This is a genomic window from Micromonospora noduli (genome assembly GCF_003264365.1).
GTDB lineage: Bacteria > Actinomycetota > Actinomycetes > Mycobacteriales > Micromonosporaceae > Micromonospora > Micromonospora noduli.
Window position 1 is genome coordinate 1 of the sequence record NZ_PYAK01000030.1, and the last position, 57,671, is coordinate 57,671.

Here is a 57,671-nt window from a genome sequence, read left to right on the forward strand (position 1 = left end):
GCCGCGCGGCGAGGTCGCGGCGGACGCGGCCGCGCCGGCGAGCACCGTGCCGCCGGTGACCGTCGCGGCGGTGCCGCCGGCCGGACGGCAGATCCGGCTCTGGTACCGCGCCGGTGGTGGGCCCACCGGCAACGTGGCGGCGGGCACGCTGACCAGCCTGCGCGACCCACTACCCGGGGTACGCGTGGACAACCCCACCCCGGCGGCCGGCGGCCGGGAGATGGAGGCGCTGGAGTCCGTGCTGCTGCGCGGTCCGTACGAGTTCTTCGCCCAGCAGCGGGCGGTCACCGCCCGCGACTTCGAGGTCCTCGCGACCAGCTCCGGCGCGGTGGCGCGGGCGCGGGCGTTCACCCGCGCGGCGGTGTACAGCTTCGCCCGGCCGGGCGAGGTCGAGGTGGTGCTGGTGCCGTACGTGCCGGAGGCGGCCCGACCGGGCGGTCGGCTGCCGGTTGCGGTGCTGCGCGAGCACGAGGTGCCCGAGGCGCGCCACCGGGTCGAGGCGGACCTGGAGGAACGCCGGATGGTCGGCATCCGCTCCCGGGCCACCTGGGCGCGGTTCAAGGCGGTGTCAGTGCGGGCCCGGGTGGTGGTCCGCCGCGAGGAGGATGTGGACGCGGTCCGTCGTCGCATCCACGATCGGCTGCACCAGACGTTGAGCCCGCTGCCCACCGCGCTCAACCCGACCGGCTGGCCGTTCGGCGAGCCGCTGCGGGCGTCCAACGTGTACCGGCTGCTGGAGCACGCCGAGCCGGGGGTGCGCTACGTCGAGTCGGTGCGGTTCGTTGTCGACGAGGCCCCCGACGCCGACGTCCGCGCCCTCGCCGTGGACCAGTACCAGCCGCGCACCTGGTACGCCGGGCGCGGCCCGGTGCTGTTCCGCTCCAGCAACGGCGGCGCGGGTTGGGAACCGGCCGGTCGCTTCGACGACGAGACGGTGCTGCGGGTGGCACCCGCTCCCGCGCCGGTACGGCCGGGCATCGTCGCGCGTCCCGGCTCGGTGGCCGTGGTGACGCTGCGCGCCTCGGGCGGCTCCCGGGTGCATCTGAGCAGCGACCTGGGCGAGACGTGGTCGCTGCTCACCGACCTGGACTCACGGATCTCCGACGTGGCGTGGCTGGACCGCGACGGCGCGGGCGCACTGCTGGTGGCCACCGACACCGGCCTGTACGAGGTGTCGCTGCTGCCCGGGGCGGTGCCGTTGCAGATCCTGGTCGACCCGTCCGACGCCGACCGGGGCTTCTACGCGGTCCGCACGTTCGTCTCCGAGCGGGGTGCGCCGGGGGTGGCGGTGGCCGCCCAGGCCAGTTTCGGGGTGTACCTGTCGACCAGCGGCGGCCGACCCGGCAGCTTCACCCACGTCGGTCTGGCCAACGTGGACAACCGGGTCCTCGCCGTGCAGTACGACGGCCCGGCGACCCTGCTGTGGAGCGGCGCGGGCGAACCGGATCCGAAGAAGCCCGGCCAGGGCTGCCACCGCACCCGGCTGTTCGAGTCCGACGTGAAGTGGCAGTCGATGCAGGCCGGGTGGCTCGGCGGAACCTGCCGGGACCTCGCGTTCACCGGCCAGCAGGCGGTGGCGGCCACGCAGAGCGGCGGGGTGCTGCGGCTGGACACCCTTGCCGCCCAGCCGCAGTGGCAGGCGGTGTCGGTCAACTGCGGGTTGCCGTTGCGGGACCGGACCCGGTTCGTGCCGGTCGACGCCATCGCGGTGAGCGGCCCGACGGCCGCCAGCGCGACAGCCGGCGGCACCGGCACGGCAGAGCGGTTGATCCTGGCCAGCGGCGAACGCGGCGTGCACCGCAGCGCCGACGCCGTCACCTGGACGCCCAGTGCCAACCAGGCCACCGCCGACGTGGTGACCGTCCCCGATACCTGGCTGCTCTGCTCCGGCGAGCACGACATCGAGGTGGTGCGCCAGGATGCGACGCTCGGCGATTGAACGGCTGCTGCCCGCCGCCTACCAGCGGGCCTGCGTGCCGGGCAGCGTGCTCTGGGCGCTGCTCGACGTGATGGAGGGGCTGCACGCCCCGGACGAGGCGATCCTCGCCGAGGTGGACGCGCTGTTCGACCCGTACCGGGCGCCGGACGGGCTGGTCGTGCGGTTGACCCGCTGGGTGGCCATGGACCATGTGGTGGCCTCGCCCCGGCCGGACACCCCGCTGCCGCTGCCGGTGGGTCGGCTGCGCGACCTGGTGGCCAACGCGGCCCTGCTGGCCCGCTGGCGCGGCACCCCCTACGGAATGCGCCGCGCCCTGGAGCTGGCCACCGGGATGTCGGGCTTCGCCATCGACGAGCCCGCCGAGCGGGCCTTCCACGTCGTGGTGCGGGTACCGGTCGCCGCCGCCGGTCAGCTCGCCGTGATCACCCGCATCGTCGAGGCGGAGAAGCCCGCCTCGGCCACTGTCGAGATCGTCCTGGAAGAGGAGTCGTCATGACCACCGAGTGGGCGGTCGTCGCCGCCGCCGAGCAGTTCACAGTCGACCCGCGCAACAGCGGCGAGCTGACCTTCACCGTCTCCAACCCGGGCAACGCGCCGGACACCGTGGTGTTCGACGTGGCACCCGGTGACGGCTCCCAGCGGGCGTGGTTCACCGTCGCCGAACCCCAACGGGTGGTGCCCGGCCAGGGCTCGGTGTCGTTCCTGGTCAAGCTCGCCGTGCCGGCCGGCACCCCGCCCCGCCGCTACGACATGACCGGGTTCGCGTACTCGGCGAACACCGCGCCGGAGGAGAGCTCCCGCTCCAGCGGCCGGGTCACGTACGAGGTGCGGGCCGTCGCGCCGCCACGGCGTACCCCGTGGCTGTGGATCGCCGCCGCCGCGGCGTTGGTGCTGGTGGTGGTCGCCGTGGGGGTGGTGTTGCTGACCCGCGACGGCGAGCCGGCCCCCGGCGAGCCGCGGGTGGTCACCGTCGAGGCGGAGAGCCTGGTGGAGGGTGCGGTGATCAAGTCGCCGCAGAACAGCAAGGCGGCCGTGGGCGCGCAGCCCAACTGCTGTGGGGTGACCTGGTCCGGGGACAAGCAGCTCTTCTTCACGGGGCTGGCGATCGGCGATCAGGTCACCGTGACGGTGCAGATCCCGGCCGACGGCACCTGGCGTTTCGCCGCGGTACGCACCACGGCCCTCGACTACGCCAACACCGTCTTCGCCATCGACGGCAACCAGGTCGGCGGCACGTTCCTCGGCTTCACGCCAACGGTGCGGAAGACGGAGTTCCTGGATGTCGGCACGGTCCGGCTCGCCAAGGGCCCCCACCAGGTCACGCTGCTGGTGGTCGGCAAGACACAGGGCACGAACTCCTACTTCGCCGGGGTGGACACGATCCGGTTCACCGAGATCGTGGCGCAGGCCGTGGCGCGATGAGTGGTCGGCAGAAGGCGTTGCTGGGGCTGTTCGCCGTCCTGCTGGTGGCGCTGTTCGTGGTCGCGGTCGGCGCGGGCCGCGACGACCAGGGTGATCCGGGGGCCCGGCACGGGTTCGTCGACCGGTTGGGTGCGCTGGGCGGCGAGCGGTCCGCTGTGGACCCGGCGACGGTCAGCGCCGACTGCGCCGACGAGACGGGTCGGCTGGCGTTCTCCGGCAGCTGCGTGGTGCGGGTCGCGGACCCCGGCGGGCTGCGCACCCTGGTGCTGCGCAGCGCGGCGCGGTTCACGGTCGTCGCCCCGGCACCCGGCGACGCCGACCTCACCATCCGCGACGAGGTCGAGCCGGCGGCGGACGGCACCGGCGCGGTGGCGAAGATCGCCGTCGACCAGGCCACCGAGGTGGGCCTGGTCTGCCCCGGCCTGGGCGGCTGCACTGTCGCCGTGGCCACGTCCTGACCCGACCCGGACTGAGAGGAAGGTGCCGCCGTGGGTGATCTGCGCAAGCCGTTCCTGCTGCTGGCCATGCTCGCCATCGTCCTGGCGATCGGGGTGGAACTCGGCGCCGGGCTGCTGCTCGGCGGCGGCGACGCCGGTGCGGCCCTCGCGGACAGCGCCGGCGCGCTGGACGTGGAGATCGACGACGTGTCCGGTGTCAGCGAACCGTCCGGCCGGGGCACCGGCTACCTGGCGTTGATCGACGCGGTGGCGGTCTGGAGCACCGGGCTGTTCTGCCTGGGCCTGCTGCTGCCCGAGCGCGTGCAGGGCCGGGTGCAGGGCGTCGCCAGTCTGATCTTCTCGATCATCCTGATCATCGTCGGGCTGGTCGCGCTGGTCGTCGCGTTCGTGGAGCTGTCCATCATGGTGTCGCTGTTCCTGGCCGTTCCGTTCGGCACCCTGGCGTACCTGGCGCTGTGGGGGTTCTTCCCGGTCGGCGAGGCGGCGGTGCTGCTCGGGCTGGTGCTGCTGCTCAAGCTGGTGTGGGCCGGGATGCTGGTGCTGGCCCAGCCGCGCTTCCTGCAGAACAAGGGCCTCGTCCTGCTGATCCTCACCACAGTGCTGTGCACGGTCGTGCTGGAGTTCCTGCACAACCTGGTGCCGGTGATCCTGGTCAGCATCGTCGACGACGTGGCGGCGCTGGTCTTCGCGATCATCGCGATCATCTGGGGGCTGGTGCTGTTGATCGGCTCCATCCCGGCGATCGTCAAGGCCATCCGAGTCACCGCCGCCCTACCAGCCCGCACCAGCAGCCCCTCGTCCCGTTGATCATGAAGTTATTGCCACTCGGCCCGGCGTGTCATGGCAATAACTCCATGATCAACGAGGGCGGCGGGCTCGGCGTGGTCACGGCACCGTCGCTACCAGGGTCGCTACGGCGTCCCGGTCGAGGGTCCCGTCGGCCACCCACACCTGGTACCGGCCGTGCCGGCTCCCACCGGCCGGCACCACCGCCGGGCGGTCGAACGCGAACGCCACACAGACTCCCGGATACATCCCGGTCCGCACGAACCACCGGTCGTCGTGGCCGAGGCCCGCGAAGACCAGGGTGTACGCCCCGCCGCCCGACCCGACGCCGGTCAGCGCGAGCCACGGCGCCGCGCTGCCGTTGACCGTCTCCTCCCCGGCCGCGTCGGCGGTGAACACCGCCGGTTCGCCGTCGGCGGCGGCTCGCCAGAAGAACCCCCCGTAGCCGGCCCCGCCCGGGCGGCCGTTGGTGGCCGGGCTACCCAGTCTGATCTCCCGGTCGTCCGGAGCGACGAGAACGGACTCCACATCGAGCCGCCAGGCGTCCGGCGCGACCACCGATGCGGCCAGCCACCTCCGCTCGGTCAGCAGCACCCCGCCGGCCCGGTCGCGCCACTGGAGATCGTGCGCGTACCGGCCCGGGGACCGTTCGACCTCGCCGGTGTGCGCGATGACGCCGTGGTCGTCCCGCCAGGTGTAGCCGACGTCGCGGACGTAGGTGCGCCCGCCCCAGAGGTTGCTGCCGTCGACGTCCTGCACCGCGAGGGACGCGCCGAGGTGCCACACGTGGTCGGCGGGGAGCGCGTCGGTGACCACCGTTCCGCCGAGCGTGCGTACCGGGTGCAGGTACGGTCGGGGCCCGTGCCGCGCGTCCAACGCCGGGTCGAGCACGTACTCGGCCACCTCCGTGGCCCCGACCGTCAGCCGCACCGGCTCCTCGCTCACGGCATCTCCCGGCGGGCGACGGCGACCGGGACCGGCCGGCGGACGGTGACGGCGTGCAGGGCGGCCACTGTGTAGCCGGCGAGGATCGGCACCGCGACCGGGGTGACCAGGACGGTGAGCAGCCCGGCCAGCGCGACGACCCCGGTGAGCGCCGCCCAGCGGGTGGGCGCGTCGAGGCAGGCGCGGGCGGCGGAGCGGGCCGAGGCCCTCCACTGCCCGCCCCCGTTGCCGCCCACCTCGACGACGACCAGCCCGGCGTAACCGGCCAGGCCGGCCGCGATCAGCGCCGTCACGAGCAGCGCAGCCGTGCCGCCCGGCACCCGGCCGGTGGCCAGCGCCGCCAGGTCGGCGACGAGCAGCGCGGCGCCGGCGAGCGCGAGCAGGCTGACCGGCACACCGGGCAGCACCGCGCGGCCGAACCGGCGCACCGTCGTGCGCGCCGACGGCCAACTGCCGGTACGCGTCCAGTCGTGCACCGCCGCGCTGGCCGTGCCCGCCGCCGCGGCGGCGGTGAGCAGGGGCACCGCCGCGAGGGTCAACAGGATGCCCAGCAGTGCCAGGTCGGCGGCGTCACGGGCGACGTCGCGCCAGTCCCGCCGTCCGCCGGTGTCGACGGGTTCAGCCCTTGATGCCACTGGTGTTGATCCCCTCGACGAGCATCCGCTGGAACGCGACGAAGAACAGGAAGACCGGCAGCAGCGACAGCACCGACATGGCGAACATCGGGCCGACCGCGCTCTGGCTGGTCGAGTCGATGAACAGGGTCAGCGCGACCGGAACTGTGTAGTCCTCCAGCTGGGACAGGAAGACCAGTTGGCGGAAGAAGTCGTTCCAGGTCCAGATGAACGAGAAGATGGCTGTGGTGACCAGCGCCGGGCGGCTCAGCGGCAGGATGATGTGCCGGAAGATGCCGAACGGGCCGGCGCCGTCGATGCGGGCCGCCTCGTCCAGCTCCCGGGGAACGCCCCGCATGAACTGCACCATGAGGAAGACGAAGAACGCCTCGGTGGCCAGGAACTGCGGGATGAGCAGCGGCAGGTAGGGCCAGTCACCGCCGACCAGCCCGAGCGTGCGGAACAGGATGTACTGCGGAACGATCAGCACGTGCTGGGGCAGCAGCAGTGTGCCGATCATGACGGCGAACCACATGCCGCGCAGCCGGAACCGCAGCCGGGCGAAGGCGTACGCGGCCAGCAGGCAGGAGAGCCCGTTGCCGATGACGGTGAGCAGGCTGACCATGGCGCTGTTGAGGAAGAACCGGCCGAAGCTGACGTCGAAGTTGGACCACCCGGCGGTGTAGTTGCCCGGGGTGAAACGCTCGGGCAGCAGCCCGACGTTGTTGACGATCTCCTCCTGGGACTTCAGCGAGGTGCCCACCATCCAGATCAGCGGGTAGAGCACCACGACGACGATCGCCACCAGGATCACCAGCCGCAGGACGGGCCGTCCGCCGGGTCGTCGGCGCGCGGTCGGCGGCGCTGCGGTCGGCGCTGCGGTTGTCGGGGTCACCGTCACCATCACCGGTCCTCCCCGTCGGAGTAGTGCACCCAGAACCGTCCGGTGCTGAAGAAGATCGCGGTGATGACCGCGATGGCGAGCAGGAACACCCAGGCCATCGCCGAGGCGTAGCCCATGTTGAGGTCGGTGAAGCCGGTGATGTAGAGGTTCAGCGTGTACATCAGGGTGGAGTCGACCGGGCCGCCGGTGCCGTTGCTGAGCACGAACGCGGCGGTGAAGCCCTGGAAGCCGTTGATGGTCTCCAGCACCAGGTTGAAGAAGATGACCGGGGAGAGCATCGGCAGGGTGACATTGCGGAACTGGCGGAACCGGCCGGCCCCGTCGACCGACGCGGCCTCGTACAGCTCGGTGGGCACCTGCTTGAGCCCGGCCAGGAAGATCACCATCGGTGCGCCGAACTGCCAGATGGCCAGCACCATCAGTGTTTCCAGGGCCCAGTCGGGGTCGTTGACCCACGGTTTCCCGGTGATGCCGAAGAGGCTCAGCAGCGAGTTGAACGCGCCGTCGCGGTTGAACATGTTGACCCAGACGATGGCCAGCGCGACGCTGCCGCCGAGCAGGGACGGCAGGTAGAACAGCCCGCGGAACAGCCCGACGCCGCGCCAGGCGCGGTTGAGCAGCAGCGCCACACCGAGCGCCGCGGCCAGCTTCAGCGGTACGGCGATCAGCGCGAACGTCAGTGTGACCCGCACCGCGTGCCAGTACGACGGGTCGGCGGTGAACATGCGTTCGTAGTTGGCCAGCCCCACCCACTCCACCTCGGAGAAGGGGGTGAGGATGTCGTAGTTGGTGAAGCTCAGGTAGAGCGACAGCAGCATGGGGATTGCCGTGACACCCATCAGGCCGATGAGCCACGGCGACAGGAAGACGTACCCGGCCAGACCTTCGCTGTGCCGGAAGCGTCCGGGCCCACGCCTCTCAGCGTGGGCCCGGTCGGATCCGGGGCCGCGTCGGGTCGGGTCGGGTGCCGTGGTCAACGCCACGAACAGCTCCTCTCCTCGCGATGGGTCTGTGTCGAAGTCCCCGGTCGAGCCGAGGCGGAGTCCAGGCGGCGGTCCGGCAAGGCGGAGATTGGTCCGGATACCGGTGTTGTATCCGGACCAATCTCCAACGCGGCCGGTCGTTGCCTGGGCCCGCCGCAGGCCGGCCAGGGACTTCGACACAGACCCTGGACGGCGTCAGGCGATGGCGGACTTGCACGCCTCGATGAACTGGGTGGCGGCCTCGGCGGTGGTGGCCCGGCCGTACTGGGCGTTCTCGGCAGCCTTGATCAGCTCGGAACGCACCTTGCTGTGTCCCTTGATCGGCACCTGCGGTGACTTGCCGAACTTCTGGGTCAGCTCCGCCTCGACGGCGATGGACTGCTTCATGGCCGGGTCGGTGGTGTCGTCGCTGACCACGCGGCGCAGGTCCTGGTTGGACGGAAGACCGCGGTCGGTGCCGAGCAGCTTGACCGCCTCCTGGTCGTTGTTCAGGAAGTTGATCACGTCGACCGCGACGTCCTTGTTCTTGCTGCCCTTGAACACCGACCAGTACATCGAGGCCCGGGCCCACTGCGCGCTCGGGTCACCGGGGTAGGCGATGACCCCCAGCTCGTCCTTGGTGTTCTTCTTCAGGTCCGGCATCTGGTTGGCCCAGACCCAGGAGGTCGCCGACTTCCCGGTGACCACCAGCTGCTTGGTGATGTCGCTGGAGTTGCCCTCGTGGATGACGTCGGCGGTCGGGGTGGCCTTGCGGTCCCGGGCGCCCTTCCACAGGTCGAACCACTTGGTCACGTCCTCGGCGGTGAAGCCCAGCTCCTTGCCCTTGTAGAGGTCCTTGCCCTGTTGGCGCAGCCAGACCCAGAACGCCTTGTAGTCGGCGCTCGGGTCCTGGGTGCCGGGCACCTTGGTCTTGGCGGTTACCTGCTCGGCCCAGGCGATGTGCTCCTCCCACGACATTCCGGTGGTCGGCTCGGGAAGGTTGTGCTTGGTCAACAGCGTCTTGTTGTAGACCAGGCCCTGGGTGTTCTCCCCGGCGGCCAGACCGGCGAGCTTGCCGTCGACCACGCCGTACTGCCAGAGGCTCTCGGGGAACTTGGAGGTGTCCAGCTTTCCGGACTTCTGGTACGAGGTCAGGTCCAGCGTGGTGTTGCGGGCCGCGTACTCGGCCAGGTAGTTGTCGTCGATCTGGAACAGGTCCGGCGGGTTGCCGCCGGCGGTCAGGGTGGCCAGCTTGTCGAAGTAGCCCTGGTTGGCCTGCCAGGTCTTCTCGAACGTCACGTTCGGGTGCTTCTTGGTGTAGAGGGCCAGGGCGTCCTCGGTCAGCTTGGCCCGGGCGTCGCCGCCCCACCAGAAGATGGAGAGCTTGACCGGGGCGTTCGGGTCGGCCGCGCCGCCGCCGTCGTCGTCTCCGCAGGCGGCGGCGCCGAACATCAGCGGTGCGGCGACCGTCACGGCGAGCAGGCCACGCAGCAGGCGCCGCCGAGGCAGCGGGGTACGGTGGGCGCGCCCGACGGGCGCGTCAGTGGTGGGGGGCGTTGCGGGGTGCATATGCGCTCACTCCTCGGCATTAGGAGGCGACGGCGTCACCGGTGGCCGCAGTCGGGATGCCCGGGCCCGCAGGGCAATGCGGGCCCGGGCCACGTGGTGCGGCCAGGGGACGTGCCGGTCGGGCGTACGGGCCCGGACCGGTCGAGTCGCGGATGACCAGGTCGGTCTGGAGCATTACCTGTGCGGTGGTACGACGGACGCCGAGCGCCGTGCCGGCACCGGACCCCCGCGCACCGCGCGGTGACTCGATGTCCTGTTGCAGCAGCATGTCGACGGCCGTCCGGCCGGCGGCCCCGGTGGGTGTGGCCACCGTCGTCAGTTTGGGGCGGGTCAGCCGGCTCAGGGTGATGTCGTCGACCCCGACGACGCTCACCTCCTGCGGCACCCGGACCCCGAGCGCGTCCAGCCCTTCGATCAGGCCGATCGCCATCAGGTCGTTGTAGGCGAGCACTGCCGACACGCCACTGCGTCGCACCTGCTCGGCGACGGCGGAGCCGCCGACCTCGGTGGGCGCGTTGGGGCCGAGCATGGTCAGCTCCGCGCCACCGGCTCGGGCGGCCGCGCCGGCGGCACGGCGCATCTCCCGGTTGGTCCACGAGCTGCGCGGGCCACCGAGCAGCGCGATGCTGCGGTGCCCCAGGCCGACCAGGTGCTCGATCGCCGAACGGGCGCCCTGCCCGACGTCCATCAGCACGCAGGGCAGGCCGGTCACCTGACGGTTCACCACTACCAGTGGCACCTCGCGGCTGAGCTGCTCGATCAGGCTGTTGCTCATCCGAGGGCTGCACAGCAGCACCCCGTCCACCTGCTTGGCCAGCGCGTGGACCAGTTCTTCCTCGGCCGTCGGGTCCTCGTTGGTGTCGGCCACGAAGACGTGGTAGTCGCGGTGCCGCGCCTGACTCTCCGCCGCCTTGATCAGCGGCGGGAAGAACGGGTTCGCGATGTCCGCGATGATCAGCCCGATGTTGTGCGTCCGCCCGGTGATCAGGGCTCGGGCGGCGCGGTTCGGCCGATAGCCCAGATCCTCCGCGCAGGCCAGCACCCGGACCCGGGTCTCCGGGTTGACCAGGTGTGGAGCGGAGAACGTGCGGGACACGGTGGAGATGTGCACACCGGACGCCCGGGCGACGTCCCGGATGGTGACTGGCACGGCGGCCCCTTCGTCCGATGTGGTGGCGGTCACGCAGGTGTCGCCCATTAATGCAAACGGTTGCGTCAGTGTCAACGGTCAATGATTACGGCTTCGTTGCACCCACACTCCCCTTGGTCACCTGCAGCTCCTCAAACGCTGACAAATGACGCCGATCCCGCTGTCGTCGTTGACGCGAACGGATCGATCGTGATTACTTCATTGCAAACCTTTGCAGCACCACGGGAGGCGACCGCATGTCACCGAGAGCCGCCGGGCGAGTCCGGTACGCCGTCGTGGGCACCGGCGCGCGGGCCGAGATGTTCGTCCGGGCGCTGGTGCTCGACCACGCCGACACCACCGAACTGGTCGCCTTCGCCGACGTCAACCAGGCCCGGATGGACGCGCACAACCGCTGGCTGGGCGAGCTGGGTCACCGCGCGGTGCCCACGTACCCGGCCGGTGACTTCGCGGCCATGCTGGACAAGGAGCACGTCGACGTCGTCCTGGTCACCAGCGTGGACGTCACCCACGACGAGTACGTGGTGGCCGCGCTGCGCGCCGGCCGGGAGGTCGTCACCGAGAAACCGATGACGGTGGACGTGACCCGCTGCCGGCGGATCCTGGACACGGTCACCGAGACCGGTGGGCGGGTGACGGTCGCCTTCAACTACCGCTACAACCCGCTGCACGAACAGGTTCGCCGGCTGCTCGCCGAGGGCGCGGTCGGCGAGATCGGCTCGGTGCACTTCGAGTGGCTGCTCGACGTCCGCCACGGTGCCGACTACTTCCGCCGCTGGCACCGCGACAAGGCGACCTCGGGCGGGCTGATGGTGCACAAGGCCAGCCACCACTTCGACCTGGTCAACTGGTGGCTGGCCGCCACGCCCGTCGAGGTGTACGCGGCCGGCCGACTCTTCTTCTACGGGCAGGACGGTCGCCGACACGGCTACGCCCGCGACTACGACCGGGCGCACGGCTCCCCCGCCGCCGCCGACGACCCGTTCGCGCTGCGGCTGGACGCGCATCCCCGGTTGCGCGAGCTGTACCTCGACGCCGAGGCCGAGGACGGCTACCAGCGCGACCGCAACGTCTTCGCGCCCGGGGTGAGCATCGAGGACGACATGGCGGTGCTGGCCCGCTACTCCACCGGCGCCACCATGACCTACCACCTCACCGCGTACGCGCCCTGGGAGGGCTACCGGGTGATGGTCAACGGCAGCCGGGGCCGACTGGAGCTGGACGTGGCCGAGAACGACTTCGTCGACCGGGGCACCGCCGGCGCGGTCAAGGGCGCCGCCCTGCACGGTGCCGAGGCGCCGGCCGAGGGCGGTGGTGCGACGCTAACCCTGCGCCCGTTCTGGGCCCCGCCCCGGCAGATCCCGGTGGAGGGTCGCAGTCGGCACGGGCACGGCGGCGCGGACGCCCGGATGACCGGGGTCCTCCTCGGCGGTCAACCCGACCCGTTGGGCCGCGCCGCGACCGCAGACGACGGCGCGTTGGCACTGCTCACCGGTCTGGCCGCCAACCGGTCCTTCGAGACCGGCCAACCCGTTCGCGTCGCCGACCTGCTCACCCCCCGCTGACACAGGAGACGAGGAGTCCCACTCCGTGCCCACGTTCGACCACACCGACCTGCTCCTGCCGCCCGAGCCGGGCCAGCGCGCGCTGGCCCGGGAGCTGTACGCCCTGGCGGCGGAGCAGCCCATCATCTCGCCGCACGGGCACGTCGACCCCGCCCTGCTGGCCGAGGACCGACCCTTCCCGGACCCGGCGCAGCTGCTCATCGTGCCCGACCACTACCTGACCCGGATGCTGCTCAGCCAGGGTGTCCCCCCGTCCGACCTGGGTGTGCCCACCCGCGACGGCAGCCCGGTGGAGACCGACGGCCGGGTGATCTGGCGACGCTTCGCCGCGCACTGGCACCTGTTCCGGGGCACCCCGTCGCGACTCTGGCTGGAGCAGACCTTCCGCACCGTGTTCGGGGTGCACACCCCGCTCGGCCCGGCCACCGCCGACACCCTCTACGACGAGATCGCGGCCCGGCTCGCCGAGCCGGACTTCCGGCCCCGCGCGCTGTTCGAGCGGTTCAACATCGAGGTCCTCGCCACCACCGAGTCGCCGCTGGACGACCTCGCGCAGCACGCCAAGCTCGCCGCCGACGGGTGGGGCGGGCCGGGCGGCCGGGTGGTCACCACGTTCCGCCCGGACGACGTGGTGGACATGGAGTTCGAGGGTTGGTCGACCAACGTGGACCGTCTCGGCGACCGGGCCGGTGAGGACACCGGCACGTACGCCGGCTACCTGGCCGCGCTGCGGGCTCGACGCGCCGCGTTCATCGCCGCCGGCGCCACCTCCTCCGACCACGGCCACCCCACGGCGCGCACGCTGGACCTGACCCCGGCCGAGGCCGAGCGGCTCTACGACCGGGGCCGGCGCGGCGAGGCCGACGCCGCCGACGCGGAGACGTTCCGGGCGCACATGCTCGTGGAGTTCGCCCGGATGTCGCTCGACGACGGCCTGGTCATGCAGCTGCACCCCGGCGCGGTGCGCAACCACAACCGGTGGCTGCACGCCCGGCACGGCCGCGACGTCGGCGGTGACATCCCGCAGGCCACCGAGTACGTGCACGCGCTCGCGCCGCTGCTGGAGCGCTACGGCAACGACCCCCGGCTGCGCCTGGTGCTCTACACCCTCGACGAGGACACCTTCACCCGCGAGTTGGCACCCCTCGCGGGCGGGTACGCCGCGCTGCTGCTCGGCGCGCCCTGGTGGTTCCTGGACTCCCCGGAGGTGCTGCGCCGGTTCCGGGAGACGGTGACCGAGAGCGCCGGCTTCTACAACACCACCGGGTTCGTCGACGACACCCGGGCGTTCTGTTCCATCCCGGTACGCCACGACGTGGCCCGCCGGGTGGACGCCGGCTTCCTGGCCCGGCTCGTCGCCGAGCACCGGCTGCCGATGGACGAGGCCGCCGAGACCATCGTCGACCTGGCGTACCGGCTGCCCAAGCGGGTCTTCAACTTCGGAGGACACCAGCAATGACCGTCACCATCACCTCCGTCGAGGTGCACGACGTGCGGTTCCCCACCGCCGCCCGGGGCGACGGCTCCGACGCGATCAACCGTGGCGACTACTCGGCGACGTACGTGGAGCTGGGCACCGACTCGGGCGCGACCGGCGCCGGGTTCACCTTCACCAACGGCCGGGGCAACGAGATCACCTGCGCGGCGGTGCGCGCCCTGGCCCACCACGTCCAGGGGCGCACCATCGAGGAGATCGCGGCCGAGCCGGTGGCGTTCTGGCGCTCGCTCAGCGCCGATGTGCAGCTGCGCTGGCTGGGCCCGGAAAAGGGCGTCATCCACATGGCGACCGGCGCGCTGGTCAACGCGGTGTGGGACCTGCGGGCCACTCTGGCCGGCAAGCCGATGTGGCGCTTCCTCGCCGACCTGCCCACCGAGGATCTCGTGGCCAGCGTCGACTTCCGGCACATCACCGACGCGCTCACCCCGGACGAGGCGGCTGCCATCCTTGACAAGGGATTAATCGGAAAGGATGGCCGGCTCGCGGAACTCAAGCAGAGTGGTTTCGCTTCGTACACCACCTCGGTCGGGTGGCTCGGCTACCCCGACGAGAAGGTGCGGGCGCTGACCCGGCAGGCGTACGCCGACGGCTGGCGGGCGATGAAGATGAAGGTCGGCGGCCCGCTCGCCGACGATCTGCGGCGGGCCCGGATCATCCGGGAGGAGATCGGCCCGGACGCGCTGTTGATGATGGATGCCAACCAGGTCTGGGACGTCGACGAGGCGATCACCGCGATGGCGGCGCTGGCCGAGGTGAACCCGTACTGGATCGAGGAGCCCACCCACGCCGACGACATCCTCGGGCACGCCCGGATCGCCCGCGCGGTGACCGAGTTGACCGCCGGCCGCTGTCGGGTCGCCACCGGGGAGGTGGCCGCCAACCGAGTGATCTTCAAACAGCTGCTCCAGGCCGAGGCGATCGGGGTGATGCAGGTCGACGCCTGCCGGGTCGGTGGCGTCAACGAGGTCCTGGCCGAGCTGCTGCTGGCGGCGAAGTTCGGCGTGCCGGTGTGCCCGCACGCCGGCGGCGTGGGCCTCTGCGAGTACGTCCAGCACCTGGCGATCTTCGACTACCTGCGGGTGGGCACCGGTCTGGACGGTCGGATGATCGAGTACGTCGACCATCTGCACGAACATTTCGTCGATCCGGTGCGGACCCGCGGTGGCCGCTACCTGCTGCCCGAACGGCCCGGTTACAGCGCCACCATGAAGCCCGCGTCGATCGCCGAGTTCCGCTTCCCGGACGGTCCGGCATGGCGGTGACCGTCGGCTCCCGGCTCGGCCTGGGCATGCTGCGCCGGCTGCCCGCCGAGGCCCGCCCGCTGATCCGGCCGGGCACCGTGCCGACCGGCGTCGTACACCTGGGGTTGGGCGCGTTCCACCGGGCCCACCAGGCGGTCTTCACCGAGGCGGCGGTCGGCGCGGCCGGCGGTGACTGGGGCATCATGGCCGTTGCCCCGCGCAGCACCGCCGTGGTCGAGGCGATCGCCGCGCAGGACAACCTGTTCAGCGTCAGCGCCCTCTCCGCGGCCGGCAGCTCCACCCGGGTGGTGGGCGCCCTGAGCGGTGTCCGGCACGCGCCCAGCGACCCGGACGCCGTGGTGGCGCTGCTCGCCGACCCGGCGGTCCGCGTGGTGACCCTGACCGTCACCGAGAAGGCGTACCAACTCGACCCGGTGACCGGCCGACTGTCCCCGGACTCGGCGCTCGCCGCGGACCTGGCCGGCGGCGGACCGCCGACCACGGTGCCGGGCCTGCTGCTGCGCGGGCTGGCCGCCCGGGCCGCCGCGGACGCCGGGCCGGTGGCCCTGGTGAGCTGCGACAACCTGCCGGCCAACGGTCGACGACTGCGCGGCATGCTCGACCAGGCGGTCAGCCGGGCCGGTGCGGTGCCCACCGGGCTGGTCGAGTGGGTGGCTGGCAACGTCACCTGCCCCGGCACCATGGTGGACCGGATCGTGCCGGCCAGCACCCCGGAGACGATCGAGGCGGCCCGGCGGGCGCTCGGCGTGACCGACCTGGCCGCGGTGGCCGCCGAACCGTACGCGCAGTGGGTGATCGAGGACGATTTCCCCGGCGGTCGGCCCGGCTGGGAGTTCGCCGGGGCGGTGCTCACCGACGACGCCGGCCCGTGGGAGCGGTTGAAGCTGCGCGCCCTCAACGGGGTGCACTCCGCCATCGCGTACCTCGGAGCCTTGGCCGGTCGGGAGACGATCGCCGACGCGCTGGAGATCCCGCACCTGCGTGAGGTGCTGCGCCGGCTGATCGCCGAGGACGTGGCGGCCAGCTTCACCCCACCGGACGGGGTGCGGGTGGTCGACTACGGCGAGCAGGCCCTCGCCCGGTTCGGTAACCCGGCGATCCACCACCGCACCCTCCAGGTGGCGATCGACGGCTCCCAGAAGCTGCCGCAGCGCGTCCTGCACACCATCGCCGACCTGCGCTCGACCGGGCGGTCCGCGCGCTGGGGCGCGCTGGTGGTGGCGTCCTGGTTGCGCTTCGCGCTGGGGTACGCCGACGACGGCCGGCCGTTGCCGCTCCAGGACCCGCTGGCCGGGCCGATCCGGGCCGCGCTGGACGCCGGGGCGCAGAGCCCGGCGGGCGCGGTCGACGCGGTCTTCGCGCTGCGCGACGTCATCCCGGTGGAGGTGGCCGAGGACGACGAGGTCCGCGCCGACGTGATCGCCTGGCTCACCGCGTTGGAGCGGCACGGCGTCGAGGCAACCCTGGCCGGTGCACGGTGACCGGGTCGACCCGGACCGGTCGGCGGTGAGCGGGACAACCCCGCCGCCCCGGGTGGCGGTGATCGGGGCGAACGGGCACGGTCGCTGGCACCGGCGGGTGATCGCGCCCCTGCACGCCGCCGGTCGGCTGCGGTTGGTCGCCCTGGTCGACGTCCGACCGGTGGAGGACGACCCGGCCGCCCCGGTGCCGCCCGGGGTGGCGGTGTTCACCGACCACCGGGCGATGCTCGCGGCCACCCGGCCGGAGGTGGTGGTGATCTGCACGCCACCGCACACCCACCTGGCGATCGCCCGCGACGCCCTGGCCACCGGCGCGGACCTGCTGCTGGAGAAGCCGCCGGTGCTGTCGTTGGCCGAGCACGAGGAGCTGACCTGGGCCCTCACCGCCGCCGGCCGGGTGGCCCAGGTCGGCTTCCAGGCGCTCGGCTCGGCGGCTCTCACCGCGCTGACCGACGCGCTGGCCGCCGGCCGGCTGGGCACTGTCACCGGCATCTCCACCATCGCCGCCTGGCAACGGCCGGACGCCTACTACGCCCGCTCCCCCTGGGCCGGTCGACGGAGTGTGGACGGCCGACCGGTGCTGGACGGCGCGCTCGCCAACCCGCTCGCGCACGCGGTGATGCAGTGCCTGGCGATCGCCGAGGCGCTCGCCGGGGCGACGCCGTGGCCGGTCGCGATCGAGGTGGAACGCTACCGGGTCCGGCCGATCGAGGTGGAGGACACGGCCGTGCTGCGGGTCCGGTTCCGCGCCGGGCCGCCGGTGCTGGTCGCGGTGACCCTGGCCGCCGAGGAGTTCGTGGCGGGCGAGGTGGTGGTGACCGGTACGACGGGGCAGGCGGTGCTGGAGTACCCGACCGACCGGCTGCGTCTGCCCGGGGACGTGGTTACCCGCCGCGTGCCGGGGCGGTTGGGGCTGCTGGAGAACCTGCTCGCCCACCGGGTCGACCCGGTGGGCGTGCCACTGATCGCACCGCTGGCCCGTACCGCGCCGTTCACCGCGCTGCTGGACGCGTTGCGGCCCGCGCCGGAGCCCCGGCTGCTCGACGGCGAGCTGGTGATCACCCTCGGCGAGGGCGGGGAGCGGGTCCGCCACCTGCGGGGAGTCGTCGATGTGTTGCGCCGGTCGGCCGAGCGGGGGGCGCTGCCGAGCGAACTGGGGGTGCCGTGGGCGTCCGCCGCCTACCGCGCCGAGCTGGCCGGATAGCGGCAGACCTACCTGGGACGGACCTCCACCACCAACGAATGGAGTGAGTCGATGCGCAGAATCCTCGGCGGCGCCACAGTGGTCGCCCTACTTCTCGGCGCCGCCCCGGCCGCGGCCGCCGCCCGTCCGGACGTCCCGTCCGCCGACCGGCTCTCCTGGTTGGCCGACCACCTCGGCCGGCAGACGCTGGCCGAGCGGGACGGTTGGGCAGCCGACGGCCCCGGCACCACCGGGGGCTCGGCGGCCACCCCCGAGCGGACCCGGGTGGTCCACAACCGGGCGGAGCTGGTTGCCGCGCTGGGCGGCGACAACGCTGGCAACGCCGCCGACGCCACCCCGAAGCTCATCTACGTCGACGGTGCCATCGATGGCTTCGAAGGACCCGGCGGCACGCCGCTGAGCTGTGCCGACCTGGCCGACCCGGCCTACCGGTTGGACGCCTACCTGGCCGCGTACGACCCGGCGGTGTGGGGACGGGTGCCACCGAGCGGGCCGCTGGAGGAGGCTCGGGTGCGCTCGGTGACCAACCAGACCCGGCAGACCCAGATCAACGTCGGGCCGAACACCACGATCATCGGGCTGCACGGCGCTCGACTGACCGGCCTCACCCTCATGATCGACCGGGCGTCGAACGTCATCGTCCGCAATCTGACCCTCGTCGACGCCCGGGACTGCTTCCCCGCCTGGTCGCCGACTGACGGCGAGGCAGGCAACTGGAACAGCCAGTACGACCAGATTTCGGTACGCCGCAGCGAGAACGTCTGGGTCGACCACAACACCTTCACCGACGGCGACAACCCGGACAGCGCCCAGCCGGTGTACTTCGGTCGGCCGTACCAGGTGCACGACGGGTCGCTGGACGTGACGCACACCGCGAGCCTGGTCACCGCCTCGTGGAACCGCTTCACCGGTCGGGACAAGCTGCTGTTGATCGGCTCGTCCAACACCGTCGGCCCGGACGTGGGCCGGCTGAGGGTCACCCTGCACCACAACCTCTTCGACGGCGTCCTGCAACGGCTGCCCCGGGTGCGTTTCGGTCAGGTCGACATCTACAACAACCACTACCGACTCGGTGGGGACGACTTCCAGTACGCGCTCGGCGTCGGTGTCCAGTCGGCGATCTACGCGCAGAACAACTTCTTCACACTGGACGCGGCGGTCGACCCGGCGGACCTGCTCTACGACTGGGGCGGCACCGCGGTGACCGAGCGAGGCTCCTGGGTCCGCCGGGGCGGCGGCGCGGCCCGACCGGTCGACCTGCTGGCGGCGTACAACGCGACCCATGACCCCGACCTGGCCGCGGATGCGGGTTGGACGCCCACCCTGCGCCGCGACCCCGTGCTACCGGCGCCGCTGGTCCCTCTCCTGGTGGGCCCGCTCGCCGGCGCCGACCGGCTGCCGATCTGACGGCTCGGCACGCCCGCGAATCGCGGTCGGGTCGACGACGTACGGGCTCATCGATGTGGTGAAGATCGGCTATAAGTGACGCATGGACTTCCCGCCGCACCTGGGCAGCATGCCGATGCACGCGATCACCGAGATCCACGGGGAACCGGGCCTGCTGGAACGTTTCCGGTTGGAGGTCCAGCAGTTCGACGACGCCGCCCGGGCGCGGTTGACCGCCGCGCTCGACCTCGCCGCCGAACTGCACCGCGACGATCGACGCGTCCGCGAGCCGTACCTGAACCACCTGCTGCGGGTGGCGATCAGGCTGATGCACCACTACCAGGTGCGGGACGTGGACGTGATCGTCGCCGGTCTGCTGCACGACGCGGTGGAGGACCATCCGGTCGAGCTGGCCGACGGCGACCCAGGCACCGACCCGACCGGGGCCGCGCTGGCCGCGCTCGCCGCGCGGTTCGGGCCACGGGTGGCCACCCTGGTCGCCGCGGTCACCAATCCGGTGTACGACCCCGAGCGTGACCGCAACGCGCAGTACCGGGAGCATCTGGCGGTCAGTCTGGACCGGGAGCCCTGGGCCCGGGTGATCAAGGTGTCGGACTTCACCGACAACGGGGTGGGCGTGATCCACACGGTCGGGCCGAAGGTGATCTCGTCGGCCCGGAAGTACCGGCCGCTGGTGCCGCTGTTCCGGGATCTGATCGGCCGGCCGGACACCCCGTTGTCGCCTGCGGTGAAGCGGCACATCTTCGGCCAGCTGGACCTTGCCGAGGAGCGGTTCAGCGCCATCCTGGACCAGCCCGCCCCGAACTGATCCGTCTCCGGATCACCCGACCGGGTTCCGTGACAAGTTCTCAGATCTGCCAGGAAGCCTCGGGCATTACGGTTGGTTTGCGCCAAATGAGAGGAAATGCCCCTCTCGATTCGTTTTTCTGGCGTGTCACCAATCGAGAGGATTCGGACCATGCGCGACCTTTCCCGTCGTGATCTGCTCAGGGCGACGGCCGTCGGCGCCGGAGCGGTCGCTATCCCGAGCGTGATCGCCGGCAGCTCGGCCGTCGCGGCCGACGGTCCCGGGTGGCCCTCCGACACGAAGTTCCCGCCGGCACAGCTGACCGGCCGGATCGTCCGCCCGCAGAGCCCCAACTACGCGGAGGCGAGCCTCGGCTGGGACGAGCTGTTCGTGCACTACCCGCTGGTCATCGTCTTCGCTCAGGAGACCCAGGACGTGGTCAACGCGCTCACCTGGGCGCGGCAGCACAACGTCGCGCTGCGGGTACGCAGTGGCCGGCACAACCTGGAAGGCTGGTCGAACGTCGACAACGGCATCGTGATCGACGTCAGCGAGCTGAAGGACGTCCACATCGACACCGCCACCCGCACGGCGAAGGTCGGCGCAGGGCTCACCCAGTCGGAGGCCGTGACCGCCCTCGGCGAGCACGACCTGGCGGCGACGACGGGCACGGAGGGGACCGTGGGCCTCTCCGGCGCCACCCTCGGCGGCGGCTTCGGCTTCCTCACCCGCTATCTCGGGATGGCCTGCGACAACCTGATCGGTGCGGAGATCGTCGTGGCGGCGGGCGCCGACGGCGCGAAGGTGCTCGAAGTGGACCCGTGGAACCACTCGGACCTGCTCTGGGCGCTGCGCGGAGCGGGCAACGGCAACTTCGGGATCGTCACCTCCCTGACCTACAAGGTCGCGCCGCTCACCAGCGTCGCCTACCTGCAGGTGACCTGGCCCGGTCTCGGCGACCTGCACGAGGTCTTCGACGCCTGGCAGCGGGTCGCACCCTTCACCGACCCCCGCCTCGGCAGCCAGGTCGAGGTCCACCCGGATGAGATCCTGCTGTTCGCGGTGCTCGCCGAGGGGTCCGAGGCAGAGGCCAGGAAGCTGCTGGCGCCGATCCTGTCGATCGGCAACCCCACGGTCACCGTGCAGACCGGCGGCTGGGGCGACGTCTACGCCGGCTTCCAGATCCCGAACGAGGACGAGCCGGCGAAGTGGAAGTTCTTCTCCCAGTTCACCCGCGAACCGTTCCCGGAGAAGGCGGTCAGCATCGTCCGTGAGTTCATGGAGAAGTCGCCCTCGCCCGACAGCAACTTCTTCACCCAGGCCTTCGGCCGCGGGGCGCAACGACAGGAGCCTTTTGGCGGCTCGGCGTTCCCGCACCGCGACGCGCTCTTCTACTCGGAGCCCGGCGTCGGCTGGGGCACCCGCGGCGAACCCGACAGCGACGACGCCGTCACCCCGATCGCCCAGACCTGGATCGCCGAGTTCAGCCAGGCGCTGCGACCCTACGTGGACGGCGCCTACGTCAACGTGCCGAACATCGGCATGGCCGAGTGGGAGAAGGCCTACTGGGGGCACAACTTCCCCCGGCTGCGCAAGATCAAGGCGAAGTACGACCCGCACAACGTCTTCCAGTACGAGCAGAGCATCCCGCCCGCGACGCACTGACCGGATGACCGGCGGTGCGGGTGACACCGACCCGCACCGCCGGACCACCAACCTCGCGTCCGGGAGAAGGCGCGACTCGGCGCGGGAGGCGTGTCACTCGTGAGTGCGGTATACCTCAGAGTCATATTCATACCTCTGAGGTATACCGCTCATCGAAGAAACTCCCCCCGGCGGCCGTCACCCACTGTGAGATGCGGTCCCCACCGCCGCCGACGGCGGGGCTCGACCCACCGGTCAGGACGGCGCGGTCTCGTTGAGGACGACACGCAGCGGGTGCGGGGCGCTGGTGGCGAGGTCGCCGAGCACGGCGAGCAGCAGACCGTGCTGATCGGACGGCTCGTCGACGAGCAGTTGGCCGGCGTCGGTGATCAGCACTGTGAGCGGACCGGCGTCGAGCCGGTCCCGGAGCACGTCGGAGAGGGCGTCCCAGGTCTCCCCCAGGTACGCCGGCAGGGCCAGCACGGAGGCGAGCGCGGCGAAGAACCCGGCCCGGGTCCGCGTCGTCGCTCCGGCCAACACCACAGCGCCGGACACGTCGAGGTCGCCATCGTGGCAGACGATCAGCCAATCGGGCACCCGACCCGCGTGCTCGTCGACCATCATGTTCCTCCTGATCTGACCGGTACGACATCTGACCGGGCGACATTCGACCGGGACGACGCCGTAGCGGGGCCGGCCGACCGAGGCCAGCCGACCCCCGGCTCGGATCAGAGCCGGTAGAAGTCGGTGTAGTGGTTGGGCGAGAACCAGGTGACCCCGGTGCTGCGGTTCACCACGATCCGGTACGCGTCCCGGGCGGCGCCCTGGGTGCGCGGATAGACGTCGTACTCGTAGTAGGTGGCGTTGGTGGGCAGTTGACCCTCGTAGTTGTAGAACTGGCCGCCGGCGAAGTTGGACTTCCCGCCGCTCCAGGAGTACCAACCCCGGCTGGTCGGGAACCCCTTGGCGGACCAGCCCGAACGGGCGGTGCGGGCGTCCGCGCAGCGGCTCATGGTGCAGGAGCTGTAGACCGATGCGAAGGCCGGGTCGGTCAACCGGGGGGAGACCACGGACGGGCCGACCAGCGCGGCGGCGACCATGGCGAGGAGCAGGGCGAGGGTGGTGGTACGCCGGCGGATCGCGCCGAGCGTGGCCAGCGGGGACACGAGGGTGGACACAGGCTGCCTCCAGACCATCCATTCCATCGATCCGCTTGATTGTCGGACCGAACCCAGTCTCACCGCTGCCGGTCGACGACAACACCCCTGGCATCCCAACTGCTCCACAATGCTCGGTTAACCCCGAATGATCATCAGTCTGGTTGGTGTCGATATGCCGTCTGCTCGGTGACGGCGTGGCGGCGGGCATATCGGTCACCGGTTGTTAGCGTGAAACGCGGATCCGTGACCGTGGAGGGGTGTCATGACGGACGCCCCCGACGGGAGGCCGAGGCCCCCGGACCAGTGGCGACACCGGGGCGTACGCGGGTTGACCATCGCCCGCGACGCCGGTGTGCGCGGCTGGCGGTGGTGGGCGCGTAGCTGGGATCGGCTGGTCGCCGCGCTCCAGGACGAGGCGCCCGTCGGCTCCGCCGCCGCGCCGTCGCCGTCCGGTCCACTCGTCGAACAACGCGACGTACCCCGGCTCATCGCGGTCCCCGCACGCGGGTACGTGTACTCGTTCTACATCCGCGCCACGTTCGCCTGGTCGTCACCGGCGAGCCTGCGGTCAGAGGTGCTGAGCTGGTACGTGCAGTACTTCCAACCGAACGCGATCCAGCGGCTGACCCGCCTGGCTGCCGACGCCGCCCGGGACCTGCCCCCACACCGGGCCGGTGACCTGGAGGTGGCGTTGCAGCGGGCGCTCGCCGAGGATCCCCTGTGGCACTACCAACGGGGTGACATCACGCTCACCTGCCGCCCCGACGCCTCCGTACGACTCGACGAGCGGATCCTGCCCGCGCTCCAGCCGCACGTCGACCGTCTGGTCAAGCTGGAATACCAGTTCGACGAGCAGATCCGAAAGGCCCGGTACGCCGAGGAGCTCAGCCGCCAGTGGGCGACGATCCTGGATGATCACGGGGACGACCACGACCTGGCCGACGCCCGCGATCACATGCTCACCGCGCAACGAGAAGCCGCACGATGGATCGCCGAACTCCTCCACCGCCACGCCAACCCCTCACCAGAGTCGGCACCCTCGCCCCGAGTTCCCCCGAACGTCTAACCGCCGAAGCTCAGCGCCTGTCGCAGATCCACGTCCAGGCTCTCGTCGTACTGCGGATCGGGCTCGGCCCCGGCAGCACTGAGGACGGTGCTGAAAAAGCATCTGGCGCCAACGGCGAGGATCACGTGGAAGATATCCGTGTCATCGAGACCGTGGCCGCGCAGGCCGGCGACGTCGGCCTCGGTGACGGAGTTCGCATCGGCCGCGACCTTTCCGGCGAAGTCGACGACTGCGATCTCCTGCGGGGAGAGACCGGCGCTGCCGTGGTCTGACGCGATGGCGGCGACGGTTGGCGCGTCGAAGAACTTGTCGCGTAGGACCTTTCCATGTGCCAGGCCGCAGTAGGAGGATTTCAGGGCCCGGGCCGCGGCGAGGGTTGCCAACTCATAGCGGCGCAGCTCCATCCCGGCCTTCACCGCACCGTTGAGCTGCTGCCATGCCACGTACACCGCCGGGCTCTGGGCGAACAACCTGGTGTAGTTGGGCAGGTAGCCCATCGCCTTCGTGTCGGCATCGAACATCCGCTCGGTGTCCGGCGACTGCGCTGCCTGCTGCAGGAAACTCATCCGACTCCTCCCCATGCTCGACCCGGACGGTACGCCGTTGGCACTGCGGACGCTGTCAGGAAATCGGCCGTGCGCGCCCGGACCGACGGATCAGCTGCGCAGCCACCTGTCCCATGGCGGATGACCGCCGCCGGTCCGGTCGACACGGCGGCGGCCAATCGGGTTCGGGAGCGCCCGTCCGAGGAGGTGCGCGCTAGGAGGTGAAGGTCCAGAGGAAGTAGAAGCCGGGGGCGTTGGGGCCGTACTGGCGGTACTCGCAGTAGTACCGACTCCAGAGGCCGGTTCGAACACCCTCACTGCCGTAGCTGTTGCAGAACTGACCGTCGGAGTAGACGTTGCGCAGCGTGCCGCCCGGCGGATCCGCCGCAGCCGGAGTGGCGCTGAACCCGACCAACCCGCCCAGTGCCAGCGCCACCGCCGTCACCAGGGTCGCCCATCTGCGTCCGAGCATGAAGCCTCCTCATCACCGTCCACGGCGCATGGCGGCTCCGCGTTGAACCGAGACCGGGACATCGAAGTTCGTGAAAGTAGAGGCTCGCATGGGTAGGTGTGGTTCGGCTCCCGACAACGGGCGGCGCTACCGCGATGATCCGCCAGCGCGATCTCCATCGAATGGGCATCCGCCCTGAACACGCGTCAGCCGCCGTGCCACATCGGGGCGCTGCGGTTGACGGTCTGCACCAGGATGGCCGGCTCGATGAGGACGGCGACCAGCCGTCGGGACGCCGCGACCGCGAATGGGCCCAACGTCTGTCGCTCGGTCACCGCCTGGCACCGAGCATCGGTCGGTCAGGTTGGAGAAAGGTAGGTCATCTGCATTGGCTCGGCGAGAATCGCCCGGGTCGCCGGAATGTCCGCCAGTCGGGAGGCCAGGGTGGCGACGGCGAGCCGCTCCGGCAAAGCGGCACTGAACTTGAGACCGGCAAGCGCCTTGTCCGACACGTCGGGCAGGCAGATTCGGTCGGCCGCGTCTGACATGGCCCGATGCACCAGGGTGCGGTCCAAATCTGGTCGCAGCCGAATGGAGGCGTCGTCGTACCGTTGAGTCGGATCGGCAAGTTCGCTAAGCGTAGCGATCAGAGTGGCATTGGCCCGGAAGCCCGCCCAGGTCCACCAGCGCACCTCACCATCGCCGTCCCTGATCAGCACCGGACCCGCGGGATGGACGACAGGGGCCGCGTCGTCCCGGAGAACAGCTAGTCTGCTCTTTGCCCGGCCGGTGAGGGCGACCGGCGGGTCAGCACCGAGCAGCACATCACGCATTGCCCGGACCATCCGGTACGACAGTCCCTGCGGCGATCCGCCAGTTATCCAGAGGGCCCTTCCACCGCCCTCGGCTGGCTCGACGAAGCAACGTTGGCGCTTCCAGTCGATATAGGTGACGCGCCAGCTTCGGCCGGCGAGCAGCAGCAGCCGGGGGCCGAGCACCTTGGCTGTCAACAGTGCGGGATCGGTCCGGCCGATCTCGGTGCGACCCGCCAGCACTGTGAACTGCGGTGGTGCGGTGAACACCGCCAGCATGTCCATGAAGTGCCGACGCCCGAAGCGCAGTTCAGCTTCTGGCCCGATGAAGAGCATCCCGGAGTCGACGTCGAGGTAGCCCCGCTCGACGAGGTGCCGCATGATCACGTCGGCGCTCTTGTCGAAGGGCGCCAGCCCGTTCCACTCCTGCGACCAGAGGTTGTCACCGACTCGGCGCTGTTGCAGCGATAGCGCCAATATCTGCTGGGCCACAATGTGGCGCGGCTCGGGCGGTGGGACGACGGCTTCGACCCAGCCCTGCGCCCAGAGGTGCAACAGCCCGGCGGCGTGCAGCAGTCCCTCCCCGTCCAAGGCGAGGAAGAGGCAGTTGCGGCTGCTGCCGGGACGCCGACCCGTCCGGCCGATCCGTTGCAGGAACGCAGCGACGCTACGTGGGGCGTTGATCTGGATGACCCGGTCAAGGTCACCCACATCGATTCCGAGCTCAAGGGTGCTGGTGGCGACGATGACGCAGTCCCGCTCCTGCGCGAAGGCTTCCTCGGCCCGCCGCCGCTCGTCAACCGAGAGTGACGCATGAGAGAGGAAGGTCGTCACGTTGAGCGCGCGGAGCCGTTGCCCGAGATCCTCGACCAGCGCTCGGGAGTCGCAGAAGACCAAGCGCTTTTGCCCGTGATGAAGGGCCGCGATGACCTTGGCCGCGTTGTGCACGGACCCGACGTAGTCCAGCTCGACCTCACTGGCTGGACGTGGCACCGGTTTCGCCGGAACTTCCGCCGAAAGACGATCGGGTGCCACCACCTGCGCAGACCGCTGGTCACGGCCCGAGCCCTGCAACCACTTCAACAGTTCGTCAGGGTTACCGACCGTCGCTGAGAGTCCGATTCGCTGTACTGGTCGCCCCGCCACGCGGCTGAGCCGCTCCAACACGGCCAACAGGTGCCAGCCGCGATCATCGCCAGCGAAGGCATGCACCTCGTCGACCACGATCGCTCGTAGTTGGCCGAAGAATGAGTCGTGGTCGACGGCGGTGCTGACCAGCATCGACTCCAGGGACTCCGGGGTGGTCAGCAGGATGTCGGGCTTTTCTCGGAGGATCACCCGACGCCGCCCCATCGTCACGTCGCCGTGCCAGAGCGCTGCCCGACGCCCCAGCCACGCCGTATAGCTCTCCAGCCGAGGCAGGAGATTGTTGAGCAGTGCCTTCAGCGGACAGACGTAGAGAACGGAGGTACCTGACCAGCTCTCCCCCGCCATCCGGGACAGCAGGGGGAACACTGCCGCCTCGGTCTTGCCACCAGCCGTCGGCGCGAGCAGCAGTGCGTCCTCGCCGGCAAGTAGCGGCTGCACCGCAGCCTCCTGCAACGGCCGCAACGTTGGCCACTGCAGTGAGTTCACGACGTGATGCAGGATGACCGGGTGCAGCAGCTCCGCGCCGGTCATGACGAGTGCATGGGCACATCGTCGAGCCGCTTCAGGACCTTTTCGCTCAACGACTTGAAATCCTGGAAGCACCGCTGCACCAGGGTCTGGGTGCTGCCGAGAGCGCCGTCGGCCGACCGAAGGTCGAACATCGGCTTGCGCGCATCATGGGCGAGTGGCATCAAACTCTGATAGTTGCGCAAGGTCGCCACCTCGTACGAGCCGTCGCTCCCCTCACTCGGCTGGTTCAGGACCGAAGTCGCGAAGACAACCGGCACCCGGTCGAGCCAACGCTGATATGCCTTGACCGGCCGGTCGAGCCTCATCTTCGGCTGCATGACCACATAGCCCAGGGGTGTCATGGTGCCAAGAGGCGCTGAAATATCTGGTGGGACATGGGGGAGAACGTTCGTCTGCCATACCCGCCGCCAATCACGCAACGCAGGGCCCAGGTTGCGTAGACCCCGCAGCGAGAAGAGGTCAGCAGCCAGAGGCATCAGGACCGTGTCGGCGGCAAGTAGCGCCGCTCGGTTGATCGCACCAAGGTTTGGGCCGACGTCAACCAGCACGATCTCGGCACGAACCCTGCGCGCAGCATCAGTGATCAATCGGTGAAATGCTGTAGTCGTTCGAAGAGCCGCAGGATCGCCAATCAGACTATTTGGCCATGCCGCCGAGAGCTTGTCCTCGAAGGCGCTCAGGTTGAGATCACCGGGTACCAGCCACAGGCCGTCGGTGATGGTGATCGGATCGTTGAAGCGGACGTCACCCAAACCCTGCATGATCGGCTGGACCGCCGACGCCACCGTGCCCGAGTCGCGGTATGCCCGCAGGAGAAGCTTCTGTTGGCCCTCCGCAAGCGGCCAGTTCGACTCAAGTCCTTCCTGCCAGATCTCGCTGAGCTCGTCCTCGTCGAGGAACGCCGCTGTCAGGTTCGACTGTGGGTCCAGGTCCACCGCCAGCACGCGATGCCCCAGCCGCTGAAGCATGTGCGCGAGGTGGTAGGTCAGGGTCGTCTTGCCGACGCCGCCTTTGTTGTTGAACAGCGCGACGGAGATCACGAGGCGCTCCTAACCATGACGGTCCAGGAAGAGTCGTCAACCACAAACTCCGGTGGCGGGTTGCCGTTACGCGCGAGGGAAGCTCGGATCCGGCCGATTCCCCGGCCAAACTGGTTAACGTAGCCCAACGACTTCATCGCAGCGGCTAGCGACGGGTTCCGGTAGTCATTGACCCGGTCGAAGTTGTCGGCCCTGACCTGACCGAACGGACCGCCCGGGTTGGTCACCTCCACCCGGTCGTCGAACCAGGCGACGCGCACCGGCGCGTTCGAGGACTCGTAGTTGCGGTGCATCAGCGCGTTCATGCACACCTCCCGCAGCGCCTCGATCGGATAGTTTGGGCGGGACTCCTCGCGGAATCCGCTCACCTCGACCAGTCGGGTCCGAAGGTGTCCCTTCAGCACGCTCTCAAGTCGCTCAGCGACATCGATGACGTTGATCCGGAGTTCGTGCTCGTCCTGAATGGCGCCGCCCACGTCGATACCTTCGTAGCGGACGAACTGGAGGTAGGCGCCGGGAATCCGGCTTGTCGGGTCGAGGCCGATAAGTATAAGGCCGAGCACAGTTGGAGAACCGTCCGCGTCGGCCAGGCGGAGCGAGGCGAGTTGCTGAGCCGTCGGTCGATGGTTCTCCTCCAGCACAGAAATATCAACGGCCTGGCGCAAATACTCGGATCGGAAGAGGTCCAGATCGAGTTCATCCAGAGTTCCGCCGACAATGGGCCGGACATCGAACGGGGTGTCGTAGGCACGGCGGCGTTCGGAAAGCACACGCTCGTCGGTGCTGCTCGCGGTACGGGTGGAGGGGCCGGGCCGAACGTAGACGACGTTGTCGAACCTGACCGGTGGTGTGTGGGAGGCGTTGACTCGTATCCGGATAACCTGCTCGCCCTGGTACGGCTCCCGGGTGACGACCATCGACGGGCGATCGAGGATCCGACCCTCGTCACGGATGCTGGTGAAGGTCAGCAGAGCCTCATCAGAGGTGTCCAACCCCGTGACCGGCTGGCCGTGTTTGTCCACACCGATGAGCAGGTCGCCGCCTCCGAGCCGGGGCAGGTCGTTCGCGAGTGCGCAGATTGCCTTCCTGATCGCGTTGCGATCCTTCGCCTCGCGCTTGAACTCGAGTACGGCCGTCTCCTGCGTGCCGAGGAGTGCGGCGAGGTCGTTGCTCATGAACCGATTCTTTCTTAGAGGTCGAGCGAGATCTCGTCGGCGCTCGTAGCGTTTCGCTCTACGTCCGTCATCTCGGCGGTGGACAGGGTGAGCGCGTAGTGTTGCCGAGGGTCGAACTCGGGGAACTGGTCCACCCGATCGAGCACCTCTCCCACGAGCTTCTTGAGAAACAGCCGCGGCGCCACCCCGACCTTGCCGCCGAGACCGCCAGCTATTGCCCGTGCCAGCTCGCCGAGGTATCCGTCGTCAACCTGCCCGGACACCCGCTCTGGCACGGCGGATCCATCGGCGTAGAGGTCACGCACCCGACCGCCGAGTTCCACGAGGGAGTCGACGGTGAAGCCCGGCAGCCGGATCTGCACCGCGCGGGGGTTGTCGAATCGTGGGTCGGTGCTGAAATCCACGGCGAGGCGCTGTGCCAGTGGCGCGAGCCGCTGGACGCCCTGCGGGCCATCGTAAAAAGCCGGCGTGCCGGTAATCACCAGGTAAAGACCGGGAAACCGTCCGGAGTGCACCTCGTCGATGAGTTGCCGGAGGGCGTTGAGCGCCTTGTCGCGGGCATCCGACCGGACCCGTTGCAGCGTCTCCACCTCGTCGAGCACAAGCAGCAGACCCGGATGCCCACTGTCGCGCAGCACGGCCAGCAACCCTTGCAGAAAGCTGAGTGCCGCGAAGTGGTCGAGATCGCCCCGTACACCGGCTGCCCGACGGGCGGCGGCCGCGACGTGTGGCTGCCCGCCGAGCCAGGCGAGCACGGCGTCTGCGGTCGCCGCATCGCCCCGCGCGGCAGCAGCTCGATAGCCGCGCAACGCGGCAGCGAAAGCGGGAGCGCTCCGGCTCACCAGGGCCAACCGTTGGTCGAGCAGAGTTTCGACAGCGCCGTCGAGAGCGTCGGCGTCATCCGCAGCGATCTGCCCTGCCGCCAAGACATCCTCCTCCAGCGCATAGAACCAGCCGTCCACGATCGGACGAAGTGCGCTGGGCGGGAACGTCGAAGTGGTGAGTCGCTCGCTGAGCCGGCGGTAGACGGTTTCCAGCTTGTGCAGGGGGGTTTCGTTCTCGGATATCTGCACCTCGGCGACGGCGAGGTTCGCCTGTTTGGCCCGCTCGGCGATCCACCGGGCGAAGAACGTCTTGCCGGAGCCGTACTCACCGCGGACCGCCTTGAAGACGGATCTGCCGGCGGCGACGCTGTCCAGGTCATCATTGATGGCCCCGCCGAAGCCGTCCAACCCCACGGCGAAGAGGTCCAGCCCGGCCGATGGCACGGCGCCGCGTCGCAGGGCGTCGATCACCTCGCGGCGCCGCGCCGGGCTGACCGTCGTCACTCTGCCCCTCCCCGCAGGCGGAACTGCTCCTGGAGCAACCGGAGGTCCAGCCGGACGGTCCGAGCGTTGTCGGTGAGCGACAACACCGGATAGTTGTCCACGTTGAAGATCCGTTGCAGTGTGGTGGCGAAGCCGACCGCCCGCACCGGTGCCTCGCCGGCCCGCTGCGCCAGCACCGCAACGGGCAGCACCCCCTTGGCGTCGATCAAGGCTCGTAGCGCCGCCTGGATCTTCTTCAGTTCCACCCGGCGCGGCGTCAGGCTGTGCTGCGCCTCGAACAGCTCGGTGGCTAGTAGCGCCGCCACCAGGTCACCGTCGCTGGCCGGCGATGCTGCCTGCGGCTCGGCCGCCACTTCCGGTACCTCGAAGAGCGCGTCCCCAGCGATGGCGGGTGCCTTCCGGCGCGGCTTCGGCATGTTGGTCGGCCGTGCCGGAGCGCTCGGCTCCGACGCGGCAGCGCCCGTCTGCCACCACTCCGGTGTGCGCTCCTCGACGGGCGCCCAGCCCGCCGGCGGGTCGGTTACGTTGGGCAGCAGGTAGGCCAACAACGGGATGGTCACCTCGGCCAGCGAGGCACCGCCGTGGTATCCCGCCCGGCTCGGTCGGTGGCGCAGCAGCGGATCCCAGAGCGCGATGATCCGATTGTCATCCGAAATGACCCTCGGACCTGTCAGTTCCACCTCACCGGGGCCGGCCGGGCCGGCCCCGATCCGATGCCTGGCGGATGCCGCGTCTGGTGTCTTGAGGTGCTGACCTCCGCGCTCAAGGATGTGCCCGTGGTCACTGGTGACGATGACGGCCCGGCCGGTGCGACGAGCCTGGTCGAGCAGGCTGCGCAGGAAACCGAGGTCGTTGAGTTGCCACCCGGCTTCATCGCCCTCCCGGCCGTGGGCCAACGCGTCATCAACCGTGTTGATCACGACAGCCACCACGGGGGCAGAACTCGCCACGGCATCGGTCAACTCGGCGGCGATGACCTCGCCCGCACCGCCGCGCGCCGGGCCCTTGTGGAAGATTCGGGAGTCCCGGCCCCATCGCCCCTCGGCGAAGAGCCTCCGCTCAAGGTCCTGATTGCCGGCGCGCAGTGCTCCGGCGAAGAGCGACGTGCGGGATACCGCCGTGAGTGTGGGCAGCGCGGCAACAATTCCCCGACGCCGGGCCGCTCCCGACCCTGCGAGCGGGTCGTACTCCACCCAGTGCGGAGCCAACTCGTCAGCGAGCTGCACCGCCACCGCAGCGCTCATTCCGTCGAGCACGGCGAGTAGCACGGGGCGGCCGGCCCGGATCAGCGGATCGACCACGCGCGGCAGGAGATTCTCGACGGTGAGCAGGTCGCCGTCGCCTCCCGGCCCAGCAGTGGCCCACGCTGCGAGCCGGCCGGCGAACGCGCCGTCGAGTTCGCGCCGCCGCTGCTGCGCCAGCTCATGAATCTCCCGATACGCCCGCTGCAGCTGCGGATGGGTCTCCTCGCCAGCCCAGACGTGGTTGAGCGCCTGATCCACCCATCCCCACTCGGCGATGTGCCGGTCCACGCCGTCCGCGACGCTCTGCGGAGGCACCGCCGTCGTGCCGAGCCACCGCACCAGCCGCTGGGCCATCCGGGCTCGACGTACCGGTTCTGCCTCGGCCTCAGCGAGCCGATGTCCGGCGAGGTGTTCGACCGCCAGGTCGAGTTCCGGGTTCGCGGGGTTCCGCAGACCGGCGAGCAGGGCTCCCGCCGCGGCACCGAGACGGTTGGCGAAGCCGGTCCGTAGGATTGGACTGTGGCCCGCGCTGCTGGTCGCAGAAAACTGGATGAGCAGCTGCTCCGCTCGGTCGAGGATGGCATGTCCGTCCCGGCGAACCGCCGCGCGCGGCGCGTTCAACAGGGCGCCGACCACTTGCACGGCCGCCGCCGCGAAGCTGCGCACTGTGGCATCGTCGTCAAGGTTGCCGAAGTACTGGTCGATACGCCCCTGGGCGCGCACCGAGTCGGCGCTCTCGGCGCTCCAGAGCGCATCACAGACCAAACCCAGCGGCAACGCCTCGTTGCCATGCCCGGCATCGACCAGCGCAAAGAGTGCCTTCGCCGGCCGGCCGAACTGCTCCAGCAGCCAGCGCGCGAGCCCGTTCCGCTCGGCCTCCCGTAGCAGTCCATACGCCTCGACGGCACCTGGCTCGGCACTCCACCGCAACAGCGCCGTCACGTCCAGGTCGTCCGGGCCGATGCCCTGCCGGTCGAGACCGAGCCGCACCGCCGCGAGATGCCGCAGAGCCATGTCGCGGGTCAGCACCGACGTGGCCAGCCCTGGCCAGCCGCCCGGCGGCATGGCGTCGAGCAACGCCTCGCCGGCCCATGTTTCGCGTTCGAGCGCGGTGTCCGGTAGCTGCGCGCCGAACGCGTCGACGACCAGGTCCCAGGGTTCCACGGTGATGACGCGCTGACGGAAGACCCGGCTACGCACGCCGTAGTGCAGCACCGACTCTGGAATATCGGTCAGCAGGACGAGAACCTCCTCGTCGCGGTCGCTGACGAGGTGCTCCCACACGGCCAGCGGGGAGACGCATGGCACTACTCGGACCGGGCGTCCGTCCGGCAACAGCACCGTCGGGTCGTGCGGCCATGTCGGCTCCGCCCGGATCACCATCACCGGGTACGCGTCGCCGCTACGGTGCCGTTCGAGCTGCTGCGCCACCTTCTGCCGCAGCGCCACGGGGCTGATCCGCAGTGCCTGAGCCGGTGCAGGTGCCTGAGTCACGAAACGATTCTCCAGGTGACCTCGATGGTGGCGGCCGGGTGGGCGGCTACGTACTGGCGAAGTTCGTTCACCGCATCCTCGGAGAGCCCGGCCGGTACGACCGCCTTACCCCCGATGGGCGGGGGCGGCGGAGGCGGCGGCAATGGAGGCAGCGGCGGCGGAGGCGGGGGCCTCTTGGTGGCACGCCGGATGAGCGCCACCGCGTCAGACTGTGCGCGCCGGAGAGCTGGGCTCAACGGCGCGGTCAACTCGTCGGCCTGGCCGACGCGGCGCAGCTCGGCGAGGATCGCAGTCGCCTCCCCGGCGTATGGCTCGCCGAGGCCGGCAATGATCTCGAAGTTCTCCCACGCCGCGTGGGCCAGCTCGGCGGACACCTGGGCCGCGCTCTTGATGCTCTTTCCGACCCTGTCGGCCGGGCCGACAAGCTCCGCCCGAGCCAACCGCTCGATGGTCTCCACGGCCGTACGCCCGGTCGCCAGCCGCTCCAAAAGGTCAGCCGCCGCGCGAGCGGTGGAGAGCCGGCCCGACGACGATGCCTGGTCAATACCCAGCCATTTGTCGTGCTGCTCGAGCCGGGTGGTCAGGCCGTGCGCCGCTTCTCGATACCGCGCACCCTCGTTGCTGAGGTCGCGACCAAACATCGCCACCAGCCGGCCCCGCCGCAAGTTCAGGTTGTGCACACCGAAAATCGCCCCGGCTCGGGCCCGAGCCTCTGCCCAATCCTCCTCGCTGGGCAGCCGTTCCTCGCGCAGAGCGTGGTCGGTCGTGATCTTGCCTGGCTCAGGAGCGGGTGTGACCGCGCTTCCGTGCAGGTGGAAGGCGCGGTCGGTCTGCTCGGCGAAGGTGGCCACAACGAGCTGCGCGACGATCGGGTCGAGACCGCGTGGGCTGGGTTCGTCGATCCAGCCCAGGATGTCGGCGACGCGTAGCTCCCCGCTGATGCCCTCGGCGGCCGCCCGGTGGTGGAAGTGCTGCGCCCACTGGCCCTCGACGACGAAGGCCGCCTCGTGCATCGTGCCGAGCCCGAGCGGATTGGCGATCCGGCGCATGGTCTGGCGGTGCGCTCGCTCAACCTCGACGCGTCCCTCCGGCGACTCGACCGCTCGCCGGACGTGGTCGAGCACCACCTTCACGTCGGGCAGACGCACAGGCTCGCCCTTGCGGTCGGGGTCGAAGTCAGGATGGGCGGGGAACTGCTGGCTGAGCATCTGATCGCCGAGACTGCGCAGCGCGTCAGCGAATGTGGCGCCCATGGGCAGCTTCGGCTCCAACGCACGGGTGAGCGACTGCAGGTGGTCATCGAAGCCGAGCTGCACATCCGAGGGCTGCTTGCCCGCCAGTCCGTACGCCTGGCGCAGCACCGCCTGCATCTTGTTCAGCAGCGCGCTGCGCTGGTTGGTCAGCGCCGCGTGTGCCCGCCGACGGTCGTCGGGGTTGAGGTGCTCGGCGTGGCTGTCGAAGCGCTGCCCCTCCAGCAACTTGTCGATGATGGCGAGCTTGCCGAGTTCGTTGCGGCGCTCAATGGTCAGGGCCGCCGGGATCCAGCAGACCGTACGAGGGCTCATCCGGCCGCTCAGCTCCTGGACCCGCTGCCGGTCATCGGCCGGACCGTGACTGCCGTCGTCGAACGGATAGTCGACGATCAAACGCCAGCCGGTCGGGTCGTTCGGAGGGAACGCCTCGTCCCTGATGTCGTGCGGGTCTCGGACGTTGCCGTACACCAGCTCGATCGTGCGGCGACTCCCCCGCCAGCTCAGTGCGGCCTCGGCAAAGAATGAGTCGCTCCACGGCACGCCGAGCTGTTTCCAGAGCAGCCGCTGCACGAGGTGCTTGCGGGCACCCTCGTTGTCGTAGTGCTTGGCGGTGGCGAGCACGCTGTCAACATCGACGCCGACCAACTCCAGCGACACGATCGGGTCGTCGCCCTCACCGATGCGGATCTCGGCGAAGCGACCGGCCCAGTCGGTCAGCTTCCGGTTGACCTGGGCGACCTCACCTCCCGGGATTGGGCTGGTGATGCTGCCGTGGTTGAGCGCCGACAGCCGTCGGGCGGTGAGATTGCGCAGCGCCGGGACGCTGGGCGCCAGCGCGGCCAGCAGCAGCGTCTTGATCAGCCGGTCGTCGCCGGTGAAGGCTCGGACCCGTCCGACCGTCTCAGTCGGCTGGGTGTCACCGCGTCGCGCCGCCTCCAGGTCGTCGTCAGTGAGGTCGTACTGGCTCAGCAGGTAGGGACGGAGTTTCAGGTCGTAGAGCTTCTGGGCCATCTCGAACTCGGCCTTGAGCTTCTCGGTGAAGGGCTGGTCGCCGCCCGTGCTGATGACGTCGTAGAGGTCTCCGAGGGGCACCAGCTGACCGAGGCGCAGGGTGTCGCGGCGATCGACCAATAGCTGGCGCATCAGCTTCAGGGCCGTCCGGGAGCGCTGCAACGCGCTGGAGACGTGCACCAGGGTGGAGAGGAATGCCGGGCTGAACGGGTACGTCGACCGGAAGGCGTCGATGTCGGCGCCACTGCCCGAGTCGGTGCCGAGCAGGGTGTCGAACACCTCTCGCCGTACCTTGGTGGTGGCATCGAAGGCCCGGGAGATGGCCTCGCCCGCCCCGGGTCGGTCGTCGCGCGCTTTGAGCAGCCGGCGGCGAGCGATCTCTGGAAGGTTGCGGTCCTCCAACTTGATCACGTCGAACCGGCCGCTGGCCAGATTGAGGGTGTCCTGGTAGCTCAGCTCGTTGGCGCCGGTGACCTCCTCGCCGACCAGCTCTCGGAGATCACGCTGCCGGGCGATGAAGCTGACCACCGGGATCGGCCGGCGGGTGTCGCCGCCCTCGACAAAGTTGGTGATCTTCTGGATCTCGCGGGAGACGAACTGCTGGTCGCCGATCGAGTTGGCCAACCAGAGGATCAACTCGTCGAGGAAGAGGATCAACCCGTGGTAGCCGAGTTCCTTGGCGTGCCGGCTGATCTCGGTCAGGCCCCGGTCGAGCGAGACGAACGCTTCGGCGTCCTCCCGGGCGTTGCTGAAGAAGCCGACGTTCCAGCTCGTCAGCAGGTCGTTGACCAGCTTGCGGCGCAGCTCGTCGGAGTACGCGCCGCCGAACGCCTCATTCAGCCGCTCCGGCGTCCAGAACGTCTCGCTGTCGCCCCACTCGTCTTCGGCATCCCCGCCGGGCAGGCCGTCGATGAACTGCTTGTCGCCAATCTTTTCCCGCAGCGAGGCGGCCTGCTCCAGCAGCGCGTCGGTGCGGTGGACCGCCGGGATGGGCGCATCGGGGTGCAGCGCACGGACCCGGTCGACGTAGCCGCCAAGCACCCGCTGCTCCAACGAACGCGCATCGAGCAGGTGGTACGGGATGAGCAGGAACTTGCGTCCGTCCAGCCAGACGCTGTGCTTCGCCACCAGCGGGGCCAGCTCGTCGCGGCCTCGGGCGGCCGATTCGCCACGCAGCAGCGCGTGCAGCACCGCCATGAAGTGCGACTTACCGGAACCGAAGGAGCCGTGCAGGTAAGCGGCCTTGGAGGCGTGCCCTTCGACAGCGGAGCGAATCAGCCCGAGCGCCTCGTCGAAGTTAGCGAGCAGCCGTTCCGTGACGACATAGTCGCGCAGGGTGGCATCGGCGTCGGCAACGCTGTCGGCGAGTTTGAGCACGAAGTCGCTCTGGCTCGTGCGCTCCGGGATGTGGATGAACTCCCGAAGCAGCGGCGCGGGGCTGGGCGAAGACATGCTGGATACCGTACCGATCCAACGTCTGCCCAACTGACCAGGCACGGCGACGGTACAGCCAGATTGACCGTTGGAGGGGCCGCAGGGATCGGACGTACCAACCGGTGCGCGAGATTCGGGGGCAGGTCGCCCGCAAGTGGGGTGGACACCTCAATCACGACAGGGTAGGAAACATCGAGTCGTTTCTGAAGTCACCGCTGCATCACCTACAGAGCCAGCGGTTGCCACCACGGCCTCACGATGCGGGGAAAGTGGCTGGCCTGCACCGACGTCCAGCCATGACGAAGAGGGTCATACATGCACGTAGACAGGATCGACCGGTCGATTGGCGAACTCATCGACCAGATTTCGAACGCCGAGATCCTGCTGCCAGAGATCCAGCGGGAATATGTCTGGAAGCCGACACAGGTCGCGAAGCTGATGGACTCGATCTACCGCGGCTATCCGTTCGGCTCGTTGCTGTTCTGGGAGACCGACGACACGCCGCAGACCCGTGAGATGTCAGTGAGAGGCACCGAGGTCAGCCCACTCCGTCCTCCCCTGTTCCTCCTCGACGGGCAGCAGCGGCTGACATCGCTGCACCGAGTCTTCAATGACCACCCGGAGGCCCAGGTGGTCTTCAACGTCGAAACCCAGAAGTTTCAGAACCAGAGCGCAGCCACGCAGCGCGACCCCAAGTGGATCAAAGTGGCGGACGTGCTTGACCCGAAGGCCAGTATGTTGCGGCTGACCAAGCAGCTGCTCGACGCGGGCTCCACGCTGCCAGACCATGACATTGAAGACCGGCTCAGCCACATTAAGCGGCTACGAGACCGGCGATTTGTCATGGAGGTGCTCAAAGGCTTCCCTTACGAAGAGGTCGCCGAGATCTTCGTGCGGGTCAACAGCGGCGGTCGCCGACTGGGCACGCTGGACCTCGCCATGGCCACCCTCTCAACCCGCTGGACGGGCGTGCTGGCCAAGTTGAAGGACGAGGCGCAGTACTGGGCGCAACGCGGTTATCCGGATATCGACGTCAACTTTCTTTCCCGCGCCCTGGCTGGCGTGGTGCTCGGACGCGGGCTCTCGATCTGGTCGCACAGTCGGCTGAGGCAGACGGAAGACGTAGAACTCGAACGCGGCTGGGAGGTTGTCAAGCGCGGTCTTCGGCGGCTGGTCCCGTTGCTCCAGGCGAACCTGCGGCTTACCCGGTCCGACCCACTCCCCTCCATGGTCGTTCTCATCCCACTGGTGGTCCTCGTTGGCGAGCGGAGCGACGAGCCGATCGACAAACCGACCACCGACGGCATTGTCTACTGGCTGCTCCTAGCCACGATCCAGACTCGCTACAGCGGGTCCACGGACACCAAACTGAGCCAGGACATCCGGGCAGCGCGTCAACCGGAGCCGGTCCGCGCCCTGCTTGAGGGCCTCAATGTGGAGCAATCCCGCGCCGAAGTAACCGACAGGGCACTGCGAGGCCGGACGAAGGAGAGCCCGTACTTCTTCCTCAGCCTCTTGGTGTCGCTAGCCAGGGGTGCCCGCGACTGGTGGTATGGCACCGAGATCCTGCCTGGACACGATGACGGGCAGAGACTCGAGCACCATCACATCCATCCCCCCACGACCCTTGACGACCGATTCGACAAAGGAGTGGTCAACGACCTTTCCAATCTGGTCTTCATCTCGACAAAGGCCAACAAGCAGATCAACGGCAGGAGTCCGGTCGAGTACTTCCCGACGCTAGAGGAACAGGAGCTTCGTGCACACTGCGTGCCTTCGGATGAGCCTTTGCGCGACGCAGACGGCTACGCCCGATTTCTGATCGAACGACGGCGGATGCTGGCTGACGCGATGAATGCCCTACTGGACCGGTTCCGGCCGGACTTCCTCGATGAGGTGCCGACTGGCCCTGCGGACCCGAACGCTGGTTTCTCGCTTGACCTGGCACTGTTCGAGAGCCGTCGAGACGATGGGCAAATGGTCTTCACCGCGACCGGCGACAACATCTCCTGGCACGGTTCCGCCGATGTCGGGGAGCTAGAAGCCGCGATCGACTCGGCCCGCATCGCCGGTATCGACAGCGATGTGACCATCGCCGGGGAGTCGGTGCCCGTCCAGATGATCGAGGACTCCCTCCACGTTCCCATCGGTCCGTTCCTCGTGACCGGCACTCCCGAGGAGTGGCGCGCAGTGTTCGACCGGGAGCGACTCGCCTCGCAACCACTGTCGGCGGCGCCACCGCTCGCTCCGGCTCCCTGGAGCGGTGACCGGATCAAATTCCCCGTCACCAGCACCGACTGAAGGAGGAACCCGTGACTCAGGCGTGGATCGTCCGGGCTGGACGGGACGACAGCTACGAGGAGTTGGCTCTCAACAAGAATCTGATCGCGGTCGGCTGGTCGGCGACCGGTGATCTCAGTGATTCGACGACACTCACCGCCATCCGAAATCGGGTGCTGTCCGCGTACCCCTCAGTGGAGCACCAGGCGGCGGACGGATACTCCATCCAGCTCCTCGCCTTCCGGGCGCGGATGGCTCCGGGTGACGTCGTTCTCCTCCTGCGCCGATCGAGTCCAGATGTAGCGCTCGGTCGGATCACCGGCGGCTATGAGTTCCGCCAGGACCTCGCTACGGGGATCGGTCACGTTCGCGCGGTCACCTGGGTTCGTACCGATTTGCCCCGCGCCTCGGTCGAGCGGGAGTTGCTCGCCCTCCCTGCCCTCACCACCGTCTACCGCATCAACCAAGGCGAGACCGTCGCACGACTTGAGCGACTTGCGGGCAACCCACAGCCGCTGGCTGACGCGGTCGTCATCAGGCCTGAGGTGGTCGCCGCCGCCCGACCGGACGAGGTGTCCGAGCCCTTCGCCAACCTCCAGCGGAACCTGAATTACGCCCGCAGTCTCGCAACCGCCGGTCAGCACTTGGCCCTGCTGAAGGTCGGCGCGTTCGAGATCTCTGACGTCTTCCGCGCGGCATGGGTGCAGAGTGTCGCGGCTCTGGACCACTGGGTACGCCAGGAGATCCGAGCCCGGATGCTACGACTGGCGGCGCAGCCCGGTGTCGAGAAACCGCGAGCCTTTGCTGCCTTCCAGATCTCCATGGGGCTGGTCGAACAGGTGCAGATGGGCACGGCGACTCTGGTCGACGCGGTGGACCAGCAATTGCGCGACCGCGGCCACCTCGTCTACCAGCACCCGGACAAGATCCGCGAAGGATTCGCGCTGGTCGCCGACGTAAACGGGTTCTGGAACAAGGTCGCAAAAGTGCTCACCGAGCAGAGCGGCGACGGGATTTCCTTTACTGGGGCAGAGGTGCAGGACCAGTTGCACCAGATCGTGCAACGGCGACACAAGATCGCGCACGAGTACGACGAGGATCCCGAGAATCCCAGCAGGAAGCGTGCGATCGATGCGCCTGGCGCGACCAAAACGATCGACTGGATCGAGCAGACTGCCGCCGCCATCCTTGTCGTGCTCGGCACCAACGTTCCCGCAGGCAAATAGCGCAGGAGGAAACGTCACTGTTGGGTCGGACGACAATGCCGGGCGGCGAGGCCAGTCAGCGCAGTGACGATGGCCCCAACGGCGGCTACCGCAGCAGTCGCCGTACCGTCAGGGCCAGTCAGTGCCACCACCAGAAGCACTCCAGTGGACACCGCGCCGACAGCCAGGGTGCCACCGACCACTGCTGACGGCAGACCATCCCCTGCCTGGTTCTCCGACTCATCCATCACGACTCCCAACGAGTAGCGTCCATCGCGTTCAGCACAGCAGGCATGTGGGTGTTCAGGCACCCGGCGCGTCGTATTGCGGAACAGGCTTGCGTGAGACGCCATTCACGCAGCACAGTCGGCAGAGGCAATATCAGGGCCGACTGGAGGCCGCCATGAGTGCGGACCGTCGCTGGTACGAGCTGCCGGAGGCCAAGCAGGCGTCCTCCACGGGGGACTTCGGCGTGCTGCTGCGGGTCGCACGTACCGCCGCTCGGCTCACCCTCGCGGAGGCCGGCCAGCGCTGCGGATACTCGGCGGCGACCCTCTCCCGGATCGAGCGTGGTCGCCAACCGCTGACGGACGTTACGGTGTTGCGTCGCCTCGCCGAGATATTCGACATTCCGCCGGAGCTGTTCGGACTCGCGACGGGAGACGGCCGGAGATTCAACGGTCTTGGTGGCTCACTGGATAGGGTGCTCGGTGAAGAGCCATCGCGCGAGGCGGGAGGTGGTCCGGTGCGACGACGTGACGTGCTCGGCGGCCTGGCAGGCATCGTGGGCGCTACCGTTCCCGTGACGGATGACGGTCCGGCTGCGATGCCTGGCCGCGTCGTCAGCAGCCTGGAGGACGCACTGCTGGGGAATGCACCGCCCCCGGCCGGCCCCGCTGACCCGGCTCGGTTACGTGCGGCGCTTGGCACCGCCTGGTCCGACTTCCACGCCTGCCGTTACACCCGATTATCGTCACGGCTGTCAGGGCTGGTATCGATGGCAACGTCTGCCCACAGCGTCGCCAACGTTGACGATCGGTCGACGACGGCCAGCACCCTGGCCGAGACTTATCACCTGACCACGCAGGTGCTCATCAAGCTGCATGAGGACGGCATGGCGTGGTCGGCCATGGACCGGGCTCGCCAGGCGGCCCGGGAAGCCGACGACCCACTCCTGAGCGCCGAGACCGCACGGATCTCCGCCATCGTGTTACGACGTTCCCGGCACCGAGTCCGGGCAGAGCAGACGGTGATCAGCGCCGCCCAGGACCTCGACGCGGCAACAGGGTTGACCTCAATTGAGCAGGGCTGCGCCTACGGACGACTGCTGGCGACAGCGGCATACACGGCCGCGCTTTCGGACCGCCGTGACACCGCTTGGGAACTGCTGACAGAGGCAGACGAGGCCAGCCGGCGGGCCGGGGCGGGCAGCGGCTTCGCGGGGGTGGACGTCGCGCTCTACAAAATCAGCGTCGCCCGGACACTGGGTGACTTCGGTGCGGCGGTCCAATACGCCCGCGCACTACGTCCAGAGCGGCTGGTCAATGTGGAGCGGCGGGCGCGGTACTGGGAGGACGTAGCGTTGGCACTGTTCGGCCGCGGCGCGCACGCCGAGGCGTACCGGGCGCTGCTCGCCGCCGAGCAGACGGCTCCACAGGAGGTCCGATATCGGCCCTGGGCTCAGCAGCTCACCGGCGCACTGCTCAGCGTCGACCACCGCCAGACACTACCCGGGCTCCGCAGCTTCGCCGCCCGTACCGGCGTCACCTGACCACGCCGGCTCGAAACTGCCCTGGTCGGTTTACGCGCATACGCAGTCTCCGCCGGCAACAAGCCGATGATCGCGGCCCAACAAGACCTACGTCGAACGACCATTTTGGTAGACGATCCTGAACCCATAGTGCTGCGCCAGCGCCGCCCAACGCGACGATTTGACCAGCCGCTCTACGCTGTCGACCTTGCCACCGTTGACCATGTTGTTGAGGACCACGGTCTCGAATGCCGCAGACTCGATCCAGTCGATCTCCTTCGTAAAGCCGCACAGCATCGCTGCCTTCGTCTCGCGAAGGAACTCCACGAGCGTGGTGTCGGAGGCGCGAAGCACCGAGCAGCTTCCGAAGTAGAACCGCTTGCCCTCGCACTGACCTGACATCCAGCTCGCGATCTCGGCGAGCCCTACCGAGTGCGACCCGGACAGGTGCAGCCGAGTGGGCGAGCCATGCAGCGCGAAGAAGCCGACCTGGTAGGCGGAGTACTTGCGAGACAGCCACCGTTCGAGGAAATAGCGCAGTTCCTGTGGGGTGGCGGTGTCACGGTGGATGAAGCGAATGCTGCCCAGCCGTTCAAGCAATTCGAGGGTCGGCAAAACGGATCCCCGCTCCGCAAGATCTTCCTCCCACTCGCCCTCGAAGCAGAAGACACCACCTGGCTTCGCCACGCCGGCTCCCCTCGCCTGGTCTCGGACGTTGACCTTAACGAATCCGATGGACGTCGACGTACCGCTGATGGTCCGGCCCCCTACGGGCCGCCCGTGGCCCCGGTCTAGCCGATCGGACGAAGCCTGCGCCCGGCGCCGACAATAGGCTGCCTCCTCACCTGACGATTACAACGGGATGCCGATCTCCGGACAAAGTCGGCGGAGGACGACATGTCGAAGTACAACGCCCTACGCGATCACCTCCGGTGCCGGACAGGTGAGGTTGGGTACACGCTGAAGGAGATCTCTGATTTGGTGCCGGGTGGGCTTCCCCCGTCGGCGTATCGGTACGAGGCGTGGTGGGCCAACGGCGACCCAAGCCATCCGCACAGCCGGTCGTGGGGCGACGCCGGATTCACAGCTCATCCGGATCTTGCGCGTGGCACAGTTCGATTCGTCCCAGAGCAGAGGACGTCACAGTAACGGGGACGGCAGCCTGTACGCCGCTCTTCGATGAGGCCCCTCCCCCGCGGGGGACGTACATCCTTGATCACGGGTTCCGGTTCAATCCGGAGATTTGGCGACGGCGCTTGCCTGACGGGATCGACCTCCCGGCCTGGTTCGGTGATCTCCCGCGCGCCGGCCGATGGCCGCGGATCTCACGGGGTGACCTGCTGCGGAACGGTGCCGCCGCAGACACCGGCCGCGTGGCAGTCGACGTTCTGATCGGGGCGTACGTGTGGGGCCACGGGCTGCCCGCCCGCCGGGGGCCTGCCCGCCTGAGCCAGGTGTTCGACCGCAACATTGGCCGTGTCGAGCAGCACCTTGGTGAGGCCCTTGGCCTTCTGCGAAGTGGAGGTCCTCTCGCCGCCTACGAAGGCCTCCATCAGGGCGGCGACCACAGGTTAAGGCGGCTGGGCGCATCCTTCTTCACCAAAGTGCTCTACTTCCTCGGCTGGGATTCAGCGGCGGGGAGTCATCGGCCCCTGATTATGGACCAGTACGTCGTGATCGGCTTGAACGCGTCCCGGAACACAGCATGGAAGCCGCTCGGCCCGTGGACGGCGGATCAGTACGGCGAGTACCTCTCCTGGGCCGAGGAGATAGCAAGGGCATGGGGTGCCGGGACGGAGACTGACGTCGTGGAGCGGGCAGTCTGGGAGCACGGGAGCCGCCTTGCAACGAGGGGACGAGACGCCCCCTGACCAGCAACAAGCGCTAGGACCGCAACAGGCGAGCGAGGTCTACGATTGGGCTTCGACGGGCTCGTAGTCGTACCCGGGCAGTTGCGCAAGCGCTAGTAGCGCGTCGAGGCCGTCCGCCGTGTCCGCACCCCACATCTTCGACAGCACCCAAGTTCTGCCGTCCTGGTGGAAGGGCCGCTCGAAAAACCACCGCTGAAGTTGATTGGCGTACCTGGGGTAGGCCCGGGCGAACGCCTCCTCGTGCAGTTGACCGTTAAGAGTGCCGTCGACTGGCAGGAGTCGTGGCCATCTGGGAAGCACTTTCGTCATCTCGGCGACGTCCACACCAGCCTCGTGCAGCGCGGTGACGAGCGCGAGCATTGCCCGGCGCTTTGGCAGTGGTTCTGTCGTTCCCGAGGGGGTAACGACTGCGTACCGAGTCAGGTCTCGACCGCTGCTCGCCTGCGCGGCTCGTGCCGCCGTCTCGCGGCGGCGCAACTGCACCGTCAGTTCCGCGGCCTCGGGTAGCGGAATGACCTGCTGCACGTCAAGGAGTCGCCTCTCGCCGATGCGATAGGGAGTAAGGCGGACGCAGGTGATGTCCAAACCATAGATGTCGTTCAACCAGAGAACGGTGGTGGTGATCTGAGGGTCGAAGCCAGCGGAAGCGAGGACGATCCGGACCTGACGCTGGATGACGGCGGCGTCCCCGCCGGCCTCCTCCAGCCATTCGGCGAGGCGCTCACGGGCGCTGTCCGCATTCTCGGGATCGGTCTGCGCCAGATGCCGTTCGTACGTGTCGACGAGTTGGTCGAAGGTCATCGCCGACACCATCGCGGCATAGCGGAGCGCCTGCAACTCCATGTGGCCACCGTCCTCGGTGCGCTTCAGTTCCACAACCACCAGCCGACCACTGCGGTCGACGCAGAGTAGGTCGACACGGCGGCGTACCTCGAAGTCACCGAACTCCTCCGCGACGACGAGCAGGTCCTCGCCGAGGGCCGCGATGTGTTCCCGAAGGGCTCGCTGAAGATCCGCTCGCTCCAGGATCTGTTCAGCGGCGAAGGTGGAGGACGGCACGGGAACGAGTTCCCCGTCGACGGTCAACTCGAACAAACCCATCCCGAAAGTCTGCCGGAGGACGAGCATTCGTCAAGACCGCTCCGCTGACGCTTGGCCGATCCGTCAGGTCCGGCTCATCAGCCGGACCCCGTTCCGCAGGTCGTCGGTCGACTCACCGCTTGCGATGGTGGGGGCGCACGAATGTGTAGCCGTCGGGCAGCGGGCGGTTCACCATTTGCTTGGAGCGAACCGCCTCATGATGCAGTTCCTTCTGTTCGTCGGATGCCTGCCGTCCGGCCGGGAGGCGACGGACAAATCCGTTCACCACCTCTTCACGGCCAGGGGATTGCGCTTCCGGGCGCCTAGGTGCGGGTGGGGCGAGGCGTTCCAGTCGCGGAGCGTAGCGGAGAAGTCGGACTCGGGTTTCTCCGCGTCGCGGCGGATAGCTGGGTTGATCGCTGCCGTCCAGGCTGCCCCATACGCGCCCGATACGCTGCTCCTTCAACAACCGCTCGACCGCAGAATGAACGCGTGTCACCCTCTTCTGCTGCAGGCCCAGCTCCAGGCAGTTACGCACGAGCGCTTCCTCAGCCAGGATGGCGCTGCCGTCCGCACTGAGGTGACCCAAGATTCGCAGGGTACGCATCACCCAGGCGGCATCCGACAGATCATGGCCTTGCCCACCCTGTTCCGCTCCGGGTGCGTTCTCCCTGGTGACAACCCGTATGTCGTACCGGTGTCGGTAGGTCAGATCATCGATCCGCTCTGGTTGCGGCAGCAGTTCGCTGCTCGCCCTGATGAGGCGTTCACTCGCACGCCAGCGGTAGGTGACCAGCGTTCCCGGAAGTATCCCTCGAGGCCAGCTCACCCCGTGCAGCTCCCATCGTCGGCCGGTACGCCGAAGCAGCACCTCGCTCTCGGTCTGAAGGGGCGTGGACCCTCGACGGGGATGGTCAACGACGAGACGCAGCCGTTGCCGGTCCTCGACTGTGGCCTTCAGCCCGTCAGGAAGTTCGGTCCAGCCATCGGCTAGGTGGACCCGAAGCAACGCGCCTCGCCAGTGGAGCTCTCCCGCGTTGGACCCGCCCGGCACCCAAAGCGCCCTGCCGCTCTCCTTCGGTGACTGCACGCTGTTCGTCTCTGACAGCCTGCGGAACTCCTCTGCGACCTTGTCCCCCGCGGCTTTGATGGCCTCCGTCCCGCCCGGCTGGCGAGCGCGGATCGCGAGGTCGGCCAGTCGCCCTGCCGCCTCGGCCCCACGATGGCGCTCCTGGCAGCAGTTAGCTGAGGCCGAAACCTTGCCCCGGCTATCAATCAGCCGTGTCAGCAGCTTTCGGGTCTGCTCGGTGACCGGAAATCCCAGCGCTTCGGCAACGAATTTGACCTTCACGACGTGGTTCACCACGGAGGCTGCTCGCTGGTCGCGACAGAGAACATAGACGCGAGACACCCCACCGCCAAGCTCCAGTGCCGTACGGCATACGGCCTGCAGCCATGCGTCATGCACATTGGCGGCCGCGCCACCTCCGGTGCCCCACTCCCCGTGCTCGGTCATCCAGCCGTAGCCGAAGCGTCCCGTTGCAGTGTCATGCTGCAGCTCAGTGACACCGATTATCCGCCCGAGGTTTGCCGACAGTTGCCCGCGGAAATCCGAGCAGGCGAAGGATTTGCGTCCGCCACTACAGGTGCTGCCCGTGACATCCCCAGCTTCGACTTCAGAGGGCGCGGAGGTCGCAGTCTGTGCCTTGCCCGCACTCGCATCCGCCCGTGTCGAGAGGCGCTCGCGTACGACGGTCGCCACTCCTGGCGCGCACGTCAGACAGGGGTTACCGGGGGACCACCGCGGGCAGGTCCGCCGGTGCTCCGCGCTGGCCCGCGCCACCTCGGCTGCCAATGCCGGCTCGGTCCGAAAGACCGTCTCCGTAGCCTCCTTCAGGATTGCGACACGGAACTGCTGGAATCGTTGCTGCCCGTACTGTTGCAACACCTGCAGCCGAAGCGACTTCAGCGCGAAGTCAGCCATCAGGTTGCGTGCCGACGCCATCGCGTATGCGCCTGCGGCGGAGCGCAGCCTGCCGGTCTCCTTGGCTCGCTGTCCCTTCGGCACCCTCCCACGCAGCGTCCGGTCACATTGGTCACGGGCAGACCTCAACCGAGACTCGACCTCGCTGGTGCAGGACGCCCAGCGCTCCACAACAGCTGGATGTTCAAAGGCGGCCTCAGGATGGGAGCTCTTCGCATCGGCCATGACGGCCTGCACGAAGGCCGTGTCGTGCATACGCAAGAGCCGGCGGACGCCTGGGGGCACAGCTTCATCGCCGGGCGTTCGGGCGCCTGCCGCATTGTTGAGCCAGGACCAGAGGCGAACAGTGGGGAGGCTGATGGCCTCGGAGCGCAGACCTCGTTGCCGCAGGACGGAGGCGAGTGCCCGGTCGTACTCTCTTCCGGCTATCTCCCGCACTACCAGGACGCTCAATCGATCTGAAACGCTGCTCGTGCCTCGCGCGTGGGTGAGCCGTTGCCGGTAGTGGCTCTCAAGGCGCCGCACAGCGTCGATGCGTTGCCGAGCCAGCGCCTTGACGTGGTGGGTTGCGGGGCGCCCGCTGTGCCTGGCCACCATGGCTTCGCCCTCATCGAGCAACTCCGCATAACGCAACGCCACCGAAAAGATGGGGTCGTCAGCGAGGACTTTGAGCGCCTGCCGCTCTACGGGGTCCAGCTTCACGCCGGCAGCCCGGTCCCGCAGAATGGTGGCCAGTTGCACGAAGTTCTTGCGCAGTGTTCCCGGTGACCCAGTCCGGGCCTCTCGCTTCTGCGGCTTCGCGTTGGTTGACGCAGGTTTCCGCGGCTCTGGAGCGTACGGCTTCCACGGCTCGGGAACCACCGGCCAGATGGGATCGGCGTGCGTGGTCTTGGACAGTTCGCCGTGGCAGCCTTCGCATATCGGGGCTGACCAGTCCCATTCAAGGGTGGCGACTGTCTGAGTCGTCGTATCACGGCCGCAGCGGCCGCAAGGAAACGTCACAGCTGACTGAAGCCGGTACTGCTGCAGCCGCCCCCGGACAGGAAGCATCTCCCTGATGCGCCAGCCGGACGGGATGTCTCTCACTACCACCGCTCCCTCCATCCCGGCCGGCCGCTGAGACCGGCTTCACGGTGAGGACAGTTCAGGTCCCTTCAGTTGACCGCCGTCACACCGCTCGGCGCGCGGCGTCCGTCAGGCAGCGACTGCAGGAAACACTACGAGCGACCCGTCGCTGCTTCGTTCGATCTCAATCGCAACGTCGGCTCGGTGGTGTCCCACGCTGAGGCCGTCGCCCAAGGCGCGAAGGCGGTACGCGGCTTTGAGTAGGTCGTCGACCTCGCCTTGCGTGAACATGATGCTTCGGAACCCGCTGGGGCGCTTCAACTCCAGGGTCGACAGCCGAAGCAGGACCGAGTTGATGCCTGACTCCAACTCGTCGACGCGACGCTCGTCGTCGCGCAAGCTTCCGATAAAGCTCTGGAACGGGTTGTCCGTCCCCACCAGTTGAGCGTGCTCGACTGCTTGAAGCACGAGCACTCGGCGCTTGAGGGCGACGGCGAGTCGCGCAAGCTCCAGGTGGGCGCGGAACGCGCCCCCATCCTCGTTGATGCCGGGAAACGGCTTCGTCAATGTACCGACTTCAACTGGCCCGTCCGGCAGCGCAGCTAGCGCGTCTTGCCATTTCGTGAGCCGACGCTTGGCACCTTCGATGGCTGTGTTGATCGCGTACGACGAGGAATCCAGCCCCAACGACAGGCCGATCCTGCCCTGGTCGAGGAGGACCGACGTCGCCTTGTCGATTGCGTCACGACAACCGTCCAACCCGCTGCGTTCCTTCTCCAGGTTGTCTTCGTGCAACTCCTCCAGGAGGTCGGTGATTCGCTCGATCGCTTCCTGGCGTTGGTGATCAGCGTAGGCGCTGACGCCGACCGCGACGGCCATCAACACAAGTGGCGCGGCCACTGTCAACGCTCCGGCGCTGGCGGCAGCCACACCAGCTGTGGCGGCTGAGCCGGTTGCCGCACCTGCAACAGCGGCCTTCCCCGCAACGGGCACGAACGTGGCTTGGGCTGCGATGCCGGTGGAGTTGAGCAGGGCGCTGTGAATACCTCCAGCGGACGCCTTCGCCGCCATCGGTCGGACAAGCCCTTTCCCGAACTGCGCGGCGACCTTTGCCGGCACCACCATTCGGTAAAGCACGTCACCGGTAGCGGCGACGTTCAGCGTCGGAGGTGCCGACTTCGCTGTCTGAGTCACGAGGTGCGACAACTGCTGAGCGAGCGGACTGGTCGCATGAAGCGGGATTCCACCGTTCCGATCGCGCTTGGTTGCGATCGGATGCGCTTCCAGCGTGGCGATGGGTGAATCCGCAAGTGTTGCCAGGACTGTTCTCAGTTCTTCGAGTCGAGCCGGCGTCATGCCCTCATCGCCGAGCACGTCCGGCACGCTCACCGCATCCGTGGCGAGTGTCCATACTGGCACGGGTGCCCGGTTATCAATGGTCACGCGTTGTCCCTTCCCGAACTGACATCGCCGTCGGCGGTGTTAGCGACACCGACAACCTCAGGCCGCAGGTCGGCCGTCCAATTCGGTGTGCCCTCACCCTGTGGCAGGATGAGGCGGTTGTCACCGCAGATGGCCGGCCAAGCCCGGTCCGTGCATCTCGACACGATCAGGACGGGCGTCGCGACGATTCCGCGCGCCGCGAGGCGGTGACGGTATTCGAGGACCTGACCGAGGCCCAGCCGAAGCTGCTCGACCTCGTTGACCCCGACCACGCTCTTCACCTCGGCGATGAACTGCCGCCCGTCGGCGTCCCGCCAGGCCAGATCCACCGGTACGCCGTTCAACCCCGCACCAACCCGCACACCCTCGGCGGCGAGGTGATCAATCAGCGCCCGGCACAGCCGATCGTGCTCACTTACTCCAGCCCGGTAGGCGTCCGCGTCGAACGACCGCTGGGCCGGCAGGTCGACCGGCACGGCCGTCCCCGCGTACTCGCGGTCGAAGCCCCGCTCTCCGCTGGCTGCGGCGGGCGCCGCGGCCCCGAGCAGAGATTCCGCCGCCCGCCAGGCTCGGCCGATGACCTCGGGCCGGTATCGGCTTTCGAACGGGAACGGGCCGGCGGACACCCAGGCGTTGAGCATCCGGGCGGCGGCCATGACCGGTGGCTGCCGGAGCAGCCACAGCGCCGTGTCGATGTCGGGGCAGGTGAGAAGCAGCTTCTCCTCAGCGAGTGTCTTCGTCGAGTCTTCCTGAATGTCGATGCCGCGCCGTCCCCACTCCTCCAGGTCCGCCGCACCCGCCTCCATGGCGAGGACGATCGGCGCTCCTGCCACCCGCAGCCACACCTCCTCTCCGGACTCGTAGACGCCGAGGGTTTCCAGCACTCCTACGGTCAGCCGCAGCAGCGGACCGCGGCCATCACTCACCCGCGACAGCAGCCAGTGCCTGCCGGCGGTCGGTGCGGCTTCGGGCACCGCCATCCGGGCCAGCCATCCGGTGAGGGCCCAGGCCGCGCGCTGTGACTCGTCAAGTCCATCGGCCCAGCCACCGTCGAAGGGAGCTGGCGGTGGGTCGAGCGGCGCGGGCTCCGGGTTGGCGAACACCCACGCCGCGAGCTCGGCCGGCTGGGTGATCTGCCACAGCCGGGAACGGCGGGCCGCTAGGAGCCCCGGTCAACTCCTCGACGTCATTCGTCGACCACAGGCCGGTCGGCACTGACTCGGTCGTCACACCTTGGCCTTCCGGCCGCGGGTTGTCTTGGCCGGTCGCCACGAGGTCAGTGCCTCGTCGGTGAGGTGCAGGCGGTTGGTGGTCTCGGCGAGGAAACCGTCGTAGATGTCCGCCGGCGAGGCACCCCACTCCGGATCGAACTCGCCGTGCCACTGGCGTACCCAGGGAAGGATCTCGCGCAACCCCGCGACCAGCGGCAACAGCCGGTCGTCGGCCCAGCCGTCCTCCTGCTCGCGGGCCACGATCAGGGTGGCCAGGGCCTGGGCCTGCTCGCGGTGGTCCCAGCCCGCCCAGCCGACCAGCAGCGACGGGTCACCGTCGCGGCTGGCACCGGGGTACGAGACGAACCGCTCCTTGGGTACGTCGAGCTTGCCCCGATGCCGCCAGTAGCTGGTCTTGAGGAAGTCCGCCGAGGTGTACTTCGGCGGCACCGGAATGGCCTTGCGGAACTCCCGCTTCGCGGCCTCGTCGGGCAGCGCGTCCTCCTGCCGCTGCAGGTCCCACACCTGCTCCCAGTCGGCGCGCTTGGCCAGCCCGGTGTCCTTGTAGCGCAGCGCGGCCAGATGCGGCACATGCTCGTCGGCGACCAGGCCAGCGATCACCTTGCCGAGATCCTGACCGGGCGCGTAGAGGCTGGCGACGGTGAGCACGTCGTCGTCGCGGCGCAGCTCGTCGGCGAGCTGCGCCGTGGTCAGCGGGCGCGGCTGTTCGAGGCCGTCGACGTGCTGGTACCACAACTCCCGCGCCTCACACCGGTCCAACAGCCAGTCGCGCAGCGCCTTCTGCTGCATGACGTCCCAACCGTCGGTGGCCCAGCGCCGCTTGCACTCCGGCCGCTCGATCAGCCCGATGTTGCGGTTGCCCTCGATGACCGCGATCCGCCGCTCCACAATCGCCCGGTACTCGTCCGACCAATGCGACGGCAGCTCCGTGATCGGCGTCGACCCGTGCCGAGCAAACCACTGCGTCTCTGCCTCACCGGCTGCCACCTCGCGAGCGAGCACGATCTCGAACGCCCGCTCTCCGAGGCTGAGCATCGGCGGCCGGACGCTCTCCGGCGCGGTCAACTCCTCGTCCAGCAGCCCGTAGAGCGAGTAAACCTGCCAGTCCAACTCCTCCTGCAAGCAGATCATCTGACCCCGCGTGGCGTGCCACTCGTAGGCGGTGGCGCTCAACCGCTCACGAGTTGGCACACCGGAGTCCGCGACCGCCGCCGGGGTCACCGAGGCAAGTCGCTGCGCCAGGCCGTCAATCTCCCGGCTCAGTTCAAGGGGGTACGCCGAAGGCAGCGGAAACTTGGCCAACTTAGTGCTACTGAACTGGTAGAACCTCTCCCAATCATCACTGGTGAAACCACCACCCTCACCACGAATTCCCTTGTCGTGGCAGACCTGCTTCAACCAGAAGCAGGCCGTTGAGCTGTTCAGCATGCCGAGCAGCCGCAGATGGTCATCCTGCGATGCGTCCTGCGGCAACTTGATCACCGGCGCGGTCCTGTTGAAGATATTCCCGCCCCGGTCCAGCGCGAAGTGGTTGTGTGTCGCCACCTCTCCGAACGCAACGGACAACCGTGTGCGTAGTTTCTCACGGTACAGTTCTCCGTACTCGTGCCATTGCAGCGCGGGAATGTTCTCAATCAACACACCAAAACGCTTCCGCCGCTGCAGGACGCGACGGTTCGGCCACAGATGCCTGTAGATCTGCGGCAGCGCTGACAGCGGCCGTGCCTTCAGGTGTTCGTCATACGGCCAGATACTCGCGATGTCTGGTGCGGTTTGGTAGTCCCGCACTACGTCGCCGGCCACCATTAGTCGAACAGCTTCAGCCTTCGCTCGCGCTGCTTGCGGCAGGAAGAAGGCTTCGTCCTCGGCAGTGATGGCGACGAAGCCACTCGCGGCGAGCAGCGCAGCGAGAGTCTTCTGCTTGCCGTCATCGAGAGCATCCATCAAGTCACCTGCGCCGCCGCCACTGAGGCTCCACGGGAAGACCGCTAGGTCTGCACGCGGCGTATCACCAGCGGTCAACCACTGGGTCTCCGAGCCCGGGTTCCTCACCTGTTTGACGATGGCCTGCCAGACAAATCCCTCAGACGGGTTGTCCGGGGCGCTCGGCTCACCTCGAATCCCCATGACGGTACGGATCGTGCCCGCACGGCCTCGGTTGGCATTCCGACCAATCAGGATGACAGTTGGGGTGCCGTGGCCGGGAATGTAAGCACCAGAGGTGTCGATGATGTGGGTCAGGTTGACCTCGACGGCAAACAGCTTCTCGATCATCTTCTTGCCAAACTCGCGCTTCATGAACGAGTTGGCGGTGATCTGACCTACATGCCCGGCACCTTCGCCGTCCTCGTCACCGGCCTTCGCAAGCTGGAAGAACCGTTGGGCGAACGGCACCGAAAGGGCGTACTTGCCGGAGCAGGCGTCGTACATTTCGCGGTATGCCTCGTTGAGGCCCTTATCCTTGACGGTGATGTAGGGCGGGTTGCCGACGACGACGTGATAGCTGCCAGGGCTGAGGATGCTCGGGTGCTCCTGGAGGTCCTCGGTCGCATAGGCGAACTCCGTCATCGAGTCCTCGCCGAACAGCATGGCCTGCCGCCGTTTGATCAGCGAGTCGCCAACAGCGAGGTGCAGCGGCAGGAGGTAGCTGACTGAATCGGCCAGGGTCTTGACGTCGCTGGCGCGGAGGGCGGCGACCAAGAGGCGGAAGCGCGCGATTGCCACGGCGAACGGGTTGATGTCGACGCCGTGGACGGCGTCGAGAGCTAGGCGCACTCGCTCGTGGGGGTCGCGATTGGGCGCGTGCTGCTCCCACTCCTTGAGGAGCCGGTGGAAGGCACCGAGGACGAAGTGGCCCGAGCCGCAGGTTGGGTCGATCATCTTGACCACGTCGTGGCCGAACTCTTCGATCGCCGGGGTGAGGGTCAGATCGAGGATGAACTCCTCGACGAACTCCGGGGTCTGGAGCAGGGCGTAGGTCTTGCGGGCCTCCTCGGAGAGGTCCTGGTAGAGGTCGCCGAGGAAGCGGGTGTCCCACTCCGGGTCGGTGAAGTCGTGGGCCAGACTGCCGGTCTCGCCGCGGCGGCGCCAGAAGGCGATGAGGTTCTTGGCCTCGTCGTGAGAGAGCGGAATCTGGTAGAGCGGGTTGTGCCGCTTATCGAAGAGTGACTTGCCGGCCTGAGTGCTGGCGATTGCGTCGTAGCCCTGGTGCAGCCAGTCGCGGAGGGTCTTGTCGGGCTGGTCACGGAAGAACTGTGCCTCGGCTTCCTCGGCGAGGACCAGGCGGTCCCCCGGGCCAGCCAGGTAGGGATCTGGCAGCAGGCCGTTGTCCTCGCAAAAGCGCACGAAGACGGTGCCGAGCACCCAGGCGACGGCGGCCTGGGTGACCCGCTCGTCTCGCCACGCTGCCCAGGTGGCGGCGGTACGCCCAACGTTGAAGGCGTGGTCGTACTCGCTACGCAGGCGGAGGCGCACCTCCTCGACCGACTCGGCCTGCACTCGCAGGTCCTTTTCCAGGTTCTTGACCTGCTTCTGCAGGTCGGACAAGAGCAGTTTCCGGTCGATCACGCGCCGACTCTAGCCGTCCCGTCGACGGGACGGGGGTACCCAAAAGGCTCGTATAGGTAGCCGGCCCGCTACCTACGGCTCCCGCATCCAGGTCTTGGGGTCGGTCACGAAGACACCCTTGCCCTGCTGCCGTCGAATCACCCGCAGAGCTTCCAACCGGGCGTAGGCCATCTGCACGGTCCCGTGGCTGACGTCGTAGCGAGCACGCAGCTCAATGATCGAGGGCAGCTTGTCCCCGGGCTTCAACTTCTTCGACCTGACGTCGGCGATCACATCATCGGCGATGCGCCAGTAATCCGGCACTTCTCGCATGGCACTCCTCGCGTGGCAACCCGATTTGATCACACCGCGACGCACCTAACAAGCAACGTTGACTCATCTGACATGTCGAGCTATGTTGATTCCGAGCTGCTTCTCGCGTGGCAACGAGTTCGGCTCATCCCCTGGTCGGGGCGGGTGCGTGTGCCCGTCCCGACCCACCGGACTGCTCTGCTGTCGTACCGCCGAATTGGGCTGCGGCGGCGGAGCGGGCGGGTCGCCCGCGGCCCCCGAGCGGACGGCCCGCCCTTCCAGACCCACCACAAGGACCTTTCGCGCTCCCACCTGCCCTCAGAGAGGACCGTCGTGGCCCAGGTGTATCGAGGTGGCCAGCCCTACCCCGCCGGCTACCCAGGCCGGTTGACGCCGCACGAGGTGCGGACCCGCGAGTTCGCCGCGTGTCGGCGCGGCGTCGACCCCGATGAGGTACGCGAGTTCCAGGCCCGGGTGGCCGACGATCTGGCCATGCTCAACGAGACGGTACGGCTGCTCAGCCAGGAGAACGACCGGATCAAGCGAGCGCTGCGTGACTGGCAGACCATGCACGCGCGGGAGTGCCCGCCACCGCAGGAGCGCCACCACAACTCCGGCCACTGGTGACCGCGCGCCCCTCCCCCGGAGACCTGCTCGTCATCGACGGCCGAGCCTCGGTGCAGTTCGCCGGAGACCGTGCGCTGACCTTCCGCGTCGTCTCAGTCTGCGACCGACCGACGTACGAGGGCTGGGTCTGGTTGACCGGCTACGTCATCAACCGCCGAGGCAACGCAACCGCCAAACGCGAGATCTTCGTCCAACTCGCCGGCCTCCGTCCCGCTCCCGTGCTCGCCCCACCGACTCGGAGCGGGCGGGGCCGCCGACCCCGAGCCGCTCGTTGAGCGATGCCACCCAAGTGCTTCGCGGCCACTCACCGATGCCTCAACAGAGGGCATTACGGGGCAGTTGCTGGGCCCTTTCGATGCCACCACGCCGTGAAGAGAGTGGTCACCTGCGCCTTGACATCCTCCGCGACGATTCCTTGGGCGTCACCCATGAGCGGCACGACGGCGTGCTGGTAGACATCCCGGTGCCGTTCGATGGAGGGGCAGGCGAACACGGCCAGCATCCGGAGGACGCGCACGGTGTCGGCGCCCAGCAGAGGGAAGTGAGCTTCGAGCAGGCGGGTCAGAGCCGCCCACACCTTGTCGACGACGATGTCTACGACAGCGTCCTTCACCAGCTCGGAGATGCGGGACGTGAAGTGATTCGACAACGCCTTCTTGACGGCCTGCTTGGCCGCGTCGGTGAAAAGGCCGACGACCTTGTTGATCCTCTCGATCAACTGGATCAGCGCCACCAGGAGGCTGCACCAGCCGTGACTGGCCAGACCCTTCTTAATCTCCCGCGCGGTTGGCTCATTCTGAACGAGGTTGTCGATGTCGCGCGATATCTCGTCCCAGGGGTCCACCATGATCGCATCGGCGAGGATGTTCATCCGCCCGTTGTCGAACGCCACCGCCGTCCCGTCGCCGACCTCGAAGTCACGTTCGAGCCTGCCCTCGGTCTTGGGACGCGGGTCTGTGGCCCACAGGTGCTCAGCGATGCCGAGACGGGCAAGATCGAGGGAGACCTGTCGGCTTTTCGCGTTGGACCTCAGTTCCCCGGCGCGGTCTTTTTGGAGGTCGCCGTTGAGCGCATGTCGCCGCTCGTCGCGTACGGCCGGGCGCTCGACGGCGAGCTCTGCCCATCCATCCCAGCCATGCAGCGAGCCGCCACAGCCGGAGCACTTACAGCCCGGATTTTGGGCCTTCGCGCAGTTCGCTCGATGAGTGTTCACAGCCATCCACAGCCCCCAGATCGGCTCGCCGTCGCTTGGGGTGAAGCACCGATAACCCTAAGTACCTAGCTAGTCGCTGCCAATCTGGTCCTGTCGCTGAAGATCAGGCATTTCGCCGCTCCAGCGAGATTGCTTAGCTGCCAGGTGCGTAGGCACCTCGCCTGCATCTATTGATGCTGTCGGATTCTTGATGGACGTGGGCGGAACGATCTGCAGGTCCGGATGGCCGGCAAGATGGCGTCCAACTGGCCGGCCTCCGCGCCGCGCCGCGCACGACGCCTCAGGCATGGCGGCCTTCGCGCAGCAGGGCCGACATCTATGCTCGTCGCGACGGCGTGCCGCGTGCCCGTACCGTCTCCGGCGCCTGCCGTTGCCTCGGCAAGGTGACACCGGGTGACAGAGACGGGGCCGACGGGATCACCAAGACGTTGATGCCTCTCTGTCTGGTGCCACTTCGACCAGACCGGCCGGGCGAGCGATGGAGGAGGCAACTTCACATGGCTGCCATCGACGGATTCCGGCCCTGGGTCGTCGAGGCCCTCGGCCCCGACCGAATGGACAAGCTGGTCCACCTCGCAAGCCGCAACGACGAGTTGGACAGCTTGACGGTTGATGCCGGGACCGTGGAAGTGACGATGGTGCCTCTGCAGGGCCGTGAGGCAGAACGCTGGGCACGCCAGGCGTCCCTTCGCGGCGAAGACTGGGCCTACGTTGAAGCCGGCGAAACAGTGCTGGGCATGGACGAGTTATCGGAGGAGGGCCGCCGCGACCCC

General features: G+C 68.6%; 47 protein-coding genes (1 of these 47 running past the window's edge). 22 read left to right on the forward strand and 25 right to left on the reverse strand.

Features of this window, described 5'->3' with window-relative positions; all coding sequences use genetic code 11:
• From GUI43_RS21250 to GUI43_RS21270, 5 genes are all read left to right on the forward strand, one after another.
• Window positions 1-1,939 (forward strand): baseplate J/gp47 family protein (locus GUI43_RS21250; protein WP_112699601.1); only part of this gene is annotated, 1,939 nt, incomplete at its 5' end.
• The gene (locus tag GUI43_RS21255) at window positions 1,920-2,435 is read left to right on the forward strand and encodes a phage tail protein (RefSeq protein ID WP_091398506.1); all 516 of its coding nucleotides are present in this window, start codon (window positions 1,920-1,922) and stop codon (window positions 2,433-2,435) included. The genes GUI43_RS21250 and GUI43_RS21255, both read left to right, overlap by 20 nt.
• Window positions 2,432-3,361, forward strand: a complete 930-nt coding sequence (locus GUI43_RS21260) for a hypothetical protein (protein ID WP_112590203.1) — start codon at window positions 2,432-2,434, stop codon at window positions 3,359-3,361. Before GUI43_RS21255 ends, GUI43_RS21260 begins: the two co-directional genes overlap by 4 nt.
• Window positions 3,358-3,819: a hypothetical protein gene (locus GUI43_RS21265; protein WP_112590200.1), complete on the forward strand. Its 462-nt coding sequence runs from the start codon at window positions 3,358-3,360 to the stop codon at window positions 3,817-3,819. Before GUI43_RS21260 ends, GUI43_RS21265 begins: the two co-directional genes overlap by 4 nt.
• Window positions 3,820-3,849: 30 nt before the next feature.
• Window positions 3,850-4,626, forward strand: coding sequence for a hypothetical protein (locus GUI43_RS21270; protein ID WP_112603943.1), 777 nt, complete (start codon window positions 3,850-3,852; stop codon window positions 4,624-4,626).
• A 78-nt stretch (window positions 4,627-4,704) separates the two neighbouring features.
• On the opposite strand, the gene GUI43_RS21275 is transcribed toward GUI43_RS21270, so the two are convergent.
• The 6 genes from GUI43_RS21275 to GUI43_RS21300 all read right to left on the reverse strand — a co-directional run bounded on the left by GUI43_RS21275 (window position 4,705) and on the right by GUI43_RS21300 (window position 10,749).
• Window positions 4,705-5,550 carry a DUF6807 domain-containing protein gene (locus GUI43_RS21275; RefSeq protein WP_112699602.1) on the reverse strand — a complete coding sequence of 282 codons (846 nt, stop codon included), beginning with the start codon at window positions 5,548-5,550 and terminating at the stop codon, window positions 4,705-4,707.
• Window positions 5,547-6,185: a hypothetical protein gene (locus tag GUI43_RS21280; protein ID WP_112699603.1), complete on the reverse strand. Its 639-nt coding sequence runs from the start codon at window positions 6,183-6,185 to the stop codon at window positions 5,547-5,549. Before GUI43_RS21280 ends, GUI43_RS21275 begins: the two co-directional genes overlap by 4 nt.
• Window positions 6,169-7,068: a carbohydrate ABC transporter permease gene (locus GUI43_RS21285; RefSeq protein WP_112590189.1), complete on the reverse strand. Its 900-nt coding sequence runs from the start codon at window positions 7,066-7,068 to the stop codon at window positions 6,169-6,171. Before GUI43_RS21285 ends, GUI43_RS21280 begins: the two co-directional genes overlap by 17 nt.
• Entirely contained in the window at window positions 7,068-8,051 is a 984-nt protein-coding gene (locus tag GUI43_RS21290) for a carbohydrate ABC transporter permease (RefSeq protein ID WP_091398524.1), read from the reverse strand. The genes GUI43_RS21285 and GUI43_RS21290 overlap by 1 nt, the downstream gene beginning before the upstream one ends.
• 195 nt (window positions 8,052-8,246) lie before the next feature.
• Window positions 8,247-9,599 carry an ABC transporter substrate-binding protein gene (locus GUI43_RS21295; RefSeq protein WP_112603207.1) on the reverse strand — a complete coding sequence of 451 codons (1,353 nt, stop codon included), beginning with the start codon at window positions 9,597-9,599 and terminating at the stop codon, window positions 8,247-8,249.
• A 19-nt stretch (window positions 9,600-9,618) separates the two neighbouring features.
• On the reverse strand, window positions 9,619-10,749 hold the full coding sequence (locus tag GUI43_RS21300; protein ID WP_112603211.1) for a LacI family DNA-binding transcriptional regulator: 1,131 nt from the start codon (window positions 10,747-10,749) through the stop codon (window positions 9,619-9,621).
• Window positions 10,750-10,985: 236 nt separating this feature from the next.
• On the opposite strand from GUI43_RS21300, the gene GUI43_RS21305 reads away from it, so the two are divergent.
• The 8 genes from GUI43_RS21305 (at window position 10,986) to GUI43_RS21340 (ending at window position 21,618) form a co-directional block, all read left to right on the forward strand.
• Entirely contained in the window at window positions 10,986-12,314 is a 1,329-nt protein-coding gene (locus GUI43_RS21305; protein ID WP_112590184.1) for a Gfo/Idh/MocA family protein, read from the forward strand.
• Window positions 12,315-12,339: 25 nt separating this feature from the next.
• Window positions 12,340-13,773 carry a glucuronate isomerase gene (uxaC, locus tag GUI43_RS21310; protein ID WP_112699604.1) on the forward strand — a complete coding sequence of 478 codons (1,434 nt, stop codon included), beginning with the start codon at window positions 12,340-12,342 and terminating at the stop codon, window positions 13,771-13,773.
• Complete coding sequence (locus tag GUI43_RS21315) at window positions 13,770-15,074, forward strand: enolase C-terminal domain-like protein (RefSeq protein WP_112699605.1); 1,305 nt, start codon at window positions 13,770-13,772, stop codon at window positions 15,072-15,074. The genes uxaC and GUI43_RS21315 overlap by 4 nt, the downstream gene beginning before the upstream one ends.
• Window positions 15,065-16,555, forward strand: a complete 1,491-nt coding sequence (locus GUI43_RS21320) for a mannitol dehydrogenase family protein (protein WP_112699606.1) — start codon at window positions 15,065-15,067, stop codon at window positions 16,553-16,555. Before GUI43_RS21315 ends, GUI43_RS21320 begins: the two co-directional genes overlap by 10 nt.
• A 25-nt stretch (window positions 16,556-16,580) precedes the next feature.
• Window positions 16,581-17,759: a Gfo/Idh/MocA family protein gene (locus GUI43_RS21325; protein ID WP_112590310.1), complete on the forward strand. Its 1,179-nt coding sequence runs from the start codon at window positions 16,581-16,583 to the stop codon at window positions 17,757-17,759.
• Window positions 17,760-17,810: 51 nt separating this feature from the next.
• Window positions 17,811-19,166 carry a pectate lyase family protein gene (locus tag GUI43_RS21330; RefSeq protein ID WP_112699607.1) on the forward strand — a complete coding sequence of 452 codons (1,356 nt, stop codon included), beginning with the start codon at window positions 17,811-17,813 and terminating at the stop codon, window positions 19,164-19,166.
• Between the two features lie 82 nt (window positions 19,167-19,248).
• A complete protein-coding gene (locus tag GUI43_RS21335; protein WP_091398550.1) occupies window positions 19,249-19,974 on the forward strand; it encodes an HD domain-containing protein in 726 nt (241 codons plus the stop codon).
• Window positions 19,975-20,124: 150 nt separating this feature from the next.
• Entirely contained in the window at window positions 20,125-21,618 is a 1,494-nt protein-coding gene (locus GUI43_RS21340; protein ID WP_112699608.1) for an FAD-binding oxidoreductase, read from the forward strand.
• A 234-nt stretch (window positions 21,619-21,852) separates the two neighbouring features.
• On the opposite strand, the gene GUI43_RS21345 is transcribed toward GUI43_RS21340, so the two are convergent.
• Window positions 21,853-22,218 (reverse strand): barstar family protein, encoded by a 366-nt coding sequence (locus GUI43_RS21345; protein ID WP_181549396.1) that lies wholly within the window; start codon window positions 22,216-22,218, stop codon window positions 21,853-21,855.
• Between the two features lie 107 nt (window positions 22,219-22,325).
• A complete protein-coding gene (locus GUI43_RS21350) occupies window positions 22,326-22,775 on the reverse strand; it encodes a ribonuclease domain-containing protein (RefSeq protein ID WP_225855320.1) in 450 nt (149 codons plus the stop codon).
• A gap of 244 nt (window positions 22,776-23,019) precedes the next feature.
• Here GUI43_RS21350 and GUI43_RS21355 point away from each other — a divergent pair, with 244 nt between their 5' ends.
• Complete coding sequence (locus tag GUI43_RS21355; RefSeq protein WP_146765938.1) at window positions 23,020-23,823, forward strand: hypothetical protein; 804 nt, start codon at window positions 23,020-23,022, stop codon at window positions 23,821-23,823.
• Here GUI43_RS21355 and GUI43_RS21360 read toward each other — a convergent pair.
• The 9 genes from GUI43_RS21360 to pglY form a co-directional block, all read right to left on the reverse strand.
• The gene (locus tag GUI43_RS21360; RefSeq protein ID WP_249037808.1) at window positions 23,820-24,389 is read right to left on the reverse strand and encodes a carboxymuconolactone decarboxylase family protein; all 570 of its coding nucleotides are present in this window, start codon (window positions 24,387-24,389) and stop codon (window positions 23,820-23,822) included. The genes GUI43_RS21355 and GUI43_RS21360 overlap by 4 nt on opposite strands.
• A 193-nt stretch (window positions 24,390-24,582) precedes the next feature.
• Window positions 24,583-24,840 (reverse strand): hypothetical protein, encoded by a 258-nt coding sequence (locus GUI43_RS21365; RefSeq protein ID WP_112699610.1) that lies wholly within the window; start codon window positions 24,838-24,840, stop codon window positions 24,583-24,585.
• A gap of 185 nt (window positions 24,841-25,025) precedes the next feature.
• Window positions 25,026-25,154, reverse strand: coding sequence for a hypothetical protein (locus GUI43_RS34950; protein ID WP_283016238.1), 129 nt, complete (start codon window positions 25,152-25,154; stop codon window positions 25,026-25,028).
• Window positions 25,155-25,178: 24 nt separating this feature from the next.
• A complete protein-coding gene (locus GUI43_RS21370; protein WP_112699611.1) occupies window positions 25,179-27,311 on the reverse strand; it encodes a DEAD/DEAH box helicase in 2,133 nt (710 codons plus the stop codon).
• The gene (locus GUI43_RS21375; RefSeq protein WP_112699612.1) at window positions 27,308-28,351 is read right to left on the reverse strand and encodes a ParA family protein; all 1,044 of its coding nucleotides are present in this window, start codon (window positions 28,349-28,351) and stop codon (window positions 27,308-27,310) included. The genes GUI43_RS21370 and GUI43_RS21375 overlap by 4 nt, the downstream gene beginning before the upstream one ends.
• Window positions 28,348-29,526: an ATP-binding protein gene (locus GUI43_RS21380; RefSeq protein ID WP_112699613.1), complete on the reverse strand. Its 1,179-nt coding sequence runs from the start codon at window positions 29,524-29,526 to the stop codon at window positions 28,348-28,350. Before GUI43_RS21380 ends, GUI43_RS21375 begins: the two co-directional genes overlap by 4 nt.
• Window positions 29,527-29,540: 14 nt before the next feature.
• Window positions 29,541-30,854: a BREX system ATP-binding protein BrxD gene (gene brxD / locus GUI43_RS21385; RefSeq protein ID WP_112699614.1), complete on the reverse strand. Its 1,314-nt coding sequence runs from the start codon at window positions 30,852-30,854 to the stop codon at window positions 29,541-29,543.
• Window positions 30,851-33,592, reverse strand: a complete 2,742-nt coding sequence (gene pglZ, locus GUI43_RS21390) for a BREX-2 system phosphatase PglZ (RefSeq protein ID WP_146765939.1) — start codon at window positions 33,590-33,592, stop codon at window positions 30,851-30,853. The genes brxD and pglZ overlap by 4 nt, the downstream gene beginning before the upstream one ends.
• Window positions 33,589-37,308: a BREX-2 system ATPase PglY gene (gene pglY, locus GUI43_RS21395; protein ID WP_112699616.1), complete on the reverse strand. Its 3,720-nt coding sequence runs from the start codon at window positions 37,306-37,308 to the stop codon at window positions 33,589-33,591. Before pglY ends, pglZ begins: the two co-directional genes overlap by 4 nt.
• A 297-nt stretch (window positions 37,309-37,605) precedes the next feature.
• On the opposite strand from pglY, the gene GUI43_RS21400 reads away from it, so the two are divergent.
• The 3 genes from GUI43_RS21400 to GUI43_RS21410 all read left to right on the forward strand — a co-directional run bounded on the left by GUI43_RS21400 (window position 37,606) and on the right by GUI43_RS21410 (window position 42,546).
• Complete coding sequence (locus GUI43_RS21400; protein ID WP_112699617.1) at window positions 37,606-39,591, forward strand: GmrSD restriction endonuclease domain-containing protein; 1,986 nt, start codon at window positions 37,606-37,608, stop codon at window positions 39,589-39,591.
• Between the two features lie 11 nt (window positions 39,592-39,602).
• Entirely contained in the window at window positions 39,603-40,796 is a 1,194-nt protein-coding gene (locus GUI43_RS21405; protein WP_112699618.1) for a restriction endonuclease, read from the forward strand.
• Between the two features lie 274 nt (window positions 40,797-41,070).
• Window positions 41,071-42,546, forward strand: coding sequence for a helix-turn-helix domain-containing protein (locus tag GUI43_RS21410; RefSeq protein ID WP_146765940.1), 1,476 nt, complete (start codon window positions 41,071-41,073; stop codon window positions 42,544-42,546).
• 87 nt (window positions 42,547-42,633) lie between these two features.
• Here GUI43_RS21410 and GUI43_RS21415 read toward each other — a convergent pair whose 3' ends face one another.
• Entirely contained in the window at window positions 42,634-43,212 is a 579-nt protein-coding gene (locus GUI43_RS21415; RefSeq protein ID WP_112699620.1) for a DUF6642 family protein, read from the reverse strand.
• Between the two features lie 210 nt (window positions 43,213-43,422).
• Between GUI43_RS21415 and GUI43_RS35155 the strand changes: the two genes are divergently transcribed.
• On the forward strand, window positions 43,423-43,674 hold the full coding sequence (locus GUI43_RS35155) for a DUF7662 domain-containing protein (RefSeq protein ID WP_428842224.1): 252 nt from the start codon (window positions 43,423-43,425) through the stop codon (window positions 43,672-43,674).
• Window positions 43,590-44,396 carry an 8-oxoguanine DNA glycosylase OGG fold protein gene (locus tag GUI43_RS35160; RefSeq protein WP_428842225.1) on the forward strand — a complete coding sequence of 269 codons (807 nt, stop codon included), beginning with the start codon at window positions 43,590-43,592 and terminating at the stop codon, window positions 44,394-44,396. Before GUI43_RS35155 ends, GUI43_RS35160 begins: the two co-directional genes overlap by 85 nt.
• Before the next feature lie 39 nt (window positions 44,397-44,435).
• Here the strand turns inward: GUI43_RS35160 and GUI43_RS21425 are convergent, their stop codons facing one another.
• The 6 genes from GUI43_RS21425 to GUI43_RS21455 form a co-directional block, all read right to left on the reverse strand.
• The gene (locus GUI43_RS21425; protein ID WP_146765942.1) at window positions 44,436-45,497 is read right to left on the reverse strand and encodes a hypothetical protein; all 1,062 of its coding nucleotides are present in this window, start codon (window positions 45,495-45,497) and stop codon (window positions 44,436-44,438) included.
• A gap of 112 nt (window positions 45,498-45,609) precedes the next feature.
• The gene (locus GUI43_RS33535; RefSeq protein WP_211326738.1) at window positions 45,610-48,201 is read right to left on the reverse strand and encodes a hypothetical protein; all 2,592 of its coding nucleotides are present in this window, start codon (window positions 48,199-48,201) and stop codon (window positions 45,610-45,612) included.
• Window positions 48,202-48,654: 453 nt separating this feature from the next.
• Window positions 48,655-49,968: a hypothetical protein gene (locus GUI43_RS21440; protein ID WP_112699625.1), complete on the reverse strand. Its 1,314-nt coding sequence runs from the start codon at window positions 49,966-49,968 to the stop codon at window positions 48,655-48,657.
• Window positions 49,965-51,071, reverse strand: coding sequence for a hypothetical protein (locus GUI43_RS21445; protein WP_112699626.1), 1,107 nt, complete (start codon window positions 51,069-51,071; stop codon window positions 49,965-49,967). The genes GUI43_RS21440 and GUI43_RS21445 overlap by 4 nt, the downstream gene beginning before the upstream one ends.
• A 123-nt stretch (window positions 51,072-51,194) precedes the next feature.
• Entirely contained in the window at window positions 51,195-54,767 is a 3,573-nt protein-coding gene (gene pglX, locus GUI43_RS21450) for a BREX-2 system adenine-specific DNA-methyltransferase PglX (RefSeq protein WP_112699627.1), read from the reverse strand.
• Window positions 54,768-54,839: 72 nt separating this feature from the next.
• Window positions 54,840-55,079, reverse strand: a complete 240-nt coding sequence (locus GUI43_RS21455; RefSeq protein WP_112699628.1) for a winged helix-turn-helix domain-containing protein — start codon at window positions 55,077-55,079, stop codon at window positions 54,840-54,842.
• A gap of 312 nt (window positions 55,080-55,391) precedes the next feature.
• Here GUI43_RS21455 and GUI43_RS21460 point away from each other — a divergent pair, with 312 nt between their 5' ends.
• Both GUI43_RS21460 and GUI43_RS21465 read left to right on the forward strand, forming a co-directional pair.
• Window positions 55,392-55,685 (forward strand): DivIVA domain-containing protein, encoded by a 294-nt coding sequence (locus GUI43_RS21460; protein WP_249037809.1) that lies wholly within the window; start codon window positions 55,392-55,394, stop codon window positions 55,683-55,685.
• Window positions 55,682-55,960 (forward strand): hypothetical protein, encoded by a 279-nt coding sequence (locus GUI43_RS21465; protein ID WP_249037810.1) that lies wholly within the window; start codon window positions 55,682-55,684, stop codon window positions 55,958-55,960. The genes GUI43_RS21460 and GUI43_RS21465 overlap by 4 nt, the downstream gene beginning before the upstream one ends.
• A 53-nt stretch (window positions 55,961-56,013) precedes the next feature.
• On the opposite strand, the gene GUI43_RS21470 is transcribed toward GUI43_RS21465, so the two are convergent.
• Entirely contained in the window at window positions 56,014-56,904 is an 891-nt protein-coding gene (locus tag GUI43_RS21470; RefSeq protein ID WP_112699629.1) for a hypothetical protein, read from the reverse strand.
• Between the two features lie 491 nt (window positions 56,905-57,395).
• Here GUI43_RS21470 and GUI43_RS21475 point away from each other — a divergent pair, with 491 nt between their 5' ends.
• On the forward strand, window positions 57,396-57,671 hold the beginning of the coding sequence (locus tag GUI43_RS21475) for a hypothetical protein (protein WP_211326739.1). It continues 816 nt past the right edge of the window; the window shows 276 of its 1,092 coding nt (coding positions 1-276); it begins with the start codon at window positions 57,396-57,398; its stop codon lies off the right edge, out of view.

Coding starts and splice junctions, on each gene's coding strand:
- GUI43_RS21305 (WP_112590184.1), top strand. CDS start 10,986: ATGTCACCGAGAGCCGCCGGGCGAGTCCGGTACGCCGTCGTGGGCACC.
- GUI43_RS21455 (WP_112699628.1), bottom strand. CDS start 55,079: ATGCGAGAAGTGCCGGATTACTGGCGCATCGCCGATGATGTGATCGCC.
- GUI43_RS21260 (WP_112590203.1), top strand. CDS start 2,432: ATGACCACCGAGTGGGCGGTCGTCGCCGCCGCCGAGCAGTTCACAGTC.
- GUI43_RS35155 (WP_428842224.1), top strand. CDS start 43,423: ATGTCGAAGTACAACGCCCTACGCGATCACCTCCGGTGCCGGACAGGT.
- GUI43_RS21315 (WP_112699605.1), top strand. CDS start 13,770: ATGACCGTCACCATCACCTCCGTCGAGGTGCACGACGTGCGGTTCCCC.
- GUI43_RS21365 (WP_112699610.1), bottom strand. CDS start 24,840: ATGCTCGGACGCAGATGGGCGACCCTGGTGACGGCGGTGGCGCTGGCA.
- GUI43_RS21255 (WP_091398506.1), top strand. CDS start 1,920: ATGCGACGCTCGGCGATTGAACGGCTGCTGCCCGCCGCCTACCAGCGG.
- GUI43_RS21360 (WP_249037808.1), bottom strand. CDS start 24,389: ATGAGTTTCCTGCAGCAGGCAGCGCAGTCGCCGGACACCGAGCGGATG.
- GUI43_RS21355 (WP_146765938.1), top strand. CDS start 23,020: ATGACGGACGCCCCCGACGGGAGGCCGAGGCCCCCGGACCAGTGGCGA.
- GUI43_RS21425 (WP_146765942.1), bottom strand. CDS start 45,497: ATGGGTTTGTTCGAGTTGACCGTCGACGGGGAACTCGTTCCCGTGCCG.
- GUI43_RS21265 (WP_112590200.1), top strand. CDS start 3,358: ATGAGTGGTCGGCAGAAGGCGTTGCTGGGGCTGTTCGCCGTCCTGCTG.
- GUI43_RS21370 (WP_112699611.1), bottom strand. CDS start 27,311: ATGACCGGCGCGGAGCTGCTGCACCCGGTCATCCTGCATCACGTCGTG.
- GUI43_RS21335 (WP_091398550.1), top strand. CDS start 19,249: ATGGACTTCCCGCCGCACCTGGGCAGCATGCCGATGCACGCGATCACC.
- GUI43_RS21345 (WP_181549396.1), bottom strand. CDS start 22,218: ATGGTCGACGAGCACGCGGGTCGGGTGCCCGATTGGCTGATCGTCTGC.
- GUI43_RS21470 (WP_112699629.1), bottom strand. CDS start 56,904: ATGGCTGTGAACACTCATCGAGCGAACTGCGCGAAGGCCCAAAATCCG.
- GUI43_RS21320 (WP_112699606.1), top strand. CDS start 15,065: ATGGCGGTGACCGTCGGCTCCCGGCTCGGCCTGGGCATGCTGCGCCGG.
- pglY (WP_112699616.1), bottom strand. CDS start 37,308: ATGTCTTCGCCCAGCCCCGCGCCGCTGCTTCGGGAGTTCATCCACATC.
- GUI43_RS21285 (WP_112590189.1), bottom strand. CDS start 7,068: ATGGTGACGGTGACCCCGACAACCGCAGCGCCGACCGCAGCGCCGCCG.
- GUI43_RS21400 (WP_112699617.1), top strand. CDS start 37,606: ATGCACGTAGACAGGATCGACCGGTCGATTGGCGAACTCATCGACCAG.
- GUI43_RS21330 (WP_112699607.1), top strand. CDS start 17,811: ATGCGCAGAATCCTCGGCGGCGCCACAGTGGTCGCCCTACTTCTCGGC.
- GUI43_RS21340 (WP_112699608.1), top strand. CDS start 20,125: ATGCGCGACCTTTCCCGTCGTGATCTGCTCAGGGCGACGGCCGTCGGC.
- GUI43_RS21380 (WP_112699613.1), bottom strand. CDS start 29,526: ATGAGCAACGACCTCGCCGCACTCCTCGGCACGCAGGAGACGGCCGTA.
- GUI43_RS21295 (WP_112603207.1), bottom strand. CDS start 9,599: ATGCACCCCGCAACGCCCCCCACCACTGACGCGCCCGTCGGGCGCGCC.